This is a genomic window from Proteus alimentorum (genome assembly GCF_002607735.1).
Classification (GTDB): domain Bacteria; phylum Pseudomonadota; class Gammaproteobacteria; order Enterobacterales; family Enterobacteriaceae; genus Proteus; species Proteus alimentorum.
The window spans coordinates 346,029-403,699 of record NZ_NBVR01000018.1 but is presented as its reverse complement, the minus strand read 5'-3'; the positions used below and the strand labels follow the sequence as shown (position 1 = coordinate 403,699).

Annotated in this window: 51 protein-coding genes (2 of these 51 cut by a window edge); 29 read left to right on the top strand and 22 right to left on the bottom strand. The window is 37.3% G+C overall.

What is annotated here, in order from left to right; all coding sequences use genetic code 11:
• The 8 genes from sfsA to panD form a co-directional block, all read left to right on the top strand.
• Positions 1-164, top strand: partial view of a DNA/RNA nuclease SfsA gene (gene sfsA / locus B6258_RS04730; RefSeq protein ID WP_099074285.1) — the final stretch only. It extends 547 nt beyond the left edge of the window; 164 of the gene's 711 nt are visible here — the last part of the coding sequence; its start codon lies beyond the left edge, outside the window; it ends in the stop codon at positions 162-164.
• 194 nt (positions 165-358) lie between these two features.
• Complete coding sequence (gene dksA, locus B6258_RS04725; protein WP_023580786.1) at positions 359-814, top strand: RNA polymerase-binding protein DksA; 456 nt, start codon at positions 359-361, stop codon at positions 812-814.
• A 53-nt stretch (positions 815-867) separates the two neighbouring features.
• On the top strand, positions 868-1,779 hold the full coding sequence (gluQRS, locus tag B6258_RS04720; protein WP_099074346.1) for a tRNA glutamyl-Q(34) synthetase GluQRS: 912 nt from the start codon (positions 868-870) through the stop codon (positions 1,777-1,779).
• A 91-nt stretch (positions 1,780-1,870) separates the two neighbouring features.
• On the top strand, positions 1,871-3,424 hold the full coding sequence (gene pcnB, locus B6258_RS04715; RefSeq protein ID WP_420820576.1) for a polynucleotide adenylyltransferase PcnB: 1,554 nt from the start codon (positions 1,871-1,873) through the stop codon (positions 3,422-3,424).
• The gene (folK, locus tag B6258_RS04710; protein WP_099074283.1) at positions 3,417-3,911 is read left to right on the top strand and encodes a 2-amino-4-hydroxy-6-hydroxymethyldihydropteridine diphosphokinase; all 495 of its coding nucleotides are present in this window, start codon (positions 3,417-3,419) and stop codon (positions 3,909-3,911) included. The genes pcnB and folK overlap by 8 nt, the downstream gene beginning before the upstream one ends.
• Positions 3,912-4,270: 359 nt before the next feature.
• Positions 4,271-5,062, top strand: a complete 792-nt coding sequence (gene panB / locus B6258_RS04705; protein ID WP_099074282.1) for a 3-methyl-2-oxobutanoate hydroxymethyltransferase — start codon at positions 4,271-4,273, stop codon at positions 5,060-5,062.
• Between the two features lie 42 nt (positions 5,063-5,104).
• On the top strand, positions 5,105-5,956 hold the full coding sequence (panC, locus tag B6258_RS04700; protein WP_099074281.1) for a pantoate--beta-alanine ligase: 852 nt from the start codon (positions 5,105-5,107) through the stop codon (positions 5,954-5,956).
• Positions 5,957-5,988: 32 nt separating this feature from the next.
• Positions 5,989-6,369: an aspartate 1-decarboxylase gene (gene panD / locus B6258_RS04695; RefSeq protein WP_099074280.1), complete on the top strand. Its 381-nt coding sequence runs from the start codon at positions 5,989-5,991 to the stop codon at positions 6,367-6,369.
• 522 nt (positions 6,370-6,891) lie between these two features.
• Here panD and B6258_RS04690 read toward each other — a convergent pair.
• The 3 genes from B6258_RS04690 to B6258_RS04680 all read right to left on the bottom strand — a co-directional run bounded on the left by B6258_RS04690 (position 6,892) and on the right by B6258_RS04680 (position 8,543).
• A complete protein-coding gene (locus tag B6258_RS04690; RefSeq protein WP_240531519.1) occupies positions 6,892-7,215 on the bottom strand; it encodes a colicin transporter in 324 nt (107 codons plus the stop codon).
• Positions 7,215-8,075: a colicin E5-related ribonuclease gene (locus B6258_RS18255; RefSeq protein WP_099074279.1), complete on the bottom strand. Its 861-nt coding sequence runs from the start codon at positions 8,073-8,075 to the stop codon at positions 7,215-7,217. The genes B6258_RS04690 and B6258_RS18255 overlap by 1 nt, the downstream gene beginning before the upstream one ends.
• A 150-nt stretch (positions 8,076-8,225) precedes the next feature.
• Positions 8,226-8,543, bottom strand: a complete 318-nt coding sequence (locus B6258_RS04680) for a hypothetical protein (protein ID WP_099074278.1) — start codon at positions 8,541-8,543, stop codon at positions 8,226-8,228.
• A gap of 547 nt (positions 8,544-9,090) precedes the next feature.
• Between B6258_RS04680 and B6258_RS04670 the strand changes: the two genes are divergently transcribed.
• Together B6258_RS04670 and B6258_RS04665 are read left to right on the top strand one after the other, a co-directional pair.
• Positions 9,091-11,172: a TonB-dependent receptor domain-containing protein gene (locus tag B6258_RS04670; RefSeq protein WP_099074277.1), complete on the top strand. Its 2,082-nt coding sequence runs from the start codon at positions 9,091-9,093 to the stop codon at positions 11,170-11,172.
• Between the two features lie 10 nt (positions 11,173-11,182).
• Positions 11,183-13,552: a TonB-dependent receptor domain-containing protein gene (locus tag B6258_RS04665; protein WP_099074276.1), complete on the top strand. Its 2,370-nt coding sequence runs from the start codon at positions 11,183-11,185 to the stop codon at positions 13,550-13,552.
• A gap of 241 nt (positions 13,553-13,793) precedes the next feature.
• Here B6258_RS04665 and B6258_RS04660 read toward each other — a convergent pair whose 3' ends face one another.
• Positions 13,794-15,122, bottom strand: coding sequence for a D-serine ammonia-lyase (locus B6258_RS04660; RefSeq protein ID WP_099074275.1), 1,329 nt, complete (start codon positions 15,120-15,122; stop codon positions 13,794-13,796).
• A 12-nt stretch (positions 15,123-15,134) separates the two neighbouring features.
• On the bottom strand, positions 15,135-16,472 hold the full coding sequence (gene dsdX / locus B6258_RS04655; protein ID WP_099074274.1) for a D-serine transporter DsdX: 1,338 nt from the start codon (positions 16,470-16,472) through the stop codon (positions 15,135-15,137).
• A 223-nt stretch (positions 16,473-16,695) separates the two neighbouring features.
• Between dsdX and dsdC the strand changes: the two genes are divergently transcribed.
• Together dsdC and B6258_RS04645 are read left to right on the top strand one after the other, a co-directional pair.
• A complete protein-coding gene (gene dsdC / locus B6258_RS04650; RefSeq protein WP_099074273.1) occupies positions 16,696-17,640 on the top strand; it encodes a DNA-binding transcriptional regulator DsdC in 945 nt (314 codons plus the stop codon).
• Between the two features lie 18 nt (positions 17,641-17,658).
• Entirely contained in the window at positions 17,659-18,315 is a 657-nt protein-coding gene (locus B6258_RS04645) for a hypothetical protein (RefSeq protein WP_099074272.1), read from the top strand.
• A gap of 56 nt (positions 18,316-18,371) precedes the next feature.
• On the opposite strand, the gene gss is transcribed toward B6258_RS04645, so the two are convergent.
• The gene (gene gss / locus B6258_RS04640; RefSeq protein ID WP_099074271.1) at positions 18,372-20,249 is read right to left on the bottom strand and encodes a bifunctional glutathionylspermidine amidase/synthase; all 1,878 of its coding nucleotides are present in this window, start codon (positions 20,247-20,249) and stop codon (positions 18,372-18,374) included.
• 601 nt (positions 20,250-20,850) lie between these two features.
• Here gss and B6258_RS04635 point away from each other — a divergent pair.
• The 8 genes from B6258_RS04635 (at position 20,851) to htpX (ending at position 27,700) form a co-directional block, all read left to right on the top strand.
• Positions 20,851-21,138: a helix-turn-helix domain-containing protein gene (locus tag B6258_RS04635; protein WP_099074270.1), complete on the top strand. Its 288-nt coding sequence runs from the start codon at positions 20,851-20,853 to the stop codon at positions 21,136-21,138.
• Between the two features lie 303 nt (positions 21,139-21,441).
• Positions 21,442-21,999 (top strand): iron transporter, encoded by a 558-nt coding sequence (locus B6258_RS04630; RefSeq protein WP_099074269.1) that lies wholly within the window; start codon positions 21,442-21,444, stop codon positions 21,997-21,999.
• 68 nt (positions 22,000-22,067) lie between these two features.
• On the top strand, positions 22,068-22,415 hold the full coding sequence (locus B6258_RS04625) for a cupredoxin domain-containing protein (protein WP_099074268.1): 348 nt from the start codon (positions 22,068-22,070) through the stop codon (positions 22,413-22,415).
• Between the two features lie 2 nt (positions 22,416-22,417).
• Positions 22,418-23,254, top strand: a complete 837-nt coding sequence (locus B6258_RS04620; RefSeq protein ID WP_099074267.1) for an FTR1 family iron permease — start codon at positions 22,418-22,420, stop codon at positions 23,252-23,254.
• Complete coding sequence (locus B6258_RS04615; RefSeq protein ID WP_099074266.1) at positions 23,244-24,167, top strand: EfeM/EfeO family lipoprotein; 924 nt, start codon at positions 23,244-23,246, stop codon at positions 24,165-24,167. The genes B6258_RS04620 and B6258_RS04615 overlap by 11 nt, the downstream gene beginning before the upstream one ends.
• The gene (efeB, locus tag B6258_RS04610) at positions 24,157-25,422 is read left to right on the top strand and encodes an iron uptake transporter deferrochelatase/peroxidase subunit (protein ID WP_164996134.1); all 1,266 of its coding nucleotides are present in this window, start codon (positions 24,157-24,159) and stop codon (positions 25,420-25,422) included. Before B6258_RS04615 ends, efeB begins: the two co-directional genes overlap by 11 nt.
• A gap of 675 nt (positions 25,423-26,097) precedes the next feature.
• Positions 26,098-26,658, top strand: a complete 561-nt coding sequence (locus tag B6258_RS04600) for a LemA family protein (RefSeq protein ID WP_099074264.1) — start codon at positions 26,098-26,100, stop codon at positions 26,656-26,658.
• Between the two features lie 76 nt (positions 26,659-26,734).
• Entirely contained in the window at positions 26,735-27,700 is a 966-nt protein-coding gene (htpX, locus tag B6258_RS04595; protein WP_099074263.1) for a zinc metalloprotease HtpX, read from the top strand.
• A gap of 113 nt (positions 27,701-27,813) precedes the next feature.
• On the opposite strand, the gene B6258_RS04590 is transcribed toward htpX, so the two are convergent.
• From B6258_RS04590 to B6258_RS04575, 4 genes are all read right to left on the bottom strand, one after another.
• Complete coding sequence (locus tag B6258_RS04590; RefSeq protein ID WP_098941055.1) at positions 27,814-27,996, bottom strand: DUF2526 family protein; 183 nt, start codon at positions 27,994-27,996, stop codon at positions 27,814-27,816.
• An 87-nt stretch (positions 27,997-28,083) separates the two neighbouring features.
• The gene (locus B6258_RS04585; RefSeq protein ID WP_099074262.1) at positions 28,084-29,316 is read right to left on the bottom strand and encodes an MFS transporter; all 1,233 of its coding nucleotides are present in this window, start codon (positions 29,314-29,316) and stop codon (positions 28,084-28,086) included.
• A gap of 185 nt (positions 29,317-29,501) precedes the next feature.
• Positions 29,502-30,272 carry an ABC transporter permease gene (locus B6258_RS04580; protein ID WP_099074261.1) on the bottom strand — a complete coding sequence of 257 codons (771 nt, stop codon included), beginning with the start codon at positions 30,270-30,272 and terminating at the stop codon, positions 29,502-29,504.
• The gene (locus B6258_RS04575; RefSeq protein ID WP_099074260.1) at positions 30,269-31,204 is read right to left on the bottom strand and encodes an ABC transporter ATP-binding protein; all 936 of its coding nucleotides are present in this window, start codon (positions 31,202-31,204) and stop codon (positions 30,269-30,271) included. Before B6258_RS04575 ends, B6258_RS04580 begins: the two co-directional genes overlap by 4 nt.
• A gap of 787 nt (positions 31,205-31,991) precedes the next feature.
• On the opposite strand from B6258_RS04575, the gene can reads away from it, so the two are divergent.
• A complete protein-coding gene (can, locus tag B6258_RS04570; protein ID WP_099074259.1) occupies positions 31,992-32,645 on the top strand; it encodes a carbonate dehydratase in 654 nt (217 codons plus the stop codon).
• Positions 32,646-32,718: 73 nt separating this feature from the next.
• On the opposite strand, the gene hpt is transcribed toward can, so the two are convergent.
• Positions 32,719-33,261 (bottom strand): hypoxanthine phosphoribosyltransferase, encoded by a 543-nt coding sequence (gene hpt / locus B6258_RS04565; RefSeq protein WP_099074258.1) that lies wholly within the window; start codon positions 33,259-33,261, stop codon positions 32,719-32,721.
• Between the two features lie 159 nt (positions 33,262-33,420).
• On the bottom strand, positions 33,421-35,001 hold the full coding sequence (cueO, locus tag B6258_RS04560) for a multicopper oxidase CueO (RefSeq protein WP_099074257.1): 1,581 nt from the start codon (positions 34,999-35,001) through the stop codon (positions 33,421-33,423).
• Positions 35,002-35,214: 213 nt separating this feature from the next.
• Between cueO and B6258_RS04555 the strand changes: the two genes are divergently transcribed.
• The gene (locus tag B6258_RS04555; protein WP_099074256.1) at positions 35,215-35,565 is read left to right on the top strand and encodes a YacC family pilotin-like protein; all 351 of its coding nucleotides are present in this window, start codon (positions 35,215-35,217) and stop codon (positions 35,563-35,565) included.
• A gap of 123 nt (positions 35,566-35,688) precedes the next feature.
• Here the strand turns inward: B6258_RS04555 and B6258_RS04550 are convergent, their stop codons facing one another.
• Positions 35,689-36,741 (bottom strand): AbrB family transcriptional regulator, encoded by a 1,053-nt coding sequence (locus B6258_RS04550; protein WP_099074255.1) that lies wholly within the window; start codon positions 36,739-36,741, stop codon positions 35,689-35,691.
• A gap of 113 nt (positions 36,742-36,854) precedes the next feature.
• Here B6258_RS04550 and B6258_RS04545 point away from each other — a divergent pair, with 113 nt between their 5' ends.
• Complete coding sequence (locus B6258_RS04545; protein WP_099074254.1) at positions 36,855-37,265, top strand: GNAT family N-acetyltransferase; 411 nt, start codon at positions 36,855-36,857, stop codon at positions 37,263-37,265.
• Positions 37,266-37,284: 19 nt separating this feature from the next.
• On the opposite strand, the gene B6258_RS04540 is transcribed toward B6258_RS04545, so the two are convergent.
• From B6258_RS04540 to B6258_RS04530, 3 genes are all read right to left on the bottom strand, one after another.
• Positions 37,285-39,315, bottom strand: a complete 2,031-nt coding sequence (locus B6258_RS04540; protein ID WP_099074253.1) for a hypothetical protein — start codon at positions 39,313-39,315, stop codon at positions 37,285-37,287.
• Positions 39,316-39,536: 221 nt separating this feature from the next.
• A complete protein-coding gene (locus B6258_RS04535) occupies positions 39,537-40,169 on the bottom strand; it encodes a helix-turn-helix transcriptional regulator (RefSeq protein ID WP_099074252.1) in 633 nt (210 codons plus the stop codon).
• Between the two features lie 64 nt (positions 40,170-40,233).
• Positions 40,234-40,866 (bottom strand): TetR/AcrR family transcriptional regulator, encoded by a 633-nt coding sequence (locus B6258_RS04530; protein ID WP_099074251.1) that lies wholly within the window; start codon positions 40,864-40,866, stop codon positions 40,234-40,236.
• A gap of 231 nt (positions 40,867-41,097) precedes the next feature.
• Here B6258_RS04530 and B6258_RS04525 point away from each other — a divergent pair, with 231 nt between their 5' ends.
• Both B6258_RS04525 and B6258_RS04520 read left to right on the top strand, forming a co-directional pair.
• Positions 41,098-42,309 carry a Tm-1-like ATP-binding domain-containing protein gene (locus B6258_RS04525; RefSeq protein ID WP_099074250.1) on the top strand — a complete coding sequence of 404 codons (1,212 nt, stop codon included), beginning with the start codon at positions 41,098-41,100 and terminating at the stop codon, positions 42,307-42,309.
• Positions 42,310-42,325: 16 nt separating this feature from the next.
• On the top strand, positions 42,326-43,153 hold the full coding sequence (locus B6258_RS04520; protein WP_099074249.1) for a phosphoenolpyruvate hydrolase family protein: 828 nt from the start codon (positions 42,326-42,328) through the stop codon (positions 43,151-43,153).
• An 86-nt stretch (positions 43,154-43,239) separates the two neighbouring features.
• Here B6258_RS04520 and B6258_RS04515 read toward each other — a convergent pair whose 3' ends face one another.
• Positions 43,240-44,139 (bottom strand): diaminopimelate dehydrogenase, encoded by a 900-nt coding sequence (locus tag B6258_RS04515; protein WP_099074248.1) that lies wholly within the window; start codon positions 44,137-44,139, stop codon positions 43,240-43,242.
• 200 nt (positions 44,140-44,339) lie between these two features.
• On the opposite strand from B6258_RS04515, the gene B6258_RS04510 reads away from it, so the two are divergent.
• A complete protein-coding gene (locus B6258_RS04510; protein ID WP_099074247.1) occupies positions 44,340-45,680 on the top strand; it encodes an MATE family efflux transporter in 1,341 nt (446 codons plus the stop codon).
• 271 nt (positions 45,681-45,951) lie between these two features.
• Here the strand turns inward: B6258_RS04510 and B6258_RS04505 are convergent, their stop codons facing one another.
• Entirely contained in the window at positions 45,952-46,569 is a 618-nt protein-coding gene (locus B6258_RS04505; RefSeq protein WP_099074246.1) for a hypothetical protein, read from the bottom strand.
• A gap of 454 nt (positions 46,570-47,023) precedes the next feature.
• Between B6258_RS04505 and pepT the strand changes: the two genes are divergently transcribed.
• From pepT to B6258_RS04490, 3 genes are all read left to right on the top strand, one after another.
• The gene (pepT, locus tag B6258_RS04500) at positions 47,024-48,277 is read left to right on the top strand and encodes a peptidase T (protein ID WP_099074245.1); all 1,254 of its coding nucleotides are present in this window, start codon (positions 47,024-47,026) and stop codon (positions 48,275-48,277) included.
• Complete coding sequence (gene dcuC, locus B6258_RS04495) at positions 48,274-49,641, top strand: C4-dicarboxylate transporter DcuC (RefSeq protein ID WP_099074244.1); 1,368 nt, start codon at positions 48,274-48,276, stop codon at positions 49,639-49,641. Before pepT ends, dcuC begins: the two co-directional genes overlap by 4 nt.
• Positions 49,642-50,318: 677 nt before the next feature.
• On the top strand, positions 50,319-51,641 hold the full coding sequence (locus B6258_RS04490) for an L-cysteine desulfidase family protein (RefSeq protein WP_099074243.1): 1,323 nt from the start codon (positions 50,319-50,321) through the stop codon (positions 51,639-51,641).
• 187 nt (positions 51,642-51,828) lie between these two features.
• Here the strand turns inward: B6258_RS04490 and yjiA are convergent, their stop codons facing one another.
• The 4 genes from yjiA to B6258_RS04470 form a co-directional block, all read right to left on the bottom strand.
• Entirely contained in the window at positions 51,829-52,809 is a 981-nt protein-coding gene (gene yjiA / locus B6258_RS04485; protein ID WP_099074242.1) for a GTPase, read from the bottom strand.
• 22 nt (positions 52,810-52,831) lie between these two features.
• Positions 52,832-53,038 (bottom strand): YbdD/YjiX family protein, encoded by a 207-nt coding sequence (locus B6258_RS04480; RefSeq protein ID WP_004245057.1) that lies wholly within the window; start codon positions 53,036-53,038, stop codon positions 52,832-52,834.
• 60 nt (positions 53,039-53,098) lie between these two features.
• A complete protein-coding gene (locus B6258_RS04475; RefSeq protein ID WP_099074241.1) occupies positions 53,099-55,249 on the bottom strand; it encodes a carbon starvation CstA family protein in 2,151 nt (716 codons plus the stop codon).
• A 337-nt stretch (positions 55,250-55,586) separates the two neighbouring features.
• Positions 55,587-57,671, bottom strand: the 3' portion of a protein-coding gene (locus B6258_RS04470) for an energy transducer TonB family protein (RefSeq protein WP_099074240.1). 423 nt of this gene lie beyond the right edge of the window; only the last 2,085 of its 2,508 coding nucleotides appear in the window; the start codon falls outside the window, past its right edge; its stop codon occupies positions 55,587-55,589.

The following is a 57,671-nucleotide window of genomic DNA, read 5'->3' as shown; positions in this document are numbered from 1 at the left end:
CTGGCATTACGGAAGTGACTGTTGCTAAAGAGATTGACCCTAACTATGCTTCACTGCTAAAGGAAGCGATCGATGCAGGGGTTGAAATTTTGTGTTATCGCATCAATATTAGTGAATACAATTTAACAATTGGACAGCAATTACCTTTTATTTCAAATAGTTAATTGAAGTTCATGGTATTAGTTAAGCATTTTTTAACTAAAAAGGGCATTTACTTGCGTGCCTTCACACCATGAGAAAACTTATTAAAGGAATAATTGCTATCCTCGCGGGCATCTGCTATTTATAGCGCCCTATTTTTTCCCTTCCTGTTTTGAAGGTGGGGATTATTCAGAAATGCGTATGTAGGAGAAGCATTATGCAAGAAGGGCAAAAGCGTAAAACATCGTCCATGAGCATTCTCGCTATTGCTGGCGTTGAGCCATATCAGGAAAAAGCGGGCGAAGAGTACATGAACGAAGCCCAATTAGCGCATTTTAAGCTAATACTTGAATCTTGGCGCAATCAGCTCAGGGATGAAGTCAACCGCACCGTTACTCATATGCAAGATGAGGCGGCAAACTTCCCCGATCCCGTTGACCGTGCTGCACAAGAAGAAGAATTCAGTCTTGAGCTGCGTAACCGTGATCGTGAACGTAAACTCATTAAGAAAATCGAGAAGACACTGAAAAAAGTCGAAGATGATGACTTTGGTTTCTGTGAATCTTGTGGCGTGGAAATCGGTATTCGCCGTTTAGAAGCTCGCCCTACTGCCGATTTATGTATCGACTGTAAAACATTAGCTGAAATCCGTGAAAAGCAGATGGCTGGCTAATAATGAGCAAACGCCTCAGCCTAATACGTTGGGGCGTTAATCTGAATCTTTCGATGCACGAGATTACAGACTATATTGGGCGCTTTGCGCCATCGCCAACGGGTCAACTTCATTTTGGCTCATTGGTTACTGCACTTGGCAGTTATCTTCAAGCTCGCACGCATCATGGGCGTTGGCTTCTACGCATTGATGATATCGACCCTCAGAGAGAACCTCCCGGCACTGCATCCCAAATTATTCGCACATTAGAACATTATGGTTTGTTCTGGGATAAAGAAATCCTCTATCAATCGCAACGCCATGATGCTTACCGTGAAATTTTACACACACTTTGGAAAGAAGGTGTTTGCTACCACTGTCATTGTAGCCGTCATCGTTTACATGACTTAGGGGGCGTGTATGATAACCACTGTCGTCATCGCGAGTCGCTCACAAATAATGTGACACCTTTTGATAAAGAGAGTGCATGGAGGTTGATCCAACAGCATCCTGTTTATCATTTTGAAGATATCATTCAAGGTACGTATTATTCAAAGAGTACGTCTATCGTGTTAGAAGATATGATTATTCACAGAAAAGATAACTTATTTGCGTATAATCTAGTGACGGTGATTGATGATAATTATCAGGGTGTAACCGAAGTTGTTAGAGGTGCTGATCTACTTGATCCCACATTGCGACAAATCAGTTTACATAAACAACTGAATTTACCTATTCCACGTTATGCTCATTTACCTTTAGCAATAAATCATGACGGTAATAAATTATCAAAACAAAATCACGCACATGCGTTGCCAGATACTGATCCAAGACCCGTCATTATCGATGCTTTACGCTTTCTTAATCAGCCTATTATTGCGGGTTGGCAAGATTATTCGTTAGCATCATTGTTAGAGATTGCGATAGCGCAGTGGTCACCTTCTGAGATTTTAAAACAAAATCATCAGCAACAAGGGTATGAATAAACCACACAAAGCATTCTCAAAAAATGTTCAGTAGGCTATGATTAGCCGCTTAATTTTTTTAATTATTAGAATTTATTATTCGAGGTGTCATATTTTTAATCGAGTAGCACATTTCTGCCGTAATCTGCTAGGACGACAAACAACGTCATCAGACACACAACCGGTAGCGAGTGAAAGGCCAGTCACTGCATCTGACCGACCAATACAAGAAACACAGAAACCTGTGCGTCGGCGTCCTGCTATATCCGCAGACCGTCCCCGTAAAAAAAAGAGTAATAAAGAAAAGGCGAACGGGAGTGATTTGCCAATGACTGTGATCCCAAGAGATCAACACCCAATTTCACGTAAAGACATCAGTGATAATGCATTAAAAGTGCTTTATCGCCTAAATAACTCTGGCTTTCAGGCTTATTTAGTTGGTGGTGGTGTCCGTGACTTATTACTGGGAAAAAAACCAAAAGATTTTGATATTGCCACTAATGCAACACCTGAAGATGTCCGTCGATTATTCCGCAATAGCCGTTTAGTCGGTCGTCGTTTCCGTCTTGCTCATATTATGTTTGGCCCTGAAGTGATTGAAGTTGCAACGTTCCGTGGCTCTCATGAAGATCATGAAGTTTCAGACAACAACCAATCCCAGCAAGCACAAAGCGGCATGTTACTGCGCGACAATATTTTTGGCTCAATTGAAGAAGATGCCATTCGTCGTGACTTTACATTAAACAGCCTCTATTACGGTGTTGATGATTTTGCTGTACGTGATTATGTTGGCGGTTTAGCGGATCTGAAAGCGGGAATTATTCGCTTAATTGGCGATCCTGAAACCCGCTATCGCGAAGATCCCGTCAGAATGCTTAGAGCCATTCGCTTTGCGAGCAAATTGGATATGCAAATTGCGCCAGAAACTGCAGAGCCCATTGGCAGACTAGCCCCCCTATTACGTAATATTCCATCAGCGCGTCTTTTTGAAGAGTCGCTAAAATTATTACAAACAGGGCAAGGCTACAAAACTTACAAGTTAATGTGCCGTCATCAATTACTTGAGCCACTGTTTCCGCTGATTGCTTCTAAAATGACAGAGCAACATGATACGCCGATGGAGAGAATGTTAGCTCAAGTTCTCAAAAACACGGACTATCGCATCAATAAAGAGATGCGAGTCAATCCAGCGTTCTTATTTGCGGCGATGCTGTGGTATCCATTAATTGAACATGCCGAAAAATTAGTCCAAGAAAGTGGCCTTTCTTACTATGACTCTTTCGCTATGGCGATGAACGATATTTTAGATGAGCAATGCCGTACTATTGCGATACCAAAACGCATTACCACAACAATGCGTGATATCTGGCAATTACAGCAACGTTTACCTAAACGCCAAGGTCGTCGTGCAAATAAATTACTTGAGCACCCTAAATTCCGTGCAGCGTTCGATTTACTGGAATTACGTGCCAATGTACAACGCAATCCAGAGCTTGAAGCGTTAGCAAGTTGGTGGGCTGATTTCCAAGCCTCTAACAATACCCAACAACGCTCAATGGTTTCTGAATTAGGCCAAGCACCGGTTCGCAGACGTCCGCGTCCACGAAAACGCCCTCGTCACCCAAGTGCAAAACCAGCCTCTAGACAAGAGAGTACCAATGAATAAACAGAAAAATCGTGTTTATATCATTTTGGGAAGTAATTTGGATTCACCTGAAAATCAGGTGAATTCAGCGATTAAGGCAATCAGTGAGATCCCACAAACCACATTGATTGCACAATCATCTTGGTATCGTACTCGCCCAATGGGACCACAAGATCAGCCTGATTACCTTAATGTCGCTGTTGCGGTTGATACAACATTAGCAGCAGAAGAGTTGCTTGATAACACACAAGCGATTGAATTAGCGCAAGGTCGTGTTAGAAAAGAAGGTCATCGTTGGGGACCAAGAACGCTTGATCTTGATATTATGTTATTTGGTAATGACGTGATCCAAACCGAGCGATTAACCGTACCTCATTATGGGCTTAAAGTCCGTGAATTTATGCTTTATCCATTAGCTGAATTAGCCCCCGACCTTCGCTTTCCTGATGGCGAATTATTAGCAGATAGATTGGCGTTAGTGCCTGAAAATGGCATGGAAAAGTGGTAATTTCACACTAATACGCCCTTAACGCTAAAGGTTGATACTGTAAAAAATTTAAACAGTATCAGCCTGTCTCTCCTTTTTTGCTTCCCTGCTATTTTTCAACTTCGCCGTTTCTCCTCAACCTTTAAACTCTTCTATATTTATTTTTAATATATAACTCACTGATAAATATAAATACAAATTATCATTTCTTATTTTTTATCGCTCATTTTATTACTTTTTCTTCGTTTTTAGTCCTTAAATGCTACAATCGAAAGCGGCTTTATTTTGATAATCTAATATTTTCTTTAATAAACAAACGATTATGTGAAGTAATTAATTTTATCTGCACACAAAAAATGACAATGATGGAGTTTGTTACAATGAAACCCACTACGCTTTCAACGCTAAACCGCTATAAGCAAGAAAAGAAAAAATTCGCCACTATCACTGCTTATGATTCAAGTTTTGCTCGCCTTTTTGCACAAGAAGGTATTGAAGCCATGCTGATTGGTGATTCTTTAGGAATGACACTACAAGGCCATAACAGCACGTTACCTGTTACGGTTGAGCAAATTGCCTATCACACCCGTTGTGTCAGAGCGGGTGCACCCAATGCCTTCTTAATTGCCGATATGCCCTTTATGTCTTATTCAACCCCCGAGCAAGCTTGTCTTAATGCCGGTATTTTGATGCAGGCAGGGGCCAATATGGTCAAAATTGAAGGCGGTCGCTGGCTAATTCCAACTGTAAAAATGCTGACTGAACGTGCGGTTCCTGTCTGTATTCATTTAGGGTTAACACCTCAGTCAGTCAATGTTTTCGGTGGCTATAAAGTCCAAGGTAGAGAACTTGCAGCAGCAGAAGAATTAAAACAAGATGCTATCGCCCTTGAAAATGCGGGTGCTCAACTGGCGGTTTTAGAATGCGTACCCGTTTCATTAGCGAAAACAATCACTGACGTACTCACTATGCCTGTCATTGGCATTGGGGCAGGAAATGTCACTGATGGACAAATTCTTGTTATGCATGATTTATTAGGCTTAACACCTCAAGCGCCTAAATTTTCAAAAGATTTTTTACAAGAAGCGGGTTCATTAAAAGGTGCTGTCAGCCTTTATGTTCAACAAGTTGAACAAGGCCTGTTTCCCGAAGAAAAACATTCATTTAACTGATTTATTATCATAATTATCAATATTGTTTAAAGGAGTCACGCCGTGCTAATTATTGAAACGACGCTTATCTTACGCAGAGAAATCAAGCGATTAAAGCAAGAAGGTAAACGCATTGCATTGGTTCCAACCATGGGTAATCTTCATGAAGGCCACCTAAAATTAATTGAAGAAGCCCGTCTTCATGCTGATGTGGTGATCACCTCTATTTTTGTTAACCCACTTCAATTTGATAGAGAAGCGGATTTAGCCAATTATCCTCGCACCTTACAAGAAGATTGCGAATTATTGCGTGATAAACAGGTCGATATTATCTTTGCACCGTCAGCGAAAGAGATGTATCCACACGGTATGGAAAATCAAACCACGGTTGATGTGCCTGTATTATCTACCGTATTAGAAGGAGCAAGCCGTCCTGGGCATTTCCGTGGTGTCACTACCGTTGTCAGTAAGCTTTTTAACCTAGTGCAACCTGATGTTGCGATGTTTGGTGAAAAAGACTTCCAACAACTGCAAATTATCAAAAAGATGGTAAGCGATTTATGTATGGATATCAGCATCGTTCCTGTTGCTATCGTACGTGACAACAATGGGTTAGCGCTCAGTTCGCGTAATCGCCTATTGTCTGACAGTGAAAAACAACAAGCCCCTGCACTTTATCAAGCGATGCAAGAAATTGCAGAGCAATTAAAGTCGGGTAATCATGATGTTAATCAGCTACTGCAAAATGCAAAAAACACCTTAGAACAGCAAGGTTTCCGTGCTGATGAGTGTTTTATTTGTGACGCGGATACTCTAAGCCCTCTTAATGAAGAGAGCCGACGCGCTGTCATTCTAATGGCTGCATGGCTGGGAAATACACGTTTAATTGATAACCAACAAGTTAACCTTGTTTGATCTTCATTATTAGAAAATAAGGAAACACGACAATGCTACGCACAATGTTACAAGGCAAGCTTCATCGCGTAAAAGTCACGCAAGCCGATCTTCATTATGAAGGCTCTTGCGCTATTGATCTGGATTTTATGGATGCGGCAGGCATTCTTGAAAATGAAGCGATCGATATTTATAACGTTGACAATGGTGAACGCTTTTCAACTTATGCTATTTGTGCAGAAAGAGGTTCACGAATTATTTCCGTCAATGGTGCAGCCGCACGTAAAGCCGCTGTCGGTGATCGCTTGATTATTTGCTCTTATGTGCAGATCCCTGATAGCGATGCGCGTAGCCATAAACCTAACATTGCTTATTTTGAAGATGACAATGAAATGAAGCGCATTGCCAAAGCTGTACCTGTACAAGTTGCTTAATCAATAAGATATTGCCCACTTCCCATAGGCAGAGGTTCCCTGCCTATGGGAAACAATTAACAAGAACAATAAATAACCTATTGTTATTATTTGCGTGTCACGATTCACCTTGATAAAAACGAGATATAAGGTTCAAAACCAAGTTTCTTCTCCATTTTTCCTCGCTTATCTTTCAGTAGCTTGTTATAAATCATATAAGTATTGTCTGACTACTCTCTGACTAATAAAAAATTATGATAAAAGTTGCTTTAGTAGATGATCACATTGTTGTGCGTTCTGGTTTTGCACAACTCCTATTACCCTATAAGACTGACGAACGAGTATTCACACTGCCACCCGAGACATCCCGTATATAACTGACTTAGCAAGCAACTAATAAAACAGATGAAATAATACATAATAACAAATACGTTAAATTTCTTTTTTTCATGCACACTCCTTGTGTTGTTGTGAATGAATACCTGTCGTTCATCCTTGAGTAACGGGTATTCGCCTTCATTTCATCCCTGACAATAGTGGTAATTAAGACATTTTTAACGTAACAATAAATGCTGTATATCCGGCAGCTTCATCATCCCTGATATTTTCAATGGCCAGCTTATTATTTTCAGCAAGTTTTGATTGATAATCATCTGGATTGTTATATGTCCATGAAGTAGCTCCGTCGGGACGAAAGCCAGGATTCAACCAGTGACCAGCATCAACGCCTAAAATCCACAGGTTACGTTTAGCTGCCTCCTGACATACTTCAATTGCTGCTTTTGGTGATAATTTCATTATTGCATTACCACCAAGTTCAAAGAATGCTTTTCCGTTATCAAAAAAACCTCTTGGATTTGTTTCCATTATTTCCCCTCCCATTGAATTCGTGAATCATCAGCCCAGTTAGGGTCTTTTTTATCACTGACCTGAACCACTTCACCAGTACGGTCATTCACCACCACATACTCTCCAGGTTCACCATATACGGTCGCTGGATCATTACGTCCAAGATAATCTGGTGGTGTTTTTTTCGGACTACGCTTATCAACTGATTTTCCTGAAGCACCCTTGGCAACCGCGTCTTTAATATCCTGCTCAGTCCAACCACGCCCCCTTATCTGATCTTTAATTTTTCCATCAATTTTAATTTCGGAAGAATTGTCTTTTTTCCCTGTCGATAAATAGATCGGCTTTATCCCTGATTCCCACGGAAAAACCAAAATAACTGGCTCTCGTGATGCTGACTGTCTTTTTTCATTTTCAGTGAAAAAAGTGGGCGCTTCTAACGGTAATTGATTAAACCGTGGAATATCATACACTCCCCCTGAGATATACTTATGCTTTTCCGGTTGAGGTAAAGCCACACCCGTTAATATCCCCGCACTCCCAATTTGAACTATTTGTTCCTGTTTTTCATTCGGTAACGTATACGCAAAAATACCTTTTTGTATTGTTTTTCGTGCTTCCACCACGCGTGTTTTAACTGGAATATCCGTTTTCACGAGTTCAATTTGTTTTGCCCCATTCAGCGATTTTTCAATAACAACGGCTGACGTGTTGATCGTTCCTTTCTGTTTCGCTATTTCTCTTAACTGGGTTTCTTTTGGAATATTTAATGCCTTGCCTTCCGTAGTCAGTACAGTTTCCCTATTTTTAGGGTATTCGTGATAAATAATAGCAGGATAACGATCACTACCTACTCCAACTGGAGGAGAATACAACATCAGCCCGGCCCCTAAACCAAGCGCACGACCTAGAATTGCACCTAAAGTCTCTGCTGCTGTCGTTGTATTCGCAGTGGTTAACGTTGGCGAAAAAACAGCAACAGGTGCGAGTGCCCCTTTATTAAGTGTTTTTCCTGGAATAAGTATCGATTATGCGGAGGTAATAGCCGAATTTAAATCTGAGGGGAGTGGTTTATTGATAAAATTCCCCTGAGTGAAATGTGTAATCGAATCAAAAGTGTCAATGGTTTTTTTTAATGCCAATCTCTGCATACCAAGAAATTGAGCATAACGTTGCATGAAGATTTTATTTGCTTTAGCGATATCCCCCGAATGATAAAGATCCATCATCTCTTTACAATGTTTATCCTTCGTCAGAAATATACAATCCATTTTTCCACATACAGGACAAATATTTCTTTCCATCAAATCTTTGCCTTTGATGAAGGGTAAGTTCTTTTCACCCATAATAATTTCCTTATTGAATTAAATTCCGTTTATACGACTCTATTCACATACAGTATTTATAACACTAAGCCGCACCATTCATTAAGTCAAAAACTTCAAATGAGTTTAATTATTCATTAAATATCAATGTATTAATAATATTTAATGTACTTACCATCAAAAAAGAGAGATAAAAAATAGTAGGAATGAAAGGGGGGATTTAAAAGTAAGAGAAGAGCTACAAACTTTGCTATTACAAGTCAATGCCACACAGCTTCAACCTAATGTAGGCGACAGCTACTATCTGCAAATCCATCCTTATGGCATGTTTATTTTAGAATAAATAGTTTCACCCTATTTTCTCATTTATCTTCAAGGCGTCGTTATGACGCCTTTTTCATACCCTCATTTCCCATCTTCTCAATTTATTTTTTATTATTAAATTACAAATACTTATAAGATTTTTATTATTTTTAAAAAATCATTACTTGCTAATGATAATTATACTTACTTACAATACTTACAAAATGTTACATTATAACATTACTTAAAAGGGAGGATGAATGGTATGAAAAAATCTATTTTTAGTTATACAACACTTTTTATTTCAATAAGTTACTCTTTATTTGCAAATGCAAGCCCTGCAATAAAATCAAAAGAAAATCAGACTAATGAGGTATTAAAAGTCTATTCAACACCTTTACATACACCACAAGAAAAAATGGCAATACCCGTTGCCGTTTTGACACAAGAAGATCTACGCACTAATCGTAGTGCCTCAATTGCTGAAACTTTGACATCTCTGCCAAGTTTTCACGCCAGCTTTTTTGGTGGCGGTTCGGTACATCCGGTTATTCGGGGAATGTCAGGAAATCGAGTCAAGGTATTACACAGTGGTAGTGATCTTATGGATGTTTCATCTATTGGTGCCGATCACGCGATCACTAGTGAACCCTTTTTAAGCCAGCGTATTGAAGTGTTAAAAGGGCCTGCAACATTACTTTATGGAGGCGGTTCAATAGGTGGTGCAATTAACGTTATTGATAGCAAAATTCCTATGTCAGTACCTGAAAAAGGCTACGAGGGCGAATTACAGTATCAATACGATTCCGTTTCTAAGGGAAATACAGGATCAATCGGATTAACATTAGGAGAAGATAATTTAGCTCTGCGCCTTGAAGGTACTAAGCGTTATCAAAGTGATTACAAACAGCCAGCACCTTTGCATCAAGGAGAACCTAGCCGTTTAACCGGATCTTATCAAGATAACCAATCGGCAAATATCGGTGCATCTTGGATCTTAAATGATGGCTATATTGGCATTGGCTATGGTGAACAACATCGCCGATATGGATTACCCGGCCATACGCATTTTCATGATCATGAAGAGGAACACCACCATCACGCCCCAATTCGCCCTCCGTTAATCGGTCATCATCATCATGATCACAATCATGAATACCCTGATGAACAACATCAACATGGTATTCCTTATATTATTATGGATAGCAAACGATGGGATCTTCGTGGTGAAAAAAACAATCCATTTACTGGTATTGAATCAATACGTTTCAGTGCGGCCAGAACCGATTATCATCATGATGAAAAAGAAGGAAATGAAGTCAGCACCTCATTCAAAAACAAAGGAGATGAATTAAGACTGACATTTACACATCAACCTATTTGGGGTTGGCATGGTGTTATTGGTGGGCAATTTAATCAGCGTGATTTTAGCGCTCAAGGAGAAGAAGCCTATATACCGTCAACAAAAACAAAAAATCACTCACTCTTTTTATTAGAAGAATACCAATTAGGTGATTTTCGCTATGAATTAGGATTTCGCCAAGAGTGGCAATCACTGTTAAATAGAGAAACTCAAAAAAACAATAAGCAGAGTGCATCTTCTATTTCTGCTGGATTAGCATGGAATTTTACACAAGACTATTTTTTAAATTTATCACTCTCACACACGAAAAGATTACCAGTTGCAGAAGAGCTTTACGCGAATGGTGTTCATGCTGCAAGCCGAACGATTGAAAAAGGCGATCCTAATTTAACCGCAGAGGCTGCAAATAATATTGATATTGGAATAACTAAAGTAACAGGTGATATTCAATTCAATATGAGTGCCTATTATAACCGTATTAATAATTATATTTACGGTCAGTTTACCGGGGCTGAATTAAATAATGGCTATCGATCATTACAATATGTTCAAAATGATGCGCAGTTTAAAGGTATAGAAGGAAATATTGATTATTACTATAACCAAGATAGTTTAATTGGTATTTCTGGTGATTATGTCAGAGCAAATTTACTACACAATAAGGGAAACATACCAAGAATACCACCTTACCGATTAAGTACTTATCTTAAACACCACTTAACAGAAAACCTAAGTGGGCAAATTCGTATTGACCATTTTGGAAAACAAACCAAAACAGCCGAATATGAAACATCAACCGCATCTTATAATACAGTCAGTTTAGGCAGTGAATATAACGGCTATTTAGACCAACTTGATTATACCTTGTATGCCAAAATTAATAATATCTTTGATGCAAAAGGAAAAGACAGCACCTCTTATATTAAAGATGAAATGTATTTACCAGGTCGTAATATTATCTTAGGCGCTACTCTTACATTCTAATATAAATATCATGAAAAAAAGTAAACTCTCTATTATTTTACTTATGCTTTTGTCGTCTCCTTTATATGGAAAAGAGAATAATCAAGATAAAAGCCAAGGAAAAGAAACATCAAACGATGTTATTACTGTTAAAGCAACATCAATAAAAAACAAAGAGACATTCTCCTCTTTATTACTCAATAATCGAGAAGAGATAAAAGGAAAACAACTTGAACAAATAAAAACAAATACGATTGGTAACACCGTTGCAAAAGTTGCTGGCGTACAAACTGAAGGCTTTGGCCCTAATGCTGCAAGGCCTGTTATTCGAAGTTTATCAGGAAATCGAGTGGGCATTTTAGTCAATAATCTACCCATCAATGATGTTTCATTTATTAGTGGAAATATGCCGATCCCCATTGATATGAATAGAATTAATGAAATATCGATTAGCAAAAACTCTGAAGCACTCTTTTATGGTGGTAGTACAAGCGGTGGCGCTATTCATTTGTGGGATGACCGAATAATGACAGAGTTGCCTGAAAAAGCGATTTCAGGTGCCGTGACTTTTAATGGAAGTACCAATAACGGTAATGGGGGTTCTGCAAATATTAAACTCAGCGATGAAGAAAACTGGATTTTTAATATTTCGGGTGCCACTAAACGCGTCTCTCGATATAAAATTCCAACACGCTCTAAAGTGGGGGATTGCTATAGCTATCAACAGCTAAAAAACCATTTTGCATTACGTGATCAATGCCAAGTGGATATGAAAGTGTTTACTAGCCGTAATCCTGAAGCTTATCCTTACATTAGTGAGTTTTGGAAAAAATATAAGGTTGAATATGAGCTAAGTGAAGACGATAAATATACCTTTAAAGATAAAGATTATTTTTCAGGTATTGGCTATGTCGATAACGAACCCAATTCACAATATAAACCAGGTAGTCCCACCTCTATTGAACATGTGACTCCGCCTAAACATTATGTTGAAAATAACAATAAAGAGATCCCAAATAGCTTCTTAAAAAGTCAAAGTGGCAATGCATCTCTTTCTTATATTAGAGATGAAGGCTATATAGGTTTATCTGTTACTGATTTTCAGACTTCTTACGGTGTACCGGGTTATGCTTATCTCACCACAAAAACAAGTCGAGAAATGTATAAACCTGTTTCGGTTTCAAATCATAATCGGCGAATAGATATACAAGGAAAACATTATCACTTAACACCTTTTTTAAGAGACAGTGCTTTTTATTACTCTTATTCTGAATCGAAAGATGAAGAATTAGTGGGACAAATTGCATCATCAGTATTTGAAACCCAAAATCACCAACTAGCATTAGAAACGGCACATGCTCCGCTCTTTAATCGGTTAAATGGTGCTATTGGCGTTAACGGTAATTATCGTGATCTGAAAACGTCTGGTTATGATGCTTATTTACCCAGTGTATTAACCAAAGAGTACGGAATATATTGGGTGGAATCGCTAAATTTATCTCCTTTTGAGCTCACTGCTGGATACCGTAAAGGTTATACTCAACATCATCTCAATATTCCAGCGAATTATAATAGTGGTAGAGGGCAAGGTTCTAATTTACAAAACCGTCATTTTGATACAAGTGCAAATACACTCGCCTTATCTTTTACACCAATTGATGAATGGACATTAAAACTACAACAGAATATTTCTTATCGAGCACCAGAAATTAATGAACTTTATACACATGACCCTCATTATGCTTATTTAATTGAAGAACAAGGAAACAGTAAATTTAATACCGAAAAAAGTAAAAGTATTGAGTTATCATCTGTTATTGAGATTGGCAATTTCTCTAATAAACTTAATTTGTATAAAACAGACTACAGTGATTTTAAATTTAGACGATTAACAGGCGTCAGTCGTGGTGGCGTTACTGTTATGGAGTGGGATAAAACTGACCTCGAAACAAAAGGATTAGAATACGAATTTAAGTATTTATATGAAATGCCTCACGATCATAATCTTACATTTACACTATTCGGGGATTTTGTCGAAAATAAAAGTAAAAGGAAGCTATTTATTGCAGGTAATTATTTACCAAACTTACCTAATGAAAAACATGGTATTAGCATTAATTATCAGCATGGCGAATTAACCGCATTTAGTAGCGCAACTTACTATAAAAAACAGAAAGAGAGTGGTGGATTAATGTATGGTGGAGACATTACCTTCCCTTCCTATACTTTAGTCGATGCAGGCATGGGTAAAAAATATCATCTTGATAAGTTAGATATTTCCGTTGATTTTATTATTAATAATCTCACTAATACTGAAGCAAGGCCTGCATCTTCTCAATTAAAATATTTAGCCCCATTACCGGGTCGAAACTATGGGGTAAATATTAAAATTGATTTTTAATATCTTCTGATTTAGCAAGATATAAAGTAAGCGAGGCACCCAATGGGTGCCTCTTTTTTTATAATAATACTACGACATTTTCCCCTGGTGTGACATCCTGGTGTGAATGTTTGATGTAACACTTGGCATAACACATGACTACGCTATTATTGTTTTAGATAACGATTAGAGATACTTGTACTACCCCCTTTATTTTTTGAGGGGCTATCAGAACAAAAGCTGATAGCACCCTTTCTATACTCTATTTTCCTTGAGCGAGATATTTTTGCATTTCATCTGCTGGAACCATACCACCACCCGTTGCCCATACTAAATGCGTTGCATTTTGCATTTTTTGACTGTCTAGTGATAAACCTTGCAGATAATCTTTAGCTTGAGTGACATGTACAGCACCTACCATTCCTGCTAAAGCCGAAGGTTCTAACTTAATCCCTTCTTCTTTATTTAATAAACTGAGTAAGTCATAAAGCACTTGATCATCAATAGTATAATAACCATCAATTAAGCGCTCCATTGCTCGACCAACAAAGCCTGATGCACGACCAACAGCAAGACCGTCAGCAGCCGTTACGTTATCGATACCAATCTCTTGTACAGAGATGCCCTCATGTAATTGAGTATAAACACCCAATAACATACAAGGTGAATGCGTTGGCTCTGCAAATAAGCAATGTACTGCATCACCAAATGCCAGTTTTAGCCCAAAAGCAACACCACCAGGGCCGCCACCAACACCACAAGGCAGATAAACAAACAGAGGATGTTCACTGTCAACACGAACACCTTGTTCTTCAAATTGGCGTTTTAAACGTAATCCCGCTACCGCATAACCCAAGAATAATGTTTTTGAGTTTTCATCATCGATAAAGAAACAGTTAGGATCTTTCTCTGCTTCTTTGCGACCTTCTTCTACCGCAATACTGTAATCTTGTTCATATTCAACAACATTAACGCCATGAGATCGTAATTTATCTTTCTTCCACTGACGTGCATCAGCAGACATATGAACACTCACGCTAAAGCCTAATTTCGCACTCATGATCCCAATAGACATACCTAAGTTGCCTGTTGAGCCTACCGCGATACTATATTGGCTAAAGAATTCACGAAATTTGTCAGAAAATAATTTTTCATAATTATCATCTGTACTTAATAATCCCGCATTAATCGCCAATTTCTCAGCATGAGTCAGTACTTCATAAATCCCACCACGCGCTTTAATTGAACCTGAAATAGGTAGATGACTATCCTTTTTCAAACGCAATTGACCGCTAATGGATGTGTTATAACGCTTTTCAAGAGCAACTTTCATCTTAGGGATATCAACCACGTCTGATTCGATAATTCCTTGAGTCACAGCTGTTTCTGGAAATGCTTTAGCTAAATAAGGTGCAAAACGTTGTAGTCGTGCTTGTGCGTCAATTACGTCATCTTGCGTTAAACCAACATATGGAAGTCCCTGGTCAGTGGTGGTCACTTTTGGGTTAAACCAAACCACTTCTTTTAAATCCACTAAGTCACGAACTAGTGGAAAATGACTTATTAATTTATTTATATCTATATGGCTCATAGTCGTTCTCTTTTATATGACAAAAGAAAGCATAAATGTACCGCCTAATGCGACAAAGGAGGCAATAAAGGTCGCGACACTGTAAAAACGAAAAGTTTCACTTAAAGTTGCATTACAATACTGTTTCACTAACCAAAACAGTGAGTCTGTGACGATGGTACAACCAATAGCACCTGAACCAATTGCTAATGTAATGATTTCAGGGCTAATGTCTGGGTATAAAGGCATTAATGGTGCAACAATTGCAGTAGCGCCCATCATTGCAACAGTCGCAGAACCAACGGCGGCATGAAGAATAATGGCGACTAACCAAGCCAATAAAATAGGATGCATATCTAAATTAGAAAGAATTAACGCTAAAGATTCACTTAGACCACTGCCTTTTAAAATGCCATTAAAAGCACCGCCCGCACCAATAATTAATAAGATATTGGCAATAGAGCTAAAGCTATCTTCTGTTTTCTTCAATAAAGTATTCATGCCCATATTACGGCGAATACCTAATACATAATAAGCAACAAAGGCAGCAATAAACATCGCAGTAATTGGGTTACCAATAAACTGTAATGCGGTATAAATTGATGTGCCTTTAGTCATATTTAATTCTGCTGCTGTTTTTATCAGCATCAGAACAATAGGTAATAATACAGTAAATAGTGTGGCACCTAATGAAGGCAAATCTTTTTCTTCACGAATTTCCATATCAGAAAATTCTTCAGGTACCGTTTTAAATGGTAAGCGCTCGCCTAACATTTTTAAGAATAAAGGCCCCCCCACTAAAGATGCAACTAAACCAACGGCAAGGCCTGCAACAATAACGGTTCCCATATCTGCCCCTAATTCATTAGTTACGAATAATGCAGCAGGATGAGGAGGAACAATACAGTGAACAGCCATTAATGCTGTACATAATGGAATAGCTAATTTTAATAATGAAGTATTTGTTTTTTTCGCAATTGAGAAAGCAAGAGGAATAAGTAATACCACACCCACTTCAACAAAGAGTGTAATACCACAAATAAGACCAACCAATACCATAATAACGTCTGGAGATAACCAACGGCATTTTTGCAATGTAATACCGATGCGTTCTGCGGCACCTGATATTTCCATCATCTTACCAAGAATAGTTCCTAAACCGATAATTGCTGCTAAAAATCCTAACGTACCACCAATACCGTTTTCAATCGCATTTACCATTTCTAAAGGATTCATCTTCATTGCAGTACCCACAAAGAAGCTTGCCAATAGTAAGGCTAAAAACGGGTGAAACTTAAATTTTATTATAGTAAAAACAATGAGCAAGATACTAATTATAAGAGTACCTAGCACCCATAACGTTGAATCCATATATCCATCCCAAATATTTTATTTATTGTTAATCATATTGAATATTAATCATTCGGCACTTACAAATGATGAAAATTTACACTAAGATGAACTCTATTAACTCAAATAAGTGATCTAATACACAAATAATCACATTATGATGAGTAGTGGCATGGTATTTCATCTTAACATTACCTTGATTGTTAACCTACGTTACTATTAGTAAAAAAACGAGAATAAAAGAATGTTTGAATCTTCTAGCGTGATTTTAAGAAATAAACGATTATCCAGTTATCAATTAGCAAGACTTCACACTTTTGAAGCAACTGGTCGCCATCTTTCATTTGCTTTAGCAGCAGAAGAACTGTCATTAACGCCCAGTGCCATTAGCCACCGTATTAATACATTAGAAGAAGAGTTGGGCATTAAGCTATTTAACCGCTTTCATCGCCGAATAGAGTTAACAGAAGAAGGTGAACGAATTTATTGGGCGCTTAAAAAAACGCTAGAAGATATTAACCAAGAAATTTTAGATATTCATAATCAAGAAGTCTCAGGTATTCTCACCGTTTATTCACGACCATCTATTGCCCAATGTTGGTTAGTTCCTCGTATTTCAGATTTTACTGAACGTTACCCATCGATTGAATTAAATCTACTCACAGGAAATGATGATATTAACTTTCGAGGTTATGGTATTGATCTCGCAATTTATTTCGATGATAAGCAACTGCAAAACCTTTATTGTGAAGATTTAATTTCAGAATCTATTATTCCTGTGTGTAGTCCTGAATACGCGAAAAAACATGAGCTTATTGGTAATATTCATCATCTTTCTAATTGCACATTGCTACATGATAGGCAAGCTTGGAGTAATAACTCGGATTTCGACGAATGGCGAGCTTGGGGTGAATATATGGGACTTTCGCTTTTTCCTAATCGTAGCAATATCTGTTTTGACCGCTCTGATCTTGCGGTTATTGCTGCGGTTAACCACTCGGGAGTGGCGATGGGAAGAAAGCGTTTAGTGCAAAAACAACTGGCGAATAAAGAATTAATTATCCCTTTTGATAATAGTGAGCTTTTTTGTGCTCAGCGTTATTACCTTGTCACTCGAAATGAAAAAAATAATGCTAAAGTACAGCTTTTCATTCAGTGGCTGAAAAAACAAATCAAGGAAAGCATGTAATTTTTTAAGGAAAATCCGATGAAAGAAATGACATTCACGACAAAACAACTTATTGCAATTGCAGAATATGCAGGTTTAATCGTCGCAAATAAAGAACATATCACTGAGAATAAACGTTATATCTTAGTTGACTTATTGGATGTGCAAACAGAAGAAGGCCTCTATTATGGGCCAGCAGTGCTTGAGTTTAGTCATGCTCATCGTAAAGCACGCATTTTAGAATTTGGCGATGAAGGCTATCAACGCGCTCAAGCGCGTGAAAAACAAATTCAGGACTATAAAAATAATCAAAAAGTCCAAGCGCCTGATACCTACCAACCACCTATTCATCGCTATAGTCACTACTCGGATTTTCAAATAAACCTAACCGCTATCTATCGTCGTTATGGTTATGAAATCGAATTTGATACAGAAACCGAAAAAGTTTGGAGCTCCTTAGATCCTGATGGCGCGATATTTGATTTACTCAAAAATGCTGATGATGCACTCTCTTTATTAGAAGATTGCGAAATGTCATGCTCTTATCATCAAGAAAATAAAGTATGGTCTGTCACTTCAATAGAAAAAGATACCGTTGAACATAGATCTTTAAATCGTGCCGTGGCTGAATGTTTTTTATTAATGACGGATCATTATGCCGATGATTGGCCTAATATTGAAAACATTCTTTATTAAAATAAACCCGCCTAATTGGCGGGTCTATTATTTATTAATTCTAAACGTCTATGATCTTATTTAGCTAAAAAGTGTTTATCTTCAATCACAATTAAGGGTTCAATATCACTCTCTTTTTTAATCACTAGCGTTGGATCTGAACGTAAACAACAACCACCATAATGCCCCCCCACAGTAAAGGTGCAAACTTGGATATAGCGATTTGCCACTTTTGGTAAACACCATAATTCTTGGTAAATATTTTCTTGATGATCAAATTGACCATGGGTTTCATCTAACACATTCTCTTTATGATCGACTAAACCAATGTTACTACCACAACGACCTGCTATTGGTTTAACCGCATAACCACTTTGTGCAAGACGAGGTGTCACTGTGAAATCCGTATCTAACAAATAAGGGTTATCAGGGAACAATTGCCATAGAATAGGTAGGATCGCTTTATTACTAGGGATCAGTGTCCAAAGAGGCTCAAAAACGGTAATTTCAGGACGTAAAAGCACATCGACCAAGCGAACTTCGCCTTCAGGATGCCCTGTACGAATAGGGATCAGTGCTTGTTGCTCACTCTCTTCTCTTAGTTGATCTAATGCTGTTTCCCAAGCCCATGTTTTCCAAACACATTCAACAACACGTTTGTCTGCATCAATCAATTGACCACGGCTATTCCAATGAAGCTCACCTAATCCTCGTAGAATTTTACTGTTATAACCGGCTTGAGTCAGTGATTGTTGCATAAAGAGAGCGTGATAATCTTCTTCACTATCATCATCTTGAAGAATATGCACAAAAGGTTTTGCATCACAGTGTTTCCAAGCATCCGCTAATGCATCAAGTAAGCGTTCACCAGGGTTAAAGCCCTCTTTAATTCCACCTTTTTGTGCCCATTTCTCGATAATTAAACCAGCTTCTGTATGGCAAGAGGCTGAATCCGCATTATATTCATAAACTTTGACACCTCGCTCATCCATACAAAAATCTAAGCGTCCCGTGATCATTTGATGACGTCTGTTTTGCCACGACAAACGAATACGAGGCCACAATACTTCAGGGATATCGAATAAACGCAGTAAATTATCGTCTTTCAACACTTTTTCAGTTGCATGCAAATACATCAAATGCATTTCATTACTTGCGCGAATAAGTTCCTGCTCTGCACTTTCTGAAATGGTAAAATATTCATAGCTATCTTGATTGATAATATGACCATGCTGTGCAAGGACATAAGCTTTTTCTAGTGGTGAGCTTTCATCTAACCATTTGCCATTGAATTGACCTTTATTATCAAGCTTCGCGGTATGAATATTTAACAATTCTGGCGTAATTTTAGGTTGAGGAAGGCTATAAGCATTAGGCTCTGTTTGGATCATCCAACCTAATAGAGTGGTATTATCAAAGGTATCTTGAATAAAATAACCATTATCCGTCACTTTAAGCGGTAATTCTCTTGTCCACTGTTGCCCTGCCGGCAATCTAGTATGGATAACATTTTGCTCCGCAATACGAATTTTATCTTCAAGTACTTCAGTAATAACAGCAACATGCCCTGTTACTTTAAACTCACCACCTTCTTGCCAAATCAGCAAAGCTCCCACTGTGGGGGGTTGTTTGCTACCATTAGCAAAGGCTTGTAATGGCAATATATCGTCATCGATAGTTTTACGTAAAAAACGCAGTGAGAAGATCTCATAAGCCATTCCCACATCAGTAAATACAGCCCCATAATGCAAATAGAGAAAACGGCGAGCAAACTCAACACACTGCCACTTGTGCCCCATATATTCATTACCAATATAACTACGGAATGAATCATTAGCGGCATAGTCTTCTTTATCAATACTGCTGTAATCTGAAGAGTAAATCGCGACACCACCAGGCGCATAGCCTAGCAATGTTCCAAATGGTTCATGACGAATGATATCTTTTACATTCATAATCTCGACCTTGACGATAAATAGATAATTACCCTGCAACACTTATATTCTGCCTAAGTATTATAGTTAACAATCTTAACGCCGTAGCCTATTAGATGTGAATGTAATTTTATAAATTTCAATAAAGTGAGGAGAGTCGTTTGAATTTAACACCGGTTTAAGAAAAGAAATCTTATTGATATAAAAAAAAACTCAAAAACTCCCCATTATCAAAATGCATAAAAGGTATTTTCGAGTATAAACACAGTCAAAGAGGGCTTTATCTTTTTTGTTATAGCTTCATTATTTACTCTTTATTAATCACAAATGCGAGCACAAATAACGGATAAAATGGTGTTTGGGAAATATATAGCACTGTTTATCAAAAAAATCTCGACTATCCTGCTAGGAAAAAGAAGGATATCAAAATAGTTTAATGAAAATTAATATCATCTTATAACGTTATGGGTATAAATAATTCACCCAATTAACCGATAACACAGTAGTATGGATTTTACTCATTCAAGCCGGAGCGCTTGTTTATTTTGAAGGTCCATCACGGAAACTTGATATTCAATTTATTGGATATTATTGGTGGTTGATAGGAAGAATGAGGTCACTAATGTCAAAGATTTATCCCATTTCTCAAATTATTGGGCATAAAATTCGTAAACAACGCCAGCTACTTCGCTTGTCAGCAAAGGTTGTCGCTGAACGAGTCGGTATTAGCCAGCAACAATTTTCACGTTATGAGAATGGGCTATGTAAGATTGATGTTGATATGCTCTTTCATATTGCACAAGAGCTAAAAGTCACTCCTGCATTTTTCCTACCACCAAATGAAGAGCAAGTTTCTGCTGTGGCACTGACACAATCCAAACAATTTTGGAGCGCTCAAAGCCAAATTTAATCATCTTAGTATGGAAGTCTTCTGTTTTATCTTCTCATTAAGATAAATAAGATTTCCATATATCATTCTTAATTAGATGATTTTATTGGGTATTATTACCCATAATTATTAATTCCATTCATATATTTATTTCAAAACAACAAATTTTTTTCTTTTATAAAAGAAAATGTTATCGCTATTTTCACTGATTTTTCTGCCAACTTAAGCGATATTTTTCGTATAGATTGTCTCCTATTTCTAATACAAATTATGTTAACCTTACTAAGAATAATAACAATTATCATTCAATAATAGGGGTTAAACATGAAATATCGCTATGCGCTCTCTCTCACTGCACTCTCATTGCTTTCTTCATCCGCTTTCGCTGTTGAGTATCCAGTTGGTCATCCTATTCTTAAAAATGGTATGGAAATTCAAGGGGTTTACCTCCAACCGATCACTATGGATACTGAAGAAGGTCATCATGCGATGAACCACTTGGCTGCTGATAAGGCAGATATCCATTTAGAAGCAGATATTCATGCCACAGAAGATAATCCGAATGGATTTGCTGAAGGCGATTGGATCCCTTATCTCACCATTGAATACACCGTAACAAAATCCGATGCCCCTGCGAAAAAACAGCAAGGTACATTTATGGCGATGGTTGCCAATGATGGTCCTCATTATGGTGAAAACCTGAAGCTGGATGGAAATGGTCAATATAACGTGACCTATAAGATTTACCCGCCTTCATACAACAAAGATATCGCTTTTGGTCGCCATATCGATAAAGAAACCGGTGTTTCACCTTGGTTTGAACCCTTTGAAGTGTCATGGGATTTCACCTATAGCGGAACGGGCCGTAAAGGCAGTTATTAATTAGCTTGATAACGGATAGATCCAACCCTTTGGATTTATCCTTTTTCTCTTTTTTAAGTGAAACGCTGATGATCAAAACTCTCTCTAAATATACATTATTACTGCTGTTAATGGTGACATCCTCTGTTTTAGCAGCAGAAAAATACACCGTTGAATTAGAAATGAAAGATGGCGAACTTATTCCCCAAGTAATTGACGTTCCTGCTAAAACACCCATTAGAATAAAAATCCGTAATACAGGTACTAGCCCTGTTGAATTTGAAAGTACACAGCTACGTAAAGAAAAAGTATTAGCACCGGGCGCAAATTCTGTCGTTGTAATCGCACCACTAAAACCGGGACGTTACACCTTCTTTGATGATTTTCACCTTTCTCATCCACAAGGTGAAATTGTTGCAACTGAAAAGGCAGAGTAACTATGGGACAAGTTCTGTTTGTTGTTTGGCGAGAAAGTTTTGAAGCGCTATTAGTGGTAGGCATTATTTATGCGTGGGTAAAACGTTCACCAGCACCACAACAAGGTATGAAATATTTATGGGGTGGCGTGATATTTGGGTTATTTCTTGCCATTATTCTCGCGCTAAGTATTTATGGCGTATTTAGTTCACTCGAAGATATGTGGCAATCTCTATTTATGATCGCAATGGAGATCCTCGCTTGTGTACTTATTGTGCAGATGGTTTATTGGATGAATGGACAAGGAAAATCATTAAAAACAAATATAGAAAATGAACTCACCCAAAAAACACAGCAACAAAGTGCATGGGGTATTTTATTGATTATTGCCATTGCGATTGCCAGAGAAGGCAGCGAAGTGGTGGTCTTTCTCTCTAGCCATATTATGGCTCTCAATGCACAAACAGCACTGCCTTTCTTTATTGAGGTCTTTATTGGCTTACTTGTCGCAGCATTCACTCTATGGCTATTTTTACTGACTTCAAAAGTTATTTCATGGCGCTATTTCTTTACCGTAACAGGATTTTTACTACTCTTCCTTGCCGTTTCTCTGTTATTAAAAGCCGTAGAAGAAATTGCCAACCTATTGATTGAAATGGATTTTGAATTGCCTGATTTCTTTATTTATCCTCTTTGGGATATTAGCCATATTCTTGATGATTCCAGTGTCTTTGGTAATTTTTTAGTCTCGTTTTTTGCTTATCGCTCTCAACCCATTGGTTTAAGCGTGGTGACATTTATTGTGTATTGGGTGGTTGTTGCACTGTTATTTAAGCGAGGTGCTCGCCATGCTAAATAATGCCAAGTCGAAAAGTAAAAATATCACCGCTTGTCTATTTATCTTGTTATTTTCTTTTCCTGTTTATGCCGAAAAAATGATTCAGGGTATTATTCAAGATAGCGAAAATATTGTTATTGCCAAAGGGGATATCCCTACTCCTAAAAAGTTCGAAACCGATATTTTACATTATCGAGAAAAGGCGGTTGAACAATTAACGCTAGTTGAAAAATCGCTCGATAAATTAATCGAAAACAGTGAAAAAAATCAGCTTATTAACGCACAAAATGCTTATCAACAAGCGCATTATCATTATGAAGTGATCCGCCCTATTATTGCCCTTTTTGGTACAAGCGAACGTTTATTGAATAATCGAGCCAATTTCTTTCTTGAAAGAGAAAATTCACCTCGTTTTTCAGGATTTCATTTAGTTGAATATCAACTGTTTAAATTAGAAGATCCTCAAAAAGCCACGGAGTCGGCAAAAGCCCTTTTAAGAGGTATTAGTGACTTAAAAAAACGTATCGCGATTGAAGATATTCCTATCCCTAAATTGGTTCAGTCTGCGGGTGATAGCTTAGAGTTTATTTTAACTGACAAACTCGCGGGTCTTGAAAATCAATATTCAAACAGCGATCTGGGTGATAGCTATGCCAACTTATCTGGATCGCGCCTAATCGTAGAGATCTTATCTCATCATATTCCAACGACAGAATATCAATTGCTTATCAAACACTATGACGATATAGGTGCTTTGCTTTTAAAATATCAGCGCGATGAAGGTCTATTCCAGCCTTTAACAGCGCTTCCTGAAACAGAAAAAAGTTGGCTTTTTTCTCAAGTAACACAATTGGCAGAGCAAGTGGCAAACTTACGTAGCACGCTCAATATTGATGTTTACTATCACTATAAAGAAGCAAGTGATGAAAAATAAAACGCTCTTTAAATCGCTATCAAAAAATCCAGTTAACCTCAATAAACGTACAACGTTAAAATGGTTAGGTGGGAGTCTATTACTCGCCAGCATGGGCGCGAAAGCAATAGAAAAACAAGAGGCTTTATCTACTCCACGCTATCAACGTGCTATTCCCTATTTAGGCCAACATCAAGCGGGTGTTATTACACCAGAACAAAAACATGCCTCATTGATTGCACTTAATCTGACAGTAACAAACGCCGATGAGATAAAAAGAATATTCACAACACTGACACAACGAATTGCCTTTTTAACTCAACCCAGAGAACTTCAACAAAGGGCTAATCCACATCTTCCTCCTGCTGAATCCGGTATTTTAGGGACGCAATTACACCCCGATGAATTAACCATCACCGTCGCTTTAGGTGATAGCTTTTTTGATAGCCGTTTGGGTTTTCAAGCTAAAAAACCTAAGCGCTTAGAACCAATGAAACCTTTTCCTAATGACCGGCTCGATCCTAAATGGTGTGGTGGCGATGTATTACTGCAACTTTGTGCGAATAGCCCAGAAAGTGTGATTTATGCGTTAAGAGATATTTTAAAACACCTGTCAGGGAAGGTTTATGCGGTATGGAAAATCGATGGTTTTCTTCCTGCTCGTGATATCGATAATCGGCAAACGCCTATTAATCTTTTTGGCCTTAAAGATGGCTCTGGCAACGCACCTTCTTCAGATAATCGTTTGATGGATGATCTTGTTTGGATCACTAAGAAACAAAAAGAGCCACAGTGGTGTTTAGGCGGAAGTTATCAAGCTGTTCGCCTTATTCGTTTTGCTTTGGAATTCTGGGATAGAACACCGCTTGAAGATCAAGAAAATAACTTTGGTCGCCATCGCTCAACCGGTGCGCCAATAGGTATGAAGCAGGAGATGGATGATCCGCAATTTGAAAAAGATCCTCACGGTGACAGAGTGCTATTTGATTCTCATATGCGGCGGGCTGAACCAAGAAATCCAGAGCGTTACAGTGCCAAATTACGCCGACGCAGTTATAGCTACTCATTAGGATTAACGCCTTCGGGTCAACTCGATATGGGGCTGATCTTTATCTCGTTTCAAAATAACCTGAAAAAAGGTTTTATTGATACCCAAAAACGTTTAGATGGAGAACCTTTAGAGCGTTATATCAAACCTTTTGGTGGCGGATATTACTTCGTGTTACCCGGTATATCTGAAGAAGGTGACATTTTGGCAAAAGGGCTATTCGATTAATCAACACACGATTTTAGGCACTTTGCTTTTATCGCAAAAGTGCCTAAATAAGTCCTTTAGCAAATTAACGGGAAAAATGCGCCATTTTGGCTTTTAATGCATTGCCTAGCTCCACTTGCCTTTCAGGTTCAATAAATCCCATCGTCAATACTGCCACCACCATTTCCCCTTTTTTATTAATTACAGGACATGAAATAGATTATGCGCCGGGGGATACCTTCTGCAGGTTCATGACGAATAGCAAAACCTTGTTGGCGAATCGTATTTTGCTGCTTTTGTGATAAACCTGCTTCAATCATTAAATTACTAAAGGTGGCAAAAACAGCACCCGCTGCACTGATTTTATGAGGAACAGGCGTATCAGGTAAAAAATCAATATCAACATGTTGAAAGCGAACAGGAGAAGCAAAACCTGATGCTTGCTTATTTAACCTAGTTATCGCCCCCCCGATGTTTCACTTGATATTTTTATTTACCTTAACATTACCTTTAATTTTGCCCCGAATTTATTCGGGGTATTTTTTATCTGACCCAATATTATTGATTGTACTTTATCGGTACTCTTTTCATCTTTGATGGAATAATCATCTGGCTATCTTTATCAATAGTAGGCAAAATTAACATTAATGATTTAGCACAATTCCCTGTTTACGATTAGAAAAGAGAGCGCTTCGCATGACTGGATTAATTATTACCATCGCGTTATTGGGTCTTATTTTTTATTATTACAACCGTATTATCTCTATGCGTGAAGCGGTTATTTCAAGTGAAACTGAAATTTCAGTACAACTAGATCGTCGAGGCAAAGTGTTTGATAGTTTATTAGCCACTGTTAAAAAATACCTTAGCCATGAATCTGATGTATTTACTAAAATCACTGAATTAAGAACACAAACTCAAAGCGCAAATACCAAAGAAGCCAAAGCGGCTGAAGATGAGTTATCAAAAATTGTCTCAAGTGGCGCCATTAATGTTGCGGTTGAAAATTACCCTGAATTAAAATCCGACACCATTATGGCAAATTTACAAGAAGAGATTGTTTCAACAGAAAATAAACTCTCTTTTGCAAAGCGCGGTTACAACCGTACTTTAGAGCAATACCGTGCTTTCATCGCCTCTATTCCTGCGGTATTTATCGTCAAGATTTTCCCAAGCCTCGTTATTGATAAAGAGTACTGGCGCCTTGATGAAGGAACTATTAAAGCGGAAGAAGCGCGTCGCATTAATTTCGATTAATTTTATAGTGATAAAAGATATTTATTACTTCTAGATTGATAAAAACAGCACTTAACGGTGCTGTTTGGAGTCACTAATGGATTTCAGAAATGTTCTACGAAAAAATGCTATTCGAACTCGTTTTGTTATAGCAACCTATTTACTCTTAATGCTTATGATCGGTTTGCTGGTGGATACAGCTATTGGAGCAAATCCTTATTTAGATCTGACTGATAATATGTTGGCATTTCTGACGTTTCAATCCCTTCCCATTGCGACATTCATTATTCTCGCTATCTCTATTTTATTGCTTATCTTTATTCATTTTAAAGGGCATAAAATCATGCTAACAGGAATGAATGCACGATTAATTAGCCCTGATGGCACATTAAATGCACAAGAACGCCAACTCCTTAATATTGTTGAAGAGCTTAGCTTAAGTGCAACACTTGGCTATATTCCTAAACTCTATCTTCTTGATACACCCGAAGCGAATGCCTTTGCAGCTGGTTGGTCTGAAAAAAATGCCTTTATTGGTGTAACAACAGGCTTATTAAATCGCCTTAATCGCCAAGAAGTGCAAGCTGTATTAGCTCATGAAACAGGGCATATTATTCATGGTGACTCACGACTGACGTTATATGTTGGCATATTAGCTAACGTTATTCTGACGGTAACAAATATCTTTGGTAGTCGCTTATATATTGCCTCTGGTAACCGTGGTGGTAAAAGCAATGATGCAGCAAGCAAAGCGCGACTTATTTTAATTATTCTCAACTTGGTTTTACCGATCATTACACAGGTACTCTATTTCTATTTATCCCGCACCCGTGAATATATGGCAGATGCTGCTGCCGTTGATTTAACCCAAGATAATCAAGCAATGATTAATGCATTAAAGAAAATTTCAGCACAACATGACACTGAAAATTTTGAAGATGGTTCAACGGGACGAGCTTATCGTAAAGCGGCCTTTATTTTTAATAAAGGAGACTCGTTTTTCTCAACACATCCCTCCATTGAAAATAGGATCGCAGTGCTAGAAGGTCGAAAGACGTTTTAATTCGTGTTGATACAATGCAGTAAAAAGAATGTAGTAACAAAAAAAGCGTTTGCACCTGTTTATCAATACGCTGCAAACGCTTTTTTAATGCTTATTTCTTAGCAACAATCCGATTAACGTTGTTTTTCACCGTGATGGAAAATAGCCGTACGTAAACGCTCTTGTTGCTCATAACGTAGTGGAAATTCAATCGTTTTATCTTTACCTAATTCCACTAAAAGTTCATTCATGGTTTGAATACTGGTTGTGGCAATAGCATCATCAACCTGTTTAACCATTTCATCATAATGAGACATCGTGATCTCCTCTTTCTCATAAAAATCTTAACGACTATCATATTACAAGAAAGAGAAATTCTATATTTTTAGTCACACAAAGCATGATTAAATTGAGTTAAGCGGCTTATTTTTTGTCTCTTGACCCAATAACATCACCGCTAATATTCCAATCACAATCGAAAAACTGAAAATCAGAAATATTGAGCTTATTTCAAATTGATATTGAACCAAATATCCCACCATTAAAGGCCCTAATATTCCGCCAATACGCCCTATTGCAGTTGCTGTTCCAGCACCGGTTGTCCGAATTCCGTCGGGATATTGTTCTGGCGTATAAGCATATAAAGCCCCCCAAGCCCCCAAATTAAAGAACGATAACAACATACCAAAAATAAGCAATGTCGCAGTAGAATCAGCCACACTAAAATAATAAGCACTAATCGCTGTTCCTGCTAAATAAGTCACTAAAACGAACTTTCGCCCATAGCGCTCAATTAACCAAGCTGCCGTAAAATAACCGGGTAGCTGCGCTAATGTCATAATAAGCACATATTGAAAGCTCTTAATTAAACTAAAGCCTTTTAACATAGCAACACTAGGTAACCACAAGAAAATACCGTAATACGAGAAAACCACACAAAACCATAAGATCCACAACATGAGTGTAGAGCGACGATATTGTGGTGACCAAATTAATGCCATTGACTGGCGAATTGATAAACGTGTTTTTTTCTGTGAAATAGACGATGAGGTCGGTTCAGGTAATTTTGAACGTAAATAAAGAGCATAGACCGCAGGTAATGCGCTTAATAGCATAGCCATACGCCAGCCATAATCAGGAATAATAAAATAAGCAATCAACGCAGCAATTAGCCAACCGACAGCCCAAAAACTCTCTAATAAAACAACAATACGGCCTCTCTCATGGGTTTCCACACTTTCACTAACAAGTGTGGAAGCAACGGGTAATTCCCCACCTAAACCCATTCCAATGAAAAAACGTAAAACAAGTACCACCATCAAAGAGCTTGCTAATGCAGTTAACCCACAACCTAAGCTAAACAGCAACAAAGTAAAGATAAAAACCGGTTTGCGCCCTTTTCTATCAGCCATAATGCCAAACACGAACGCGCCAACCGCCATTCCAATTGAGTTTACACTACCAATCCAACCCAATTGTGATGCAGTTAATCCCCAATCTTCTTTTAGTGCTGTGAGTAAAAAAGCCAATAATCCCACATCCATTGCATCAAAAGTCCACCCCATACCTGCGATACATAAAAGCTTATTACGAGAGATTGCCTCAGGCGCTTTGCCTGTTTGGCTTGCCGTTGTCATTACATTTCCTTTCCATCCCGATTAAAGTGTTTAGTATACTAAACAAGAAAAATCATTTTGTTAATAGAGAAGTCGTTTTTTAAATAAAAATTAACATTTATGCTGAAAAAATAGCTAAAAAAAATCGGTATCTCTAATTAAGATACCGATTTCAACTTTTATCACTTTTTCTTTTGTTTTTTTGATTAGCTTCTTAAACCGCGACCTTTTTCAATTAAATACCATGCAATCACATAAAACACAGCAATAAAAAGACACAGTACACTAATCGTCACGGTTAAAGAGACATCAGTAATGCCCAGAAAGCCATAACGGAAACCGCTTATCATATAAACAATTGGGTTTAATTTAGATACCCCTTGCCAAAATTCAGGCAAGAGTGACAGTGAGTAGAACACACCGCCTAAATAGGTTAATGGTGTTAAAACAAAAGTTGGAATAATACTAATATCATCAAAGGTTTTCGCAAAAATCGCATTTAATAATCCCGCGAGTGAAAACACAATTGAGGTCATCAGTAATGTCACCACCACCATTGTCCAAGAATGTATTTCTAATGGTACAAAAAACAGTGAAACTAAAGTCACTAAAACACCGACGCAAATACCACGAGCCACACCACCGCCGACAAATCCAGCAATAACAACATGAGTTGGAACCGGTGAAACTAATAATTCTTCAATACTACGTTGAAATTTAGCGCCAAAAAAAGAAGAAGAAACATTTGCATAAGAGTTTGTTATTACTGCCATCATAATCAAGCCAGGAACAATAAACTGCATATAATCGACACCGCCCATATCGCCAATTCGTTTACCAATCAAGTTACCGAAAATAACGAAATAGAGAGACATGGTTATCACAGGTGGAATTAATGTTTGTACCCAAATGCGACCAAATCGGGTGACTTCTTTAATCCAAATTGTTTTGAGGGCTACCCAATACAGCTGAATCATTCCCTCTCTCCTTCTACTGTATGCTCATCATTAACTAAATGAACAAATAATTCTTCAAGACGGTTGGCTTTATTTCTCATACTTAACACTTGAATACCTTGTGCATTAAGTTGAGCAAATACACTATTTAGTCCTTGCTCTCTTTTAACATCAACTTCTAAGGTTGATGTATCAACCAAGCGATATTGATAATTTTGTAATTCAGGCAGTGGGCTTTTCGGTGCTAAATCTAAAATAAAGGTTTCAGACTCTAATTTACTTAATAACCCTTTCATACTGGTATTTTCAACCAGTTCACCACGCTGAATAATACCAATATTCCGACACAGCATTTCAGCTTCTTCCAAATAGTGTGTGGTTAAAATAATGGTAGTACCTTCCGCATTTAATTGTTTTAAAAACGTCCACATTGAGCGGCGTAATTCAATATCAACACCCGCGGTGGGTTCATCAAGAATAAGTAATTTAGGTTGGTGCATTAATGCACGCGCAATCATTAAACGGCGCTTCATTCCCCCAGATAAAAAACGTGCTCTATCGTCACGCTTCTCCCATAAATCTAACTGGGTTAAATAAATTTCGGCACGCTCTAATGCCAATTTACGTGGTACACCATAATAGCCCGCTTGATTGAGAACAATTTGCAATACGGTTTCAAAGGGGTTGAAATTGAATTCTTGTGGCACTAATCCTAATTGACGTTTTGCATTGACCATATCGGTATCGGTGTCATAACCAAATACTTTGACTTTACCACTGCTCTTATTAACTAAAGAGCTAATAATACCAATCGTGGTCGATTTGCCTGCGCCATTAGGGCCTAATAAAGCATAAAAATCGCCAGCCTCAACGGTGAGATCAATTCCTTTTAGCGCTTTTACGCCATTGTGATAAGTTTTCGTTAACTCCGTTAACTCCAATGCATACGTCATAAGTGGGAATTACCTTTTATCAACTGCATTATTCAGCATTGACTGAGCTGAAATCAGAAAATAAGTTTAGTTCAAAGAACAAAATGGAATAAGGATATTCTAGAGAAAATAAGGTCGTAAATAAACCGTTTTAGGGCTTATGACACAAACGAATAAATAAATATTTTTTAACTATTGCAATAATAAAGAATAAGAGATGAAGAGAAAGTAAATTAGCCATCGAGGCTCAAGGTTCTTTTATTTCTTACTGATATTCTGATGGTTTAATAAATTTATCTCTTAGTGTAATCATTTAGCCTAATTGATACCAATAAAATTATTGCCTTTGTTTCTCAAGTTTACTGATGAATATTATCTCGCCATTCACAATCTCCATCAATGATGCGCTTTATTTTTTCTCATTTTTACTTTCAGTGTAAAAAATAAAACCAACAATTATAATCATTAGTTTTATTTATATAATATTTATAAGTCTCTATTTTTGAATAATACAATAGCAGGTTTAACAACCAGTTATCTTTTTATACATTTAATTCACATCAAGGAATGTATTGATAAATTCATTAAACAAATGCTATAAAAAGATTTATCTTATTTGAAAGCGAAAAATTACAAGCAATTATCTGTCACTTGGCTTTAAAAAGCCTTCTGATTAATTCGAAAGTAATGGTATAAAAATACCCTTTCTTAATGGATCTCTCGCATCCAACAATAACACAAGAGCTATTTCGTGTTGGCGTACTGTCAGCGCAAATGGTGGGAAACCGAATTTACAGGCAGTCACGTCATGATGAGAAAAATTGAAGAGCTGTTAGCCAATAACAAGCAATGGTCAGAATCTGTTACTGAAGAAAATCCTCAGTTTTTTAAAGATCTCTGTAAAGGTCAAAAACCTCACTTTTTATGGATTGGTTGCTCTGACAGCCGTGTTCCAGCAGAAAAATTAATCAACGCCGCACCAGGTGACTTATTTGTTCACCGTAATGTAGCAAACTTGGTCATCCACACGGACTTAAACTGCCTTTCTGTGATCCAGTATGCGGTTGATGTATTACAAGTTGAACACATTATTGTCTGTGGTCACTATGGTTGCGGTGGTATTGAAGCGGCTATTGACGGCACCGAATTAGGGCTTATCAATAACTGGTTGCTGCATATCCGTGATATCTGGTACAAACACAGTTCAATGTTAGGTGAACTTGCGCCGCAAGATAGATTAAACCTACTTTGTGAGCTAAACGTTATCGAGCAAGTATACAACCTTGGTCACTCAACGATTATGCAAGCTGCGTGGAAACGTGGACAAAAAGTGATGATCCACGGTTGGGTTTACGGTTTAAATAACGGTGAGTTGCATGACCTTGATGTCACTTCAGATAGCCGTGAAAAACTTGAACTTTCTTATCGTCAAGCGATGGCAAAATTAAGCCATCCGCGTTAATGCATTCATTATAAGCAATCATTTTAGGCCCTAATATTTAAAAATATTAGGGTCTTTATTTTAAATCAATAAATTACTCATCTAATAACGTTACATGCCCAATATAAGGCAGGTGGCGATAACGCTGTGCGTAATCAATGCCATAACCGATAACAAACTTATCTTCGATAGAGTAACCAATCCACTCAACAGGAACATCCACTTCACGACGAGATGGCTTATCCAATAACGTACAGATAGAAATAGAAGCTGGCTCACGTAAGCTTAAAATCTCTTTAACACGATTTAAGGTATTACCTGAGTCGATAATATCTTCAACAATCAGAACATCTTTACCACGAATATCTTCATCGAGATCTTTAATGATTTTAACGTCACGCGTTGACGTCATACCATTACCGTAACTTGATACAGTCATAAAATCGACTTCATGGTTCACCTCAATTTCACGGCATAAATCTGCCATAAAAATAAAAGAACCTTTTAACAAGCCGATTAAGACAAGATCATGTTGACCTTGACGTGGGCGGTAATGTTCTGTGATTTCACGACCTAGCTCAGCAATACGCTGTTTGATCTCTTCTTCAGAGATCATGACATCAACAATATGTTTCATGATTAATTTCGATTGGGTTAACGGGGAAAGCAAACGATTGTACCAGAACTTCCTTCATCATGCGATGATCTGATTTAATGAAAATAAAGGCACAAAATATCAATCCCATGCCCTTTATTGATTTATCTTACTGATATTGATAGCTTTTATAGTGATTGATTATTTACTAACAGTAAAACCCGCCATCATTCCAGTATCTTCATGTTCTAATAAATGACAGTGCGCCATAAATGGATGTGTTTTTGTCGCCAAATGATCGAACTTCACTAGGATTTCGCTAAATTGTCCTTCAACTTTTACGATATCCTTCCAACCTTGGCGATGCTTCTCTGGCGATCTACCATTTTCAGATAAAATACGAAATTGTGTACCATGAACATGGAATGGATGTAACATCATGTCACCACGGCCGGAAACAACCCAACGTTCATAAACGCCTTGTTTCACATCAAATGCAGGTTCAGTCATTGAGAATGGAATACCATTGATACTATTCGCATTATAGATATCAAGATCCCCACTACCATGACCACAATTCATTCCACCGCCCATCATGCCATTGCCATTACCTTGACGCATATGACTCATTCCATGATGAATGCCCGCTAATGCTTTATCCCCATAACGCTCTGTTAATAACATCATACCTTGCATATCTAAACGCATATCCATACGTAGATGTAATGTACGCGTTGAAAGATTGCTTAATGTTGGTAATGCAGGAATATGCGCCAATTGCTCAGGTAAAAGACCTTGGCTTTTTTCTGCTGATGGTAACAAGCGCAATACAGGCAATACATTATCAAATGGCGCTAAAACCATCCCCATTTGGCGAACGGGTAAAGTGACAATATCAAAATCACGCCCATCAGAGGTATCCACTAAAACTTCAAAACGCTCCCCCATTAAAATCGGTAATTCAGTCACTTTAACTGGCTCTGCAAGTAATCCACCATCGCTGGCAATCACATACATTGGTCTGCTATCACTTGTGGCAAGGTTTAAGCTACGTGCATTACAACCATTTAAGAAACGTAATCTTATCCAACCTTTGGGTACGATATGTCGTGGTTGAATGGCACCATTGGTTAACATCATATCGCCAAACCAACCAATTGCCGCACTCATTACATCAAGTTGATAATCAATTTGTCCATCACTGTCTAAACGTTTATCTTGTAAAATAACAGGTAAATCATCAACGCCCCAGCGATTAGGCAATTTACGGCTTGCGGTTTCATCATCTTCAATAATCACTAATCCGCCCAACCCCATGGCGACTTGTTGTCCAGTAACACCATGCGTATGAGGATGGAACCAGCACGTTGATTCAGCTTGATTGGGTGTAAAGGTCACAGTACGAGATTTTCCTGGCTCAATCATTGCTTGTGGGCCGCCATCTTCTTCACCACTGATTTCAAGTCCATGCCAGTGAACAGTTGTTGTTTCTGGTAATTGATTATTGATATTAATTGTGACGGGCTGACCACGTTTAAGTTTCAATGCAGGGCCTAATAAGCTGCCGTTATAACCCCAAGTAGTAGTATTCGCAGTAGGTATAAATTTAGAAATACCTTGTTGAATATTCAGAACAATCTTTTGTTGGGCATCGGGGGTAATTTGAGGTGGAATAGCCAATGAAGGCGTGTTACTTTGGGCAAACGCAAAACGACTCCAACTTGGTAATAATGTTACAGCACTTAATGTGGCGCCTAATTTTAAAAATTCGCGACGTTGCATAATGTATTCCTTTAAATAAAAACAAATTATTTTGTATTTATTGAAATAAGATGAATAAAGAAGTTTTGTAAGCTATTACCAATGCTAAAGTTTCCCCTTACTGGAAGGTCAATTTAAAACCCAACAAAACATAGGGTCTTTGCAAAACTTTTAATTACATTAAGCCAAATAACAAAACTTGCTAAATCATCACACAAAGGAACAGCACACCTAATGAAAAAAATGTTCGCCTTGTTCTGCACTCTAACGCTTTCTTTTACTGTGCTCTTTTCTTCGAGTACAAAAGCGTTAACGTATACACAAGCAGAAGACTTGGCAGATTTAACCGCCATCTACCTTTTTTTAAATAAAGATTGTGGTTATGAGCAGATATCAAAACCAAAAATTGAAAGAGCCTTAATGGTATTTTCTCGCTCACAGCAATGGGATGTCAGTAATTACTCAACATTGCCGATGAGTCAATTGAATGAAAATAGTTACAATGATTTAAAAGGTATTGAAGTATCACACAATAAGAAATGCCAATTATTAGCGAATAAATCACTCAGTTTATTAAACTATTAATGCCTCTATTAGGTCACCATTCAATTGATAGAACAAGATAACCTCTTGAAGTAGCATGCTTATTTTTCAAAATAAAGCGACTAAATAGAGGTTATCAAAAAACAGAATTATCCCTTCTATATTTTATTCTTCTTTGTTTTGATTATTTTTCTTCTGTCTATATTCATTCCAATACAAAGCAACTGATGGAATACTTTGAATAATCAACATTCTAAAAATATGATTCGACATCACAAAAGCGGCATCGACATTCATCGTTATCGCAGCAAATGTCATGGCTTCCATACTTCCAGGCGCCCAAGCCAATACTAATGTTGCCCAAGGAACACCGGTTAAATAAGCGGCACCATATGCGACAATCACGGTTAAAATCACATTAATAATAACCACTTGAACAGAAGAAAAAGCATTTTTAATTAATGATGAAAGAGGGAAAACAACAAAGTGCGCACCAATATTCATACCAATTAAAACCATGCTCAATTCATTAAGTAACATGGGAAAAGCAATAGATTCGTTAACAAACGATTGAACCAGTACCGCACTACCTAATGAAGTCAACATAAATGGCGCAGGAAATCGGATTTTCTGCAATAAAAGCCCTGAACCTAACCCTAAAGCCACAATCAATAATAACCACGACAATGAAATAATAGTCATTTCAGGTATAGAAAATTCTGGCATATTAGCTTTATCAGTACCGACGATAAAACCCGCCATAATGATCAGCACCATTAAACGAATAGTATGAGAAATAACAATTTTTTGGGGTGGCGTTTTAGTATGATCAGTTAATGCTAAAATAGCCGCCATCGCACCGGGTACGGCACCTAACATCGACTCTTCTTTCGTCCAACCAATATGACGATGGAACCAAAAATAGCTCACAAAAAATTGAATGGCTAAACAAACAACAAGAGTGAGTAATAGAATAATTAAATTATCAGCACTGCCTAAATGAACTTGATTAAACATTAAGCCAACCGATGTACCTAAAGTCAGTTGAATAAACGTTAATGTATGTTTAGGAACCGCAAACTCCCATTTAAAGCGATAAGCAATAATAACAACAAGGATCGGCCCAAACATCAGCGCCATGGGCAAACCAGAAAGGGTAAGTACACCACCTATTAATGCACAAAATAGAATACCTGGTAGAGTTTTTAAAAACGACATGTTGTGTTACTCAGTTTTTTTAATTATTGTTTCCATCCTAGCATTTGTATAAATATTTAATAACCAAATAGTGATAAAGTAATTATTATTTTTTTTAATACATAGAGCCGATTATGTCGCTGAAAATAACCACAAATCCCACATCAAATGAGATCAATGAAATTTATGAAGGTTTGTTAACACATAACCTCAACTATATTCATATGGATCAATACACTCCACTTGCTGTCTTTAAGGAAAAAAACGGTAAAAAGATAGGTGGGATCACTGGGGATATTTTAGGAAATTGGCTACGTATTCGTTATTTGTGGGTAGATAAAACCTATCGTGGACAAAACATAGGTACAGAATTACTGCAAACAATGGAAAACACAGCCAAAGAAAAAGGCGCCAAATATGCTGAGGTTGATACCTTTAGCTTTCAAGCCCTGCCTTTTTATCAAAAGCAGGGATTTGAAATATTTGGTACGTTAGAAAATTATCCTATTAGTGATAAGAAATACTATTTAAAGAAGATGTTATGATATTTTCAGATTAAAATATTTATTCATTTTTTTCTAAATGAGTTAAATTATAATAATCTTTTTTCATTTTTAATTTTTTTTCATTTAATGAGACTTCTTCCAAATCATTATTTAATTCTTTCATGTTAAGTTCCGTTTTTTTTAACTCCGCTTCAATATTATTTTTTCCTAAAGATTGTTCAGGTACTAATTTAAAATCTATTGAAGGTGATTCTTGTTCTTCATAAGCATTATTAGAATCATCATAATCAATAGTATCATCCCATTCTAAACTATTAGTAGAATAGTCAAATCTACCCATATCGCTATCTATTTCATTGTCATCATTTTTTGTTTTATTGTTCGTTTCTATGCTTTCATTGGAATCATGAATAAACTTACTCATTAATTCCATAATATTATCTAGTAGTTCTTTTTTTCCAATAAGCATAGAATAATTAATCTCACCAAAAATACTCTTCAAAATATTTTCTATTTTTCCTCTTATAAAAGAAAAATCCTTATTATTAGAGTGCTCAATTAATTCTGCCATCGAACTGAACATATCAGCAATATTTTCTGTGGATCCTCTTATTTTAGAATAAAAGCTTTTACCCTTGCTCAATTTAACTGAATAATCTGAATCAATATTATTTAATTGTTCTTGAATATTATGAGTTATATTAGATATAGCTGTTATTTTCTCTAATGGGATCATTAATTCTTTATTTTTAGATTGTGGCAAAGACAAACTTTCGGTCACTATGCTACTTAAATCATAAAGCTTAGATAGGATGTTTTCGATCGCTTTTTGAATATTGTTTTTTTTGATAATTGCGGTATCTTTATTTAGAAGATTAGAATACTCCGTTTTTAAAATTGTATCTAATTTATCTACGCTGCTAATATATTCTTTATTCATCAATTCAGAGACATTATCACTCACATCATTGCTGTAACCACGACTATGGAGACTAGAAGAATCATCACTAAGTGAACTAACAAATGTTAAATCACTTATCAAATCAGAGGCATTATCATTCACATCATCTCTGTCAGCGCCACTATGAGCACTTGAAATGTCATCATTTCTATTTTGAATTTCTATATTGCTATCTGTATTTACACTCATGCTTTGGGTTGTTATTTTTTTCTCTTCCCCATAAAATTCATTCATATATTTATGGATCCAAGTATTTTTAATTTGTTGTGGGAGAAAAGTAACCCCTTGATGACTATGCTCTTCATTAAGAATAACATGCATTATATTCTGTAACTGTTTTGGAAAATCTTGTTCAAATACCTGATTCATAATACTAGAATTATATTCTGATAAAGAGACTAAAAAATTAATTTTAGACATAAATTTTTCTTTATCTTTATTACTTGAAAAATTAGCTAATGTGCTTTTATCTTTATTTTTAAATTGTATTTCATTTCTATACTTTATTACGACCTCATTAAATATTTTTTTTATATCTTCTTTTTTTAGTCGCTCAACTCTTTCCTCAATAATATTTTTGAATATATCTGCAAGTTGATTATCTTCAATATTCTCTGAACTTCGACAAAAATACTCAGCTCGTTGCAATTCATTTAAGTAATTAAAGAAGCTATATCTAGTTTTGAAACTTGAATTTTCATTCTCTATTAAAGAGATAAAGTGGCTTACTTTATGACGCTCAACCATTACTTTATTTTTTAAATCAATAATATTATCTAGTTCACTTTTATCATCAAAATAAACACTCTTACTACTCTCTATATTATCAACATTATTTTGCCTATGCTTTAACGTAGAAACAGCTTCATTATATTTATTAAAATTAACATTAAAAACATCATCTTTTCTATTACTTATTCCCATTCTACCCGTTTGGCTAATCATAAATAATGTTGAAAATCGTTCCATTTTATTAAATATTTTTTTTATAAAACTGGGTTTCGCTGTTGTATTAGAAATATCTTGTATGTTCTTTGCAAAAGTTACATGACCTACGTCAAAAAGATTTTTCTTAGTGGAAAAAACGATCCTTTCAGGGAAGGCACCTAAATGATTTATACCACTCATTTTAATATCCTTACATTAATTAATTAACTATTGATTTTATTATTTTTATTAATTAATATTTGCAGAAATCACACCAAATTAATTGACCGACCAATTTCAATAAAAAAACAATATATTATTAAAATAAACAAATAGAATAAAAAAAGATATCAGCAAGTGATATCTTTTTTTAGTTTAATGTTTTATCTTCCGCTGGAATTTAAAAATAATTTATTTCTTAATCATTCTTTTAAATCGTTATACACCGTTGCTCTTGAAACACCAAGATATTGTGCAGTGATTTCCATTGCTTTACGCAGAGAAAGATAACCTTCATCCTGTAAACACAGTAGCAATTCACGACGTTGATGAGGTTTCAATGCTCTTGGTGTCACTGAATAAGTCGCAGAAAACTCATCAATACGTTTTTTCAGCGAATCTTCAGTCACTGAACTAAAGGTTTCAATAATGTCATTGCCTTCTTCAAGAGTCGCAAATTGGTTAAGTACCATTTGCAATCCTTTGATCATTGAAATATCAATATTTAAACATAGTGCCGCAACATAATTGCCTTGTTTATCTTTTATACCGATAGATGTACTTTTCGCGGTTCTACCATCAGGAAATTGATTAGGATAATTGGCGACAATTTGTGGGAAGTCTGATGATTCAATACGCGCCATCCCCAATTCTGTTGCTCTATCCCCGACTTTTCTTCCTGATAGATTATTTTCAATGACCATAATAGTATTTTCACTATCAGTTAGATCATGAAGTACAACTTCACAAAAAGGCGATAATGTTTTACCAATGCCTTGTGCAATAAATTCTAGTTGTTCTACCAGCCACTCTTGGTCTTCTGTTTTGTGTGACATAACGATCCCTGCAATAGCTAAAACGTAAATGATTTATACAATTTTAACTGATTTATTCAAATAATTAATCGTTATCTGCAGGATAATCAGATTTTGCCTGATTTAAGATAGCTTTTGCCATCCATTGAGTCATATCTATCACCTGTTGATCATCCATTTTCCAGATATCTTTCATCACTAAAAAGACTTCAGAGCCATAAATCAGAGAAAATGCTTTAATCACTTTATCCCACATTTCTTGGGGATAATGCGCTTTTAATGGCTCTATAACTTTCAGTAAAATCTCTTTACGATGACCTCGAATAAATCGTTTTTCCGCATACTCACTCGATTGTCGCTCTTTTGCCCATTGCTGTAATGAAACTTGCAATGCGCCACGTAGCGCCCCTTCATGTTTAAACATTTGAGGATAGGCAAGATTGAGCAACTCAGTAATGCGTTGTTGTGTATTATCTTCGGGAGTGGGTGTCCATGCAATAATTGGTGCTAAACTTGCGTCAACGGTGGCACTAATTAAATCACTTTGTGTAGGAAAATAACGATATGCGGTTGCTCTCGAAACACCTGCATGTGCCGCTAATTCCGACACTGTCGGTAACATTCCTTGCTCAAAAAGCCCCAATGCTGTTGTCACCAACAACTGATAAGTTCTTTTTCGTGTACCGGACATTGCATCCGTTTCATCATTGTAACTCATAGAAGATCCTTCGTTATTTCTACACTTTTATGTGCCTAGCTTATCTTAAGCCAAATACTCACAACTATTAATGTTTACTTTAGGTGATTAATTTCACCTTATCGACCTCTAGAGTATAAAAATAAAAATAATGAGACAAGCGTCTCAAAACGATGCTATGATAAATGAAACTCAAGTCTCATTATGATTATAATCTATTCGTCAATAATCATAAAAGGTATGGGAAGGCTTATGAAACAGTATTCTGGTTCTATTTATATTGCCACAACGCTTGATACTAAAAGTGCTGAGATTTTTTATGTCAGTGATTTAATTAAAAAAGCAGGCCTTCCTGTTAAAACCGTTGACTTGACAACCAAACCCACGGCATTAGCAAGAAAAGCTGATGTCACCGCAACAGAAGTTGCACGCTGTCACCCAAATGGCCAAGAAGCTGTGTTTTGTGGCGATAGAGGGAAAGCAATAGAAGCGATGTCAATCGCATTTGAACACTATTTAACTCACTGTGATGATGTCTTAGCCATTCTTGGGCTAGGCGGATCAGGTGGAACGGCACTGATTACACCAGCAATGCAATCTCTGCCAATTGGTGTACCTAAATTGATGGTATCTACGATGGCGTCTGGCGATATTTCAGGCTATATCGGTGCAAGTGATATCTCAATGATGTACTCCGTCACAGATGTATCCGGCTTAAATCGCATTTCTCGTAAAGTCCTAAGAAATGCGGCGAACCAAATAGCTGGCGCTGTTTATTTTTACCAAGAAGAACAGGTTGTTGATAAACCTGCGGTGGCGTTAACCATGTTTGGTGTAACCACCCCTTGTGTACAACAACTTACACAAAAACTTGAAAATAATTATGACTGCCTTGTTTTTCATGCAACAGGAAGTGGCGGTAAAGCCATGGAGAAACTGGCAGACAGTCACCTACTTCATAGCGTGCTCGATCTTACAACAACAGAAGTCTGTGATTATTTGTTTGACGGTGTACTTGCTTGTGATGAAGACCGTTTTGGTGCAATCGCCCGTACCAAAACCCCTTATATAGGTTCTTGCGGTGCATTAGATATGGTGAACTTTGGTCGCCCATCGAGTGTTCCTGAGAAATATAAAGGGCGTCAATTTTATCATCATAACGCGCAAGTCACCTTAATGCGCACGACACCAGAGGAAAACCGTCAATTAGGTATCTGGATCGCTGAGAAACTTAATCAGTGTGAAGGGCCATTGCGGTTTGTATTACCACAGGGCGGTTTTTCAGCTCTGGATATTGAAGGAGCCCCTTTCTGGGATCCTCAAGCAAACCAAGCTTTTTTTGATGCATTTATAACAACATTTAAAGAGACAGAGACTCGTCAATTAGTCATCAGTCCTTATCACATAAACTCCGCTGAGTTTACTCAGCAAATTTATGATTTACACCAGGAACTTATTTGTTAACCACGGAGAAAGAAGAATGACTCATTCACGTGAAACGTTACTAAAAAAATTCAATGAAATGATTGCACGCCATGAGCCAATTATTGGCGGTGGTGCAGGTACAGGGCTTTCAGCTAAGTGTGAAGAAGCCGGTGGTATTGACCTTATCGTTATTTATAATTCAGGTCGTTATCGTATGGCTGGCCGAGGCTCTTTAGCGGGTTTATTAGCTTATGGCAACGCTAATGAAATCGTTATGGATATGGCAAAAGAAGTATTACCTGTTGTTAAGCATACACCTGTACTTGCTGGCGTTAATGGTACAGATCCTTTCTGTAACTTTGATAAATTCTTAGATGAAGTTAAAGCAACAGGTTTTGCTGGCGTACAGAACTTCCCAACAGTAGGTCTAATCGATGGGAATTTCCGCGCGAATTTAGAAGAAACCGGGATGGGTTATGCTCTTGAAGTGGATATGATCCGTAAAGCCCATGAGAAAGGTTTATTAACCACACCTTATGTCTTTAGCCGTGAAGATGCAATTGCAATGGCTGAAGCTGGCGCAGATATTATTGTGCCTCATATGGGGTTAACAACTGGTGGTAATATTGGTGCTGAAACAGCATTAACCTTAGCGGACTGTGTGCCTTTAATTAATGACTGGGCAAAAGCGGCAAAAGCGGTACGTTCTGATGTCATTGTACTTTGTCATGGAGGTCCAATTGCAACGCCAGAAGATGCACAATATATCTTAGATAATTGCCCTGATTGCCACGGCTTCTATGGTGCAAGTTCAATGGAACGCTTACCAACAGAAGTGGCATTAACCGCAACGACCAAAGAATTTAAAAGTATTAAACGCTAATTCAAAATCATCAAGTTTGCCTAAGCGTTAATCCATATTGCCCACGTTATGTGGGCAATATTTTATGCAAAGCTGACTAATTAAAATTAGACCAATTTTGCAATTAATGTATTTAAATCCCCAGCTAAGAAATCAACAGGTGGAATTTCAATAACCGTATAAGCACCTGCTCGTTGCTTCATACTTGCTCTTGCGGCAGACACCATAAATTGAGACGTCAATGCAGGGTTGTTAATACGCATTGAATATTCAAATAATTGATTATGTGTTTTACCTGATACCCCTTTATGGGTCATATGAACGCCATGTCCCACATCTTTTAAGCTATCAACACAATCAACTTGCTTCACATGGGTTTCATCAGAAGAGAAATAGCTATCTGCTTTAATGGCTTGCTCTACTTGATTAAAATTCGCTCCCGTTTCTAATTCCACATAAACCATACGACGATGGACCCCCGTCCCTAATGGAATAGTCATTGAAAGCGCATCTTTTACACCATCAATCGCTTTAGCTGCTACGCTATGTCCCATGCTCATACCCGGTCCAAAGTTAGTATAAGTGATCCCTTTTGGCGCCATGGCTAACATTAGCGTACGAATAATAGAATCAGAACCCGGATCCCAACCCGCTGAAATAACCGCTACACGGTCATGTTTTTTTGCGACTTCATCTAATTCTGCTTTTAATGACACGATTTCACTGTGAACATCAAAACTATCTACTGTATTAATGCCTAAGCTTAAAATAGATTTAGCGAGTTCTTTAATTGCACGAGTCGGTGAACATAAGAGAGCCACATCAACATTACCTAATGTTTTAATATCGTTAGTTACGGTAATATTTTGCAGTTCTTCTGGAACATTATTGATATCACGACGAACAACACCCATTAATTCAAAATCTTGAGCAGCTTGAACCGCTTCTAATGCAAATCGACCAATATTGCCATAGCCTACAATGGCCACTTTTATTTTAGTATTCATTCATTCCCCTGACTTTAATGTTAATCATCTCTTAATGATAATAGTGATTAGTTATCAATGAATAAACCATATAAATATCTTTTTTGCTAGATAAACATTATTTGCGCTATTACCTTGTAAATAAACCTTGTAGAATCTCTCTTCTTCCTACGCGTTATATTAATAATATCGATTTCACTCTGTTTTTAAGAAGGTTTTCAATGCATCAGTCTGATGTAGCGGATCGCTCGCTTTTTTCCCTTAGTTGGCCAATATTTATAGATATCTTCCTACATCTAGCCACACTATTAATTAATACTTACATGGTAAGCCACGTTTCCACCGCTTACTTAGCCGCTATGGGCGTCGGTAACCAAGTTTTTGATCTTTTCATCACCATTTTTAGCTTTATTAGTGTGGGATGTAGTGTTGTTATTGCCCAATACTTAGGTGCAGGTAAAAAAGAAAAAGCCAGCCAAGCAATTCATATTTCTATCGCTTTTAACTCTTTGCTCGGTATTAGTAGCGCTTTGATCATTCTTTTCTTTGGCTACAATATTCTACATATTATGAATACGCCTGAGCATTTAGTGCAAGATGGCTACAACTACCTACATATTATTGGTATTTGCCTTATTCCTGAAGCTATTTCGATTATTCTTGCTGCTTGTCTAAGAGTTTATGGCAAGTCTAAAGCGGCTATGTATGTCACATTGATCGCCAATATTGTTACTGTTATTGGTAATATGATTGTGCTTTATGGCTTTTTTGGTTTACCACAATACGGATTAGTCGGCGTTGCTTGGTCTACCGTTGTTGGTCGTATTATTGCCGTTATTTTACTATGTGGATTACTGTTCTACGGTTTACGTATTAAATTCGAAGCCAAACAACTCGTGGTATGGTCTAAAAATATGTTGGGAAAAATCCTACATATCGGTTTACCTGCTGCTGGTGAGAACTTGGTTTGGATTTTACATTATATGACTGCATCTGCCTTTATTGGATTAATGGGTGAAGTCCCACTTGCTGCACAAACTCTCTATTTCCAATTGTCACTGTTTTTAATGCTCTTTGGTATTGCGATTAGTATTGGTAATGAAATATTAGTGGGTCACTTAGTTGGCGCAAAACGCTTTGATGATGCTTTTATTAGAGGCTGGAAAAGCTTAAAAACAGGTGTGATATTTACAATTGGTGTTGTTATTGTTTATTGGTTTATGCGTGATCCTATTTTGTACTCGATCACAGAAGACCAACGCATCATTGACCAATTGGTCCCATTGTTTATTTTGTCTGTCTTTTTAGAGCCGGGTCGTACTTTTAATATCGTGATGGTGAATGCCTTGCGCGCAGCTGGCGATGCTAAATTCCCACTTATGACAGCAATTTGTTTTATGTGGGGAGTCGCTATTCCTGTAGGTTATTATCTTGGTATTAAGATGGAAATGGGCTTAATTGGTATTTGGATTGGCTTCCTTTGTGATGAATGGCTACGTGGCTTAACTAACGCATGGCGTTGGCGCTCCCGTAAATGGCAAGCTAAGCGTTTGGATATTTAATCTTAAAAAGCCTGATAATCATTTATCAGGCTTTAACAAGAGCGCTCTACTTAAAAATTCAATAATACCTTCTTTATCATATTTAGCTAAAACGAAATTAATTATCACACTTTCAATATCATTAATTTTTTTTATGTTTTTTCAGAAAAACTAACCGTTTCATTAACTTCAAAATAATCTGAATTCGAATCTGAATTTCAATTAAGATAAAAAACAGTATCTGAACTATGATTTGATAAACCTGACATTTTTCAATAAATATTATAACGTATTAATTTTTATAAAGAACATCATCAATAGCATTATTGATACTATCTTGTAAAAAATATTTATAGCTATCAACATCCTCAAAATTAGATTTTATTTTATCATCTGAATTTAATATGCTATCAACTATTGATTCTAAAAAATCACTTTTAATTCTAGTTAAAGATATTGCATCACCAGAAAATAGAATCCATTTAGAATGAAATTTTAATTCACTCTTAAATTCTATAATTTTTTCTTTCTCTAATGTCGGTATTCCTTCCAAACCAGAGATAATATCATTAATTACATGCGCTTTTATTTCATCACTTCTTACCTTTCTAATAATATGAGAAAAGGTATTATAAATAGGCTTATCAATTTCTATATTATTGTCATCTTCATTATTATTTAAATATATTTTTTTATTTTCATTTTTATTATTAACATTATCAATATTATCAATACCTTTCTTTATCCCTAAAAAATTAATATGTTTATTAAACACAGGATTTATAAATAAAACAATAGTATTATAGCAACCTAATATCATTCCATTTAAACTATTCCTAACTACTCTCTCTTTATTTTCAATATTTTTTATAGCAGAGAATGCGCTACGAACTATATTGTTAACATACATAAACCCTCCTAGTATTTCCAAGAGGATTAAACAATATCCTCTAATTTCTTTCTATCAATAACCCATGCTTTTTTTAGTTATTTATTTCTCATCAAATACCACAAAAAAATTAATTATTAATCATCATAAAGCATTAAAATAAATGATAAATTATTTTACCTTCTTAAAACGACTTATGTTTAACATCACTTTTTTATGATTAAAATCACAAAAAAAACCTCTGTAAGTTAAATAAAATAACCTCGCCCATACAAAGCACAATTTTTTTTAATAAATAAAAAACCAAAAATCAAATATTAATCAACATTAAAATTTTCTTACAAAAATAATTATTTTTCCCTAATTCCCTATTGTTTTTTTTATGATACAAGTAGGTGTTGCCCTTTCCAATAAATGAGACAACTAAGCTTTAATAGAGAGAATACATAAAAATCAAACACAATGGAGTCTTGTCATGAATCTTGTTGAACGGTTTATTTCTTATACAAAAGTTAACACCACCACAAATAGGGAAAATGGCGCTGCTGGTATTATGCCTTCATCAGAAGGTCAGCGAGTGCTTGCACTACAATTAGTTGAAGAATTAAAAACGCTAGGTGTTGAAGATATCAAAATTCGTGATACTGCAATTGTTACCGCAACACTCCCTTCTAATCTTGATTATGATGTCCCCACCGTCGCTTTTTTTGGTCATTTAGATACCAGTGCAGAACAAACTAATGATACCAAAGCGCAAATCCTACCTTATAAAGGTGGTGACCTTTGCTTAAATAAAGAACTTGATATTTATCTGCGCCAAAGCGAATTTCCTGAATTAGAAAACTATATTGGTGATGATATTATTGTGACCGATGGTACAAGTCTATTAGGTGCTGACGATAAAGCCGCTATCGCCTCTATTATGGATATGCTGCAGTACTTTAAACAGCATCCTGAAGTTAAACACGGTACAGTTAAAATTGGTTTTGTACCCGATGAAGAGCAAGGTTTACGTGGTGCAAAAGTCTTTGATACTAAAGAATTCGATGCTGATTTTGCCTATACCTTAGATTGCTGTGGTATCGGTGAATTAGTGTATGAAAACTGGAATGCTGGTGATGTTGAAATTACCTTTACAGGTGCATCAGCTCACCCAATGTCAGCAAAAGGTAAATTAAAAAATTCACTGTTAATGGCGCACAAGTTTGTTGCAATGTTACCGGGCGGTGAAGCACCTGAATATACCGAAGGTCGTGAAGGTTATTATTGGGTCAAACAATTAGCGGGTAATAGTGCGCGTACTGTCTTAAAAATGGATGTGCGTGATTTTACCGAAGCAGGTTATGCCCATCGCATGGCATTTTTAAAACAACTTTCTGAGTATTGTGAAGGTCTCTGGGGTGAAGGCTCTGTCACTTGTAAACTCGCTGACCGTTATGCCAACGTATTTAATAGCCTGCAAGGTGATAACCGTTATCCTATCGATATTGCGGTGGCGGCTTATGAAGCGAATGGTATTACACCTCGTCCAATTCCAATGCGTGGTGGCTATGACGGCGCAGCACTCTCTCAAAATGGCTTACCTTGCCCGAATATATTTACAGGTGCGCATAACTTCCACTCTATTTATGAATATCTGCCAGTGAAATCGCTTTATGCAGCCAGTGATGTTTTAAAATCTGTCGTGAAAATCACTGCTGAACGCTTTGCACCTGGAGCTAAAGCATGATCCAAATTCTTGCGGTCTTAATTGTCGTTGTTATTGTCGCTAGGATGATTTTGAAAGGATATAAAGCCGAACCCGTTTTATTAGTAGCGGGGTTAGCCTTAATGGCGCTAACCATGATGTTTGGTTGGGGTGATATTCTTCCTAAAAATGTCAAAACAACAGGTATTGGCTGGTTAGATCCCTTTGAAGTCATGCGTGATCTCTTTAGTAGTCGTGCTGCTGATCTAGGTTTAATGATCATGGCATTAATGGGATTTGCGCATTATATGGATCATATTGGCGCCAATGAGGCCGTTGTACGTGTTGCAACTCGCCCACTGAAAAATATGCGTTCACCTTATGTGTTGCTATTTTTCTCTTTTTTACTCGCGAGTATTTTGCAACTTGCAATACCGTCAGCAACAGGATTGGCCGTTCTATTAATGGGTACGATGTTCCCGATTATGATAGGACTTGGCTTATCTCCAGCATCTGCTGCGGGTGTGATTGCAACGTCATTGGGTGTTGCTTATACCCCAACAGCGATTGATGCCATTCGTGGTGCAAAAGCGGTTGATTTAGGGGTGGTTGAATATGTGCTTTATTACCAAGGACCTGCGGCGATTGCTACCGTATTAGCCGTCGGTATTACACATATCTTCTGGCAACGCCATTGTGATCGCAAAGCTGGATTTGTGCCTCAATTAGGCAAAATGTCTGAAGAAGCAAAGAGTGATAAAAATGTCCCCAGCTTTTATGCCTTGCTGCCAATGTTACCTATCATTATGGCAGTCAGTTCATCAAGCCTATTTGTTGAAGGCATTCACCTTGATGTGGTCACAATTGTATTGATTTCAATGGCGATTTGTATGCTGATTGAAACACTACGCTTACGTGATTTTAAATCAGTATGTGCGGGCTTCCAGCATTTCTTAAAAGGTATGGGTTCTGCATTTAGTAATGTTGTGGGATTATTAGTCGCAGCGGGTGTTTTTGCTCATGGTATTAAAGTCAGTGGTGCAATAGACAGCCTGATCGTTATGGCGGAATCTGTTGGCCTACCGCCATTTGCAATGGCATTGGTCTTTGCTATCGTGACATTAGCTGCGGCGATTATTATGGGCTCAGGTAATGCACCGTTCCTTGCATTTGTTGAGCTTATTCCACAAATTGCCCATAGCATGGGTGTAAACCCAATAGCGATGATTTTACCAATGCAACAAGCATCACATATGGGACGAGGTATGTCTCCAGTGGCAGGTGTTATCATTGCAGTATCAAGTGGCGCAAAATTACAACCGTTTGATGTTGTAAAAAGGACTGCAATACCGCTTATGGTAGGTTTTGTATTCCATAGTGCTATTATTGCTATCTTCTATTATTGATAAATATACCTGAAGCAATATTTGTTGCTTCAGGTTATTTTCAAATAATAAACATATTAAAAATAGACAAGGATATTTTATTGTTATTTTTATAAATAAAAGCCAGTTATCTATTTTTATAAATATATATTTAAATTTTTATTTTTAAATAAAACATTAAAAATGTCATTATGAAAATATTAATAAAATCATAAAGCTTTTTTCTTATACACTAAAAAAAAATGCGCATATTATCTGCTTTGTTAAAATAAAATGTGTTTTTGAAATTACTCACTCATTGTTTTATTTTAGCAACTCTAAATTAGCCCACATTAAGTATGATGATTATACTAGCAATAGAATTGTGTATTCATTCTATTGCCTTTTTATTTAATCTCATCGTTAATTTCTTAAATTATTTTATTCACTTGAGTTTTTTCATCCCCTCTCATTTATATATTTGACTACAAACGTCCCCCCCTCTTGTACAGATAAATTACATTAAAGAGTCAAACCGTTTGCTTTCACTTTATGTGGAAAAAATTACCAACACAGAAGTCACAAAGGGTAATATTTTCTCAAAATTTGTACAATGTTAGTAAATTCAGAAAAAATTTTCTCCCATAAATTCAGTATGATGGTGGTATTAAAAATAGAATACCCCGTTGAATTCTCATACTGTTTATTGGATGCATGCAATGAAAGAACAATTATCTTCTCGTTGGAAAATATTGATAGCGGCAGTAAAACAACAAGTAAAACCCGCTTTAGGTTGTACAGAGCCTATTTCGCTTGCATTAGCGGCTGCAACAGCAGCAAGTTACTTACAACACGCTATTACCCGCATTAGTGCAGAAGTCTCTCCTAATTTAATGAAAAACGGTATGGGCGTAACCGTACCAGGTACAGGCATGGTGGGATTATCCATTGCCGCAAGCTTAGGTGCCGTTGGGGGGGATTGTAAAGCCGGTCTTGAAGTATTAAAAAATGCAACACCAGCGCACGTTGAGCAAAGCAAAGCACTATTAGCCGCTGGCATTGTGAACGTTTCGATTAAAAAAGCGTGCCAAGAAGTTCTATATAGCGAAGTGACTGTTGAAGATGGTGAAAACAGCGCAACTGTCATTATTGCGGGTAACCACACTAATATTGTTAAAATTATTCATAACAGTCATGTTGTTCTTGATAACACTTGTGCTGGCGCAGAACAATCGGCATCACCTTGCGAAATAAAAGAAACGTTAACCCAAACCAATACTCAAGAAATTTACCAGTTTGTTACCCAAGTTCCAGTAGAAGAAATTTCTTTTATCCTTGAATCTGCACACTTAAATGATGCGCTATCAAAAGAAGGTTTGAACAATACTTATGGTTTACATATTGGGCAAACTTTACAACGCCAACAACAGCGTGGCTTATTAGCCAAAGATTTATTATCAGAAATCATGATCCGTACATCTGCAGCGTCTGATGCACGTATGGGGGGGGCCGTTTTACCTGCAATGAGTAACTCTGGTTCAGGTAACCAAGGCATTGCCGCAACGATGCCTGTTGTGGTGGTTGCTGAATATTTACACGTTGGCGAAGAAAAAATGGCTAGAGCATTAATGCTTTCCCATTTATTGGCTATCTATATTCACCATAAATTCCCTGCACTATCTGCGTTATGTGCGGCAACAACGGCATCAATGGGTGCTGCGGGTGCAATTGCATGGCTAATGGATGAACGTTACGAATCTATGGCGATGGCAATTAGTAGCATGATTGGTGATATCAGCGGTGTGATTTGTGATGGCGCGTCAAATAGCTGCGCGATGAAAGTCTCAACCGGCGCGAGTGCTGCTTATAAAGCGGTGTTAATGGCGCTAGACAACACTTATGTGACAGGTAATGACGGTATTGTCGCTCATGATGTTGATTCTACTATTGAGAATCTATGTGCACTAGCAAGCCGTGCAATGCAACATACCGATATCCAAATTATTGAGATCATGGAATATAAAGCCGTTGCTAATGGCTAATTTGAGCATCTAAAAAAAGCACCCCATAATGTTGGTTATTATGGGGTGAAACATAAGATCCTAGGAACAGGATCCTCCTCAAGTCAGGAGCTTATCAATATTCGTTACTGCTATTTACGGCTACTACGGTTACTTCGACTACTATTTACTTCATACTACTTTCTAACACTCACTACAGGGTATTCGGTTAATGTGTGCTTTCTTCTGTATTAGACATTAATGCCTCAAAGCTGGCTCTTATCTCTTCTTCTGGTAATTGAATACCAATAAAGACCAATGTGCTTTGACGAGTTTCATCTTCATTCCATGGTCTATCCCAATCTGCACTATAAAGGCGTTGTACACCTTGGAATAACAAGCGATTAGGTTGATTTTTAATATTTAATATCCCTTTATAACGCAAAAGATTATCAGCAAAGCTTAATAATAACTTTTCCATTACATCTGAAACTTCTTGTAATTCAACGGGATAATTAAATTTTAGCACAATTGAATTGATGTCATCTTGCTTATCAGCTTGATAACGAAACAGAGGCTGTTTTACATCGAGATTATCGTTCAACATAAAACCTTTTACGTTAAACAGTAATCCTAAATCAATTTGTCCATGAATAACGGTATGCACAGGAGCTCTGGCATTAATACGTCTTAACCGTGCCATTAATTCAGGAGAGGCTGGAGTGACATCTGTTTTTGTTAACAGAATGCGGTCAGCATAACCAATTTGTGATTGTGCGATCGTGAACTGATCCAGTTGTTGCTGAGCGTGAACATTATCAACAAGCGTGATAATGCCATCTAATAAGTAGCGCTGGCAGATGATCTCATGAGAAAAAAATGTTTGGCTAATAGGACCGGGATCAGCCATACCTGTGCATTCAATCACTAACCTATCAAACTCAATTTCACCTCGATCAAGACTGTCACATAAGTCTAATAGCGTGTCTTCTAATTCATTCGATTTACTACAACAAATACAACCATTGGTCAGTGTTTTAATTTGAGTGGCTCTATCACCAATGATTTCATCATCAATAGGTACTTCACCAAATTCATTTTCAATAACAGCAATTTTATAGCCATGCTCTTCATTAAGCATATGACGTAAAAGTGTTGTCTTTCCTGATCCTAAAAAACCAGTCAGTATTGTCACTGCAATAGGTTCCATCATTTATCTCCTTTACAGATCATTAGCAACAGCGAAAACCGCCTTTACCATCACCCCCACCATAACGGGCTTCCTGACGTTCACGGAAAAACTCGTTATAGGTCATAACAGGCTTATCTGGATGGTTATCTTTCATGTGTTGCACATAATTATCGTAATCAGGAATACCTATTAGCATACGTGCTGCTTGTCCTAAATATTTTCCAGCTTGTCCTAAATTACCAAACATAAGTTTCTCCTAAGCCCCGTACTGGCAAGCCAGCACGGGGGTTTAACCTATCACCCTAAATTAGTGACCTGAGGACACTTTTACATCTTTTGGCATAGGAACATACGGTGTTTCTTGTGATGTATCTTCTGGGTTTTTACGCGCTTTCATTGCGGTACGGAAACCGTAGAAAATGATACTGTAAACAACCACTAAGAACAGAATACTCAAGCCAGCATTGGTGTAGTTGTTAATAACAATATGATTCATATTGGTAATTTCAGCCGCAGTTAAGTCGGCACCACCCGCTAAGATCTTCGCTTTGTATTCATTTGCTAAGTAGAAGAAACCTTCCATTTGTGGATCATCACTGAGCAGTTTCAGACCTAATGCCCATGTAGTACAAATTAATAACCATACTGCAGGAACAACTGTCACCCAGATATATTTAGTACGTTTCATCTTAACTAAGATAACAGTACCTAATACCAGAGCAACTGCCGCTAACATTTGGTTTGAAATACCAAACAGTGGCCACAAGCTCTTAACACCGCCTAATGGGTCAACAACACCTTGGTATAACAGATATCCCCATAATCCTACGCAACCCGCAGTACCAATCACACCCGGAATGAACGAGTTTGTTTTCTTCAGGTAAGGGATAAAGTTACCTAACAAGTCTTGGAACATAAAGCGACCAGAACGTGTACCCGCATCTAACGCCGTTAAAATAAAGAGCGCTTCGAACAAGATCCCAAAGTGATACCAGAAGCCCATATCCGCAGCCGGAATGATTTTATGGAATACCATCGCGATACCAACAGCTAAGGTAGGCGCACCACCAGCACGGTTTAATACAGAAGGCTCACCAATATCTTTCGCCGTTTGTAGAATTTCTTCTGGCGAAATAACAAAGCCCCATGAACTCACCGTTGCAGCAGTATGCACAGTCACTTCTCTTAACTGCGCCATAATAACGGCTGTATTTTCACCCCCCAATTCATGAAGGTTCGGCATAGTAATACCTAAACCTGCTGGTGGTGTATTCATTGCAAAATACAGACCGGGTTCAATGATAGATGCAGCCACTAACGCCATGATCGCAACGAATGATTCCATTAACATTGCACCATAACCGATAAAACGTGCATCCATTTCATTGGCGATAAGCTTAGGTGTTGTACCTGAAGCAATCAGTGCGTGGAAACCAGAAACGGCACCACAAGCGATAGTGATAAATAAGAACGGGAATAAAGCCCCTTTCCATAATGGACCTGTACCATCGATATATTGAGTAACCGCTGGCATTTTCAGTTCAGGGTTTAGGATAACAATACCAACGGCTAAACCAACGATAACCCCAATTTTCAGGAACGTCGCTAAGTAATCACGAGGAGCGAGGATCAACCAAACTGGCAGTAATGCGGAAACGAAAGCATAACCAATAAGACCAAAGGTGATGGTTGTATCTTTAAAGGTTAGCGCTGGTCCCCAGTATGGGTCGTGAGCAATAACACCACCAAACCAAATCGCAGCAATCAGTAAGACAATACCGATAACAGAGACTTCACCGACACGGCCCGGACGGATATAGCGCATGTAGATACCCATAAATAGGGCAATTGGTACTGTTGAACAAACAGTGAACACACCCCATGGGCTTTCTGCTAATGCTTTAACAACGATAAGTGCAAGCACGGCAAGAATGATGATCATGATAAGGAAACAGCCGAATAAAGCGATAGTACCCGGAATAGGACCCATCTCTTTCTTTATCATCTCACCAAGTGAGTTACCATTACGGCGTGTTGAAATAAACAACACCATAAAGTCTTGTACTGCACCAGCAAGCACAACCCCAGCTAATAACCAAAGCGTACCCGGTAAATACCCCATCTGAGCAGCAAGAACAGGCCCTACTAAAGGACCAGCACCCGCGATAGCCGCAAAGTGGTGACCAAATAAAACATAACGGTTAGTTGGAACGTAGTTCAAACCGTCATTATTAACAACAGAAGGTGTTGCTCTAGTTGGATCAAGTTTCATCACTTTTTGAGCGATGTAAAGACTGTAATAACGATAAGCAACTAAATAAACGGCAACAGAAGCAACAACTATCCATAGCGCACTGACGTGTTCACCACGACGAAGTGCAACCACTGAAAGACAAAAAGCACCGATAATCCCGAGGATCACCCAAGGTACGTGCTTTAAAAATGCATTTTTGTTCATGAGACACCTTTTTTTTCAGGCAAGACCGAACAGCCAAAGAGTAATGCGGGACAGCAGAGAATGATTTGAGCGAATCTGAGAGATAACTGCCCGCAGCTACATAATAAGAATTCTTACACGAGAATGGTGTGACTAAATCTCTTAGCGGTTGTATAACGAATTAAGCGGTCTGTTTTCTCAGTTAAGTGGTTCAGCTATTTTTAAATGGTGATTTTTTTGTGATCTAGATAACAATTTTATGACTTTCAATAAGTTAGGAAATCACCAAATAGAAGAAAACCGCCTTTTCTCTAACAAAAAAGGCGATTTTTTATAACATTATTTAATTGAATGGTAATTATTGACTAAATTGAACTGATATCAAAAGCACATTACCTTTTCGAGCCGGTGAGCCATTAAAACGCCATTGATATGCAGCATCAATAACAGCATTGTCTATGCTCATATCACCACTACCCGATTTCAATAACACCACAGTAGGAACACCTTGAGGATCAACATCAAGTTGTAAGATCATATCCCCTGTTTTAGGTGCTGTGTCAGGTGCATTCACTTTCGGTAATACCTGATCACTGCCTTTGATATTCGCTGATGAGAAATCAAGACTAAATGTCCGGTTTGATTGCTCAATTTTATCAGTATTCAACGGTAAGCGAACAACTTTGCTATTCGGATCTGATGCTGGTATTGCACGTTGAGCTAATTGGATCTGAGTTAAGTCATCACTAAGATAATCATCTGAAGGCTTAACTTCAGCACCGTCAGGTAAATAACGCATATCCATTCGCGCTCGTAAGGTTTGATAGCGCTCTAAGCGAGCGCCCTCAAGTGTATTTATCACCATTCTCATTTCTAGCATTTGCATTAAAGAGCTAATACTCTCTTTTGATTTTTGCTGTGTTGCTTTAGCAAATGCACCCGCTGCAATTTCAGGATCTTCATCTAACCATGTTATCCCCCAACCTAACCAAACATCTTCACGATCAGGATCTAATGCAATGGCCTGTTCAAAATGAGTACGCGCATTGAATAATAAAGTTTGCCAATATTTTTTCTCTTGAGGATAAATATTAGGCGATCTTGCTAAATTATTTGTTCCTACGTTGTAATATTGCAATTCAAAGCGCGCCACTGTTCTGACAACATCAGCATTATCTTGATGGATGGTGAGTTTCTCATTTAAAAAACGAATACTATTATCCCAACTTTCATGGTTATTTTTACCATTAGGCAATGTCTGCAACTCTTTTAAAATTGCTTGTAACGCTGCATGCTTCTCTTGCTGTTGTTTAGACAATCTAGGGTAATAAGAAGCATAAGGATCATAGCTAGAGCGAGTGGTTTCCCTTGCATCTTCTAATTCTGGTGCTTGTTTTTTCAATTCTGAATAAGTATTTTCGGTCAGTGTTATCGCTTTAGCATCTTGTCTTGCGTAAGCCTTAACCAATTTTATCAATGTTGATTGTTGCTTAACGGCATACTCTCTCCAACCAAGGCGGGTACTTTCAAAACGTACTGTTACACGTTGACGATACCCGTCTTTATTTGGCATAAAACGCCAATGGCGAGCGGCGCTCACCGCTTGATCATCGAAAGCATCAACACCACTACTGTTTTGTACCCAAAGCCCTGAAATGCGTCCTTGAGGATCGACATCAACAGATAAAATAACATCTGCGCGAGGAATGTATTTTCTGATTGTTGGATAACGGATCTCAGTTAAATTTTTCACTTCATTAGGTGATTCAACGATCACTTCTCCGGGATACTCTTTTCCCATCATTGATTGCATTTCAAGATAAGTGGTTAAATCATTATTAATTGCGTTACTCACAGGTAATCGTTGGTTTGCCAACGCTGTAATCTCTTCTGGAGGAGAGCTGTTTTGTCGATAAAAACGATCTTCAATAACACGCGCTTGTAATATCTGATAAATCTGACGCTGGTTTTCAGTAAGCTCTGAAATCGCTTTTTTCAACAATGGTTGCGCTGAAATATCATTATGGCCTTGCTTAGCCTGTTTCAGTGTATCTGCCACCATTAACGCTAACATCGCTTTTTCAATTTGAGCATCCAAAGAGCGATGAGCAATATAAGTCAGAGCTAAAACTTGCCATGCCTCAGGTGATAATGGTGCAACAGCAATAACATTAATACCCGATTGCGTTAATTGAGCATCGTGACCATTTGAAAGGGAAGCTAACGCCTGAGCAACTATAATCTCAGGTTGATTTAATAGCCAATCGCCATAAAAGTTGAGTGTTTTTACCGCTTCCGCATGTTCTGATGTTCCCTTGGTCTGAACTAAATAAGCGTCTTTTGCTTTTGTTGCCACAGCCACATCATCACTAAAATAATCTAATCCTGGTAGAGCAATTCTCGCTTTCTCTATAGCACGAATAGACGCCAATGCTTTAGATGG

What these genes read in the sequence shown, in the direction of transcription:
- dksA (WP_023580786.1), top strand. Translation starts at nt 359, where the DNA reads ATGCAAGAAGGGCAAAAGCGTAAAACATCGTCCATGAGCATTCTCGCT.
- gluQRS (WP_099074346.1), top strand. Translation starts at nt 868, where the DNA reads ATGCACGAGATTACAGACTATATTGGGCGCTTTGCGCCATCGCCAACG.
- folK (WP_099074283.1), top strand. Translation starts at nt 3,417, where the DNA reads ATGAATAAACAGAAAAATCGTGTTTATATCATTTTGGGAAGTAATTTG.
- panB (WP_099074282.1), top strand. Translation starts at nt 4,271, where the DNA reads ATGAAACCCACTACGCTTTCAACGCTAAACCGCTATAAGCAAGAAAAG.
- panD (WP_099074280.1), top strand. Translation starts at nt 5,989, where the DNA reads ATGCTACGCACAATGTTACAAGGCAAGCTTCATCGCGTAAAAGTCACG.
- B6258_RS04690 (WP_240531519.1), bottom strand. Translation starts at nt 7,215, where the DNA reads ATGGAAACAAATCCAAGAGGTTTTTTTGATAACGGAAAAGCATTCTTT.
- B6258_RS18255 (WP_099074279.1), bottom strand. Translation starts at nt 8,075, where the DNA reads ATGTTGTATTCTCCTCCAGTTGGAGTAGGTAGTGATCGTTATCCTGCT.
- B6258_RS04680 (WP_099074278.1), bottom strand. Translation starts at nt 8,543, where the DNA reads ATGGGTGAAAAGAACTTACCCTTCATCAAAGGCAAAGATTTGATGGAA.
- B6258_RS04670 (WP_099074277.1), top strand. Translation starts at nt 9,091, where the DNA reads ATGAAAAAATCTATTTTTAGTTATACAACACTTTTTATTTCAATAAGT.
- B6258_RS04665 (WP_099074276.1), top strand. Translation starts at nt 11,183, where the DNA reads ATGAAAAAAAGTAAACTCTCTATTATTTTACTTATGCTTTTGTCGTCT.
- B6258_RS04660 (WP_099074275.1), bottom strand. Translation starts at nt 15,122, where the DNA reads ATGAGCCATATAGATATAAATAAATTAATAAGTCATTTTCCACTAGTT.
- dsdX (WP_099074274.1), bottom strand. Translation starts at nt 16,472, where the DNA reads ATGGATTCAACGTTATGGGTGCTAGGTACTCTTATAATTAGTATCTTG.
- dsdC (WP_099074273.1), top strand. Translation starts at nt 16,696, where the DNA reads ATGTTTGAATCTTCTAGCGTGATTTTAAGAAATAAACGATTATCCAGT.
- B6258_RS04645 (WP_099074272.1), top strand. Translation starts at nt 17,659, where the DNA reads ATGAAAGAAATGACATTCACGACAAAACAACTTATTGCAATTGCAGAA.
- gss (WP_099074271.1), bottom strand. Translation starts at nt 20,249, where the DNA reads ATGAATGTAAAAGATATCATTCGTCATGAACCATTTGGAACATTGCTA.
- B6258_RS04635 (WP_099074270.1), top strand. Translation starts at nt 20,851, where the DNA reads ATGTCAAAGATTTATCCCATTTCTCAAATTATTGGGCATAAAATTCGT.
- B6258_RS04630 (WP_099074269.1), top strand. Translation starts at nt 21,442, where the DNA reads ATGAAATATCGCTATGCGCTCTCTCTCACTGCACTCTCATTGCTTTCT.
- B6258_RS04625 (WP_099074268.1), top strand. Translation starts at nt 22,068, where the DNA reads ATGATCAAAACTCTCTCTAAATATACATTATTACTGCTGTTAATGGTG.
- B6258_RS04620 (WP_099074267.1), top strand. Translation starts at nt 22,418, where the DNA reads ATGGGACAAGTTCTGTTTGTTGTTTGGCGAGAAAGTTTTGAAGCGCTA.
- B6258_RS04615 (WP_099074266.1), top strand. Translation starts at nt 23,244, where the DNA reads ATGCTAAATAATGCCAAGTCGAAAAGTAAAAATATCACCGCTTGTCTA.
- efeB (WP_164996134.1), top strand. Translation starts at nt 24,157, where the DNA reads ATGAAAAATAAAACGCTCTTTAAATCGCTATCAAAAAATCCAGTTAAC.
- B6258_RS04600 (WP_099074264.1), top strand. Translation starts at nt 26,098, where the DNA reads ATGACTGGATTAATTATTACCATCGCGTTATTGGGTCTTATTTTTTAT.
- htpX (WP_099074263.1), top strand. Translation starts at nt 26,735, where the DNA reads ATGGATTTCAGAAATGTTCTACGAAAAAATGCTATTCGAACTCGTTTT.
- B6258_RS04590 (WP_098941055.1), bottom strand. Translation starts at nt 27,996, where the DNA reads ATGTCTCATTATGATGAAATGGTTAAACAGGTTGATGATGCTATTGCC.
- B6258_RS04585 (WP_099074262.1), bottom strand. Translation starts at nt 29,316, where the DNA reads ATGACAACGGCAAGCCAAACAGGCAAAGCGCCTGAGGCAATCTCTCGT.
- B6258_RS04580 (WP_099074261.1), bottom strand. Translation starts at nt 30,272, where the DNA reads ATGATTCAGCTGTATTGGGTAGCCCTCAAAACAATTTGGATTAAAGAA.
- B6258_RS04575 (WP_099074260.1), bottom strand. Translation starts at nt 31,204, where the DNA reads ATGACGTATGCATTGGAGTTAACGGAGTTAACGAAAACTTATCACAAT.
- can (WP_099074259.1), top strand. Translation starts at nt 31,992, where the DNA reads ATGATGAGAAAAATTGAAGAGCTGTTAGCCAATAACAAGCAATGGTCA.
- hpt (WP_099074258.1), bottom strand. Translation starts at nt 33,261, where the DNA reads ATGAAACATATTGTTGATGTCATGATCTCTGAAGAAGAGATCAAACAG.
- cueO (WP_099074257.1), bottom strand. Translation starts at nt 35,001, where the DNA reads ATGCAACGTCGCGAATTTTTAAAATTAGGCGCCACATTAAGTGCTGTA.
- B6258_RS04555 (WP_099074256.1), top strand. Translation starts at nt 35,215, where the DNA reads ATGAAAAAAATGTTCGCCTTGTTCTGCACTCTAACGCTTTCTTTTACT.
- B6258_RS04550 (WP_099074255.1), bottom strand. Translation starts at nt 36,741, where the DNA reads ATGTCGTTTTTAAAAACTCTACCAGGTATTCTATTTTGTGCATTAATA.
- B6258_RS04545 (WP_099074254.1), top strand. Translation starts at nt 36,855, where the DNA reads ATGTCGCTGAAAATAACCACAAATCCCACATCAAATGAGATCAATGAA.
- B6258_RS04540 (WP_099074253.1), bottom strand. Translation starts at nt 39,315, where the DNA reads ATGAGTGGTATAAATCATTTAGGTGCCTTCCCTGAAAGGATCGTTTTT.
- B6258_RS04535 (WP_099074252.1), bottom strand. Translation starts at nt 40,169, where the DNA reads ATGTCACACAAAACAGAAGACCAAGAGTGGCTGGTAGAACAACTAGAA.
- B6258_RS04530 (WP_099074251.1), bottom strand. Translation starts at nt 40,866, where the DNA reads ATGAGTTACAATGATGAAACGGATGCAATGTCCGGTACACGAAAAAGA.
- B6258_RS04525 (WP_099074250.1), top strand. Translation starts at nt 41,098, where the DNA reads ATGAAACAGTATTCTGGTTCTATTTATATTGCCACAACGCTTGATACT.
- B6258_RS04520 (WP_099074249.1), top strand. Translation starts at nt 42,326, where the DNA reads ATGACTCATTCACGTGAAACGTTACTAAAAAAATTCAATGAAATGATT.
- B6258_RS04515 (WP_099074248.1), bottom strand. Translation starts at nt 44,139, where the DNA reads ATGAATACTAAAATAAAAGTGGCCATTGTAGGCTATGGCAATATTGGT.
- B6258_RS04510 (WP_099074247.1), top strand. Translation starts at nt 44,340, where the DNA reads ATGCATCAGTCTGATGTAGCGGATCGCTCGCTTTTTTCCCTTAGTTGG.
- B6258_RS04505 (WP_099074246.1), bottom strand. Translation starts at nt 46,569, where the DNA reads ATGTATGTTAACAATATAGTTCGTAGCGCATTCTCTGCTATAAAAAAT.
- pepT (WP_099074245.1), top strand. Translation starts at nt 47,024, where the DNA reads ATGAATCTTGTTGAACGGTTTATTTCTTATACAAAAGTTAACACCACC.
- dcuC (WP_099074244.1), top strand. Translation starts at nt 48,274, where the DNA reads ATGATCCAAATTCTTGCGGTCTTAATTGTCGTTGTTATTGTCGCTAGG.
- B6258_RS04490 (WP_099074243.1), top strand. Translation starts at nt 50,319, where the DNA reads ATGAAAGAACAATTATCTTCTCGTTGGAAAATATTGATAGCGGCAGTA.
- yjiA (WP_099074242.1), bottom strand. Translation starts at nt 52,809, where the DNA reads ATGGAACCTATTGCAGTGACAATACTGACTGGTTTTTTAGGATCAGGA.
- B6258_RS04480 (WP_004245057.1), bottom strand. Translation starts at nt 53,038, where the DNA reads ATGTTTGGTAATTTAGGACAAGCTGGAAAATATTTAGGACAAGCAGCA.
- B6258_RS04475 (WP_099074241.1), bottom strand. Translation starts at nt 55,249, where the DNA reads ATGAACAAAAATGCATTTTTAAAGCACGTACCTTGGGTGATCCTCGGG.